This window comes from Mycobacterium sp. 1245805.9, from assembly GCF_001672915.1.
Lineage (GTDB): Bacteria > Actinomycetota > Actinomycetes > Mycobacteriales > Mycobacteriaceae > Mycobacterium.
The window spans coordinates 1-57,671 of the sequence record NZ_LZKR01000210.1; the positions used below are offsets into that span (position 1 = coordinate 1).

Annotated in this window: 23 protein-coding genes (1 of these 23 running past the window's edge); 15 read left to right on the plus strand and 8 right to left on the minus strand. The window is 70.0% G+C overall.

Going from position 1 to position 57,671, the window contains the following annotated elements:
- Positions 1 to 25: 25 nt before the first annotated feature.
- Positions 26 to 4,405 carry a type I polyketide synthase gene (locus tag A9X00_RS26670; RefSeq protein ID WP_255363118.1) on the plus strand — a complete coding sequence of 1,460 codons (4,380 nt, stop codon included), beginning with the start codon at positions 26 to 28 and terminating at the stop codon, positions 4,403 to 4,405.
- A gap of 50 nt (positions 4,406 to 4,455) precedes the next feature.
- Positions 4,456 to 6,639 (plus strand): acyltransferase family protein, encoded by a 2,184-nt coding sequence (locus tag A9X00_RS26675; protein WP_067160613.1) that lies wholly within the window; start codon positions 4,456 to 4,458, stop codon positions 6,637 to 6,639.
- Between the two features lie 4 nt (positions 6,640 to 6,643).
- Here A9X00_RS26675 and A9X00_RS26680 read toward each other — a convergent pair whose 3' ends face one another.
- A complete protein-coding gene (locus A9X00_RS26680; RefSeq protein WP_067160539.1) occupies positions 6,644 to 8,284 on the minus strand; it encodes a GMC oxidoreductase in 1,641 nt (546 codons plus the stop codon).
- A gap of 136 nt (positions 8,285 to 8,420) precedes the next feature.
- Between A9X00_RS26680 and A9X00_RS26685 the strand changes: the two genes are divergently transcribed.
- The gene (locus tag A9X00_RS26685; protein WP_067160542.1) at positions 8,421 to 9,422 is read left to right on the plus strand and encodes a Gfo/Idh/MocA family protein; all 1,002 of its coding nucleotides are present in this window, start codon (positions 8,421 to 8,423) and stop codon (positions 9,420 to 9,422) included.
- Here A9X00_RS26685 and A9X00_RS26690 read toward each other — a convergent pair.
- Positions 9,383 to 10,204 (minus strand): alpha/beta fold hydrolase, encoded by an 822-nt coding sequence (locus A9X00_RS26690; RefSeq protein ID WP_067160545.1) that lies wholly within the window; start codon positions 10,202 to 10,204, stop codon positions 9,383 to 9,385. The genes A9X00_RS26685 and A9X00_RS26690 overlap by 40 nt on opposite strands.
- Before the next feature lie 183 nt (positions 10,205 to 10,387).
- Here A9X00_RS26690 and A9X00_RS26695 point away from each other — a divergent pair, with 183 nt between their 5' ends.
- Together A9X00_RS26695 and A9X00_RS26700 are read left to right on the plus strand one after the other, a co-directional pair.
- A complete protein-coding gene (locus A9X00_RS26695; RefSeq protein ID WP_082975552.1) occupies positions 10,388 to 11,770 on the plus strand; it encodes a nucleotide sugar dehydrogenase in 1,383 nt (460 codons plus the stop codon).
- Between the two features lie 49 nt (positions 11,771 to 11,819).
- Positions 11,820 to 12,815: an NAD(P)-dependent oxidoreductase gene (locus tag A9X00_RS26700; protein WP_067160548.1), complete on the plus strand. Its 996-nt coding sequence runs from the start codon at positions 11,820 to 11,822 to the stop codon at positions 12,813 to 12,815.
- Here A9X00_RS26700 and A9X00_RS26705 read toward each other — a convergent pair.
- A complete protein-coding gene (locus A9X00_RS26705) occupies positions 12,812 to 15,034 on the minus strand; it encodes an acyltransferase family protein (RefSeq protein WP_067160551.1) in 2,223 nt (740 codons plus the stop codon). The genes A9X00_RS26700 and A9X00_RS26705 overlap by 4 nt on opposite strands.
- A 126-nt stretch (positions 15,035 to 15,160) precedes the next feature.
- Here A9X00_RS26705 and A9X00_RS26710 point away from each other — a divergent pair, with 126 nt between their 5' ends.
- Positions 15,161 to 16,429 (plus strand): glycosyltransferase, encoded by a 1,269-nt coding sequence (locus A9X00_RS26710; RefSeq protein ID WP_067160554.1) that lies wholly within the window; start codon positions 15,161 to 15,163, stop codon positions 16,427 to 16,429.
- A gap of 9 nt (positions 16,430 to 16,438) precedes the next feature.
- On the opposite strand, the gene A9X00_RS26715 is transcribed toward A9X00_RS26710, so the two are convergent.
- The 3 genes from A9X00_RS26715 to A9X00_RS26725 all read right to left on the minus strand — a co-directional run bounded on the left by A9X00_RS26715 (position 16,439) and on the right by A9X00_RS26725 (position 22,115).
- Complete coding sequence (locus tag A9X00_RS26715; protein ID WP_067160557.1) at positions 16,439 to 18,628, minus strand: acyltransferase family protein; 2,190 nt, start codon at positions 18,626 to 18,628, stop codon at positions 16,439 to 16,441.
- 112 nt (positions 18,629 to 18,740) lie between these two features.
- Positions 18,741 to 19,814, minus strand: coding sequence for an NAD(P)-dependent oxidoreductase (locus tag A9X00_RS26720; protein ID WP_067160560.1), 1,074 nt, complete (start codon positions 19,812 to 19,814; stop codon positions 18,741 to 18,743).
- Positions 19,815 to 19,931: 117 nt separating this feature from the next.
- Complete coding sequence (locus A9X00_RS26725) at positions 19,932 to 22,115, minus strand: acyltransferase family protein (protein ID WP_232006946.1); 2,184 nt, start codon at positions 22,113 to 22,115, stop codon at positions 19,932 to 19,934.
- A gap of 193 nt (positions 22,116 to 22,308) precedes the next feature.
- Between A9X00_RS26725 and A9X00_RS26730 the strand changes: the two genes are divergently transcribed.
- The 5 genes from A9X00_RS26730 (at position 22,309) to A9X00_RS26750 (ending at position 38,289) form a co-directional block, all read left to right on the plus strand.
- On the plus strand, positions 22,309 to 23,415 hold the full coding sequence (locus A9X00_RS26730) for a class I SAM-dependent methyltransferase (RefSeq protein WP_232006947.1): 1,107 nt from the start codon (positions 22,309 to 22,311) through the stop codon (positions 23,413 to 23,415).
- An 18-nt stretch (positions 23,416 to 23,433) separates the two neighbouring features.
- Positions 23,434 to 24,702: a glycosyltransferase gene (locus tag A9X00_RS26735; RefSeq protein ID WP_067160565.1), complete on the plus strand. Its 1,269-nt coding sequence runs from the start codon at positions 23,434 to 23,436 to the stop codon at positions 24,700 to 24,702.
- A gap of 58 nt (positions 24,703 to 24,760) precedes the next feature.
- The gene (locus A9X00_RS26740) at positions 24,761 to 25,996 is read left to right on the plus strand and encodes a glycosyltransferase (protein ID WP_067160569.1); all 1,236 of its coding nucleotides are present in this window, start codon (positions 24,761 to 24,763) and stop codon (positions 25,994 to 25,996) included.
- A 224-nt stretch (positions 25,997 to 26,220) separates the two neighbouring features.
- A complete protein-coding gene (locus A9X00_RS26745) occupies positions 26,221 to 37,221 on the plus strand; it encodes a type I polyketide synthase (protein ID WP_067160573.1) in 11,001 nt (3,666 codons plus the stop codon).
- A gap of 105 nt (positions 37,222 to 37,326) precedes the next feature.
- A complete protein-coding gene (locus A9X00_RS26750) occupies positions 37,327 to 38,289 on the plus strand; it encodes a sulfotransferase (protein WP_082975549.1) in 963 nt (320 codons plus the stop codon).
- A gap of 19 nt (positions 38,290 to 38,308) precedes the next feature.
- Here A9X00_RS26750 and A9X00_RS26755 read toward each other — a convergent pair whose 3' ends face one another.
- Positions 38,309 to 39,115 carry a class I SAM-dependent methyltransferase gene (locus tag A9X00_RS26755; RefSeq protein WP_067160585.1) on the minus strand — a complete coding sequence of 269 codons (807 nt, stop codon included), beginning with the start codon at positions 39,113 to 39,115 and terminating at the stop codon, positions 38,309 to 38,311.
- A 414-nt stretch (positions 39,116 to 39,529) separates the two neighbouring features.
- On the opposite strand from A9X00_RS26755, the gene A9X00_RS26760 reads away from it, so the two are divergent.
- The 4 genes from A9X00_RS26760 to A9X00_RS31035 all read left to right on the plus strand — a co-directional run bounded on the left by A9X00_RS26760 (position 39,530) and on the right by A9X00_RS31035 (position 57,330).
- Entirely contained in the window at positions 39,530 to 39,724 is a 195-nt protein-coding gene (locus A9X00_RS26760) for a hypothetical protein (RefSeq protein WP_067160587.1), read from the plus strand.
- A gap of 209 nt (positions 39,725 to 39,933) precedes the next feature.
- The gene (locus A9X00_RS26765; protein WP_067160589.1) at positions 39,934 to 40,164 is read left to right on the plus strand and encodes an MbtH family protein; all 231 of its coding nucleotides are present in this window, start codon (positions 39,934 to 39,936) and stop codon (positions 40,162 to 40,164) included.
- Between the two features lie 5 nt (positions 40,165 to 40,169).
- Complete coding sequence (locus tag A9X00_RS26770) at positions 40,170 to 44,735, plus strand: non-ribosomal peptide synthetase (protein WP_067160591.1); 4,566 nt, start codon at positions 40,170 to 40,172, stop codon at positions 44,733 to 44,735.
- Between the two features lie 4 nt (positions 44,736 to 44,739).
- Complete coding sequence (locus tag A9X00_RS31035) at positions 44,740 to 57,330, plus strand: non-ribosomal peptide synthetase (protein ID WP_232006948.1); 12,591 nt, start codon at positions 44,740 to 44,742, stop codon at positions 57,328 to 57,330.
- A gap of 13 nt (positions 57,331 to 57,343) precedes the next feature.
- Here the strand turns inward: A9X00_RS31035 and A9X00_RS26780 are convergent, their stop codons facing one another.
- Positions 57,344 to 57,671: the final stretch of a methyltransferase gene (locus A9X00_RS26780; protein WP_156772319.1), read on the minus strand. It continues 329 nt past the right edge of the window; only the last 328 of its 657 coding nucleotides appear in the window; the start codon falls outside the window, past its right edge — the gene reads right to left on this strand; the stop codon is at positions 57,344 to 57,346.

Genomic DNA, 57,671 nt, shown 5'->3' on the forward strand with positions numbered 1-57,671 from the left:
GGTGGCGGTGGACGAGCCAATTGCTGTGGTGGGCATGGCATGTCGGTTCCCGGGTGGGGTGGATTCGCCGGCGGCGTTGTGGGATTTGGTGGCCACCGGCACCGATGCGGTGGGGGGTTTTCCGGTCGATCGGGGCTGGAATTTGGGGGAGTTGTTCGATCCCGATGCCGACGCGGTGGGCAAGACGTATGCCCGTGCGGGTGGGTTCTTGACCGAGGCCGCCGAGTTCGACGCGGAGTTCTTCGGGATCTCGGCGCGCGAGGCCATGACGATGGATCCTCAGCAGCGGTTGTTGTTGGAGGTGTGTTGGGAGGCGTTGGAAACGGCCCGGATTGATCCCGCCGGTCTGGTGCGCTCGGAAACCGGGGTGTTCGTCGGCGCATGGTCACAGGCCTACGGGTCGGGGGGCGGCTCCGACGGTGCCGAGGGTTATGCGCTGACGGGTCTGTCGACGAGTGTGGCCTCGGGGCGGGTGGCCTATGCGTTGGGTTTGCAGGGCCCGGCGATCACCTTGGATACCGCGTGTTCGTCGTCGTTGGTGGCGACGCATTTGGCGTGTCAGTCGTTGCGCAATGGCGAGTCTTCTCTTGCGTTGGCGGGTGGGGTGACGGTGATGACCACGCCGTCGGTGTTTACCGAGTTCGCCCGCCAGCGCGGGTTGGCCGCCGATGGGCGGTGTAAAGCGTTCTCCGCCAACGCCGATGGCACCGGTTGGGGTGAGGGTGCGGCGGTGCTGGTCCTGGAGCGGCTCAGCGACGCGCAACGTAACGGGCATCCGGTGGCGGCGGTGATCGCCGGGTCGGCGATCAACCAGGACGGGGCGTCCAACGGGTTGACCGCGCCGAACGGGCCGGCGCAGCAGCGGGTGATCGCCCAGGCCGCGGCCAACGCCGGCATCGGGCTGGATCAGGTGGACGTGGTCGAGGCGCACGGCACCGGGACCACGTTGGGGGATCCGATCGAGGCGGGTGCGCTGATCGCCACCTATGGTGCGGCCCGCTCGGCGGAGCACCCGTTGTGGGTGGGGTCAATCAAGTCGAACATCGGGCACACTCAGGCCGCCGCGGGGGTGGCGGGGTTGATCAAGATGATCGAGGCCCTGAACCATGACAGCTTGCCGCCGACGCTGAATGTGGATCAGCCCAGCCCGCATGTGGATTGGTCGGCGGGCACGGTGCGGTTGTTGACCGAGGCGGTGCCCTGGCCCGAGACTGATCATCCCCGCACTGCGGCGGTGTCCTCGTTCGGGATCAGCGGCACCAACGCCCACGTGATCGTGCAACAAGCCCCCGATATGCCGGCTCAGGCGCAGACCCCAACCGAGGGTGTCGAATTGGGGCTACCGCTGTGGCCGGTGTCGGCGCGCACGCCGGCGGCGTTGCGCGCCCAGGCCGACCGCCTGCACGAATATCTGCTCGGCCACCCGGTGCTGGATCTCACGGATGTGGCCTACAGCCTGGCCAGCACCCGCACCCAGCACCCGTATCGGGCGGTGATCACCGCCGAGGCCCGCGACGACGTGCTGGCCGGGTTGGCCGCGCTGCGCGACGGCCACCCGCACCCCCGGCTGACCCAGCACCACTATTTGGCCCACCTGCGCGGCAAGACGGTGTTCGTGTTGCCCGGGCAGGGCGGCCAGCACCCGGGCATGGGCCGCGAACTCTATGCGCAGCACCCGGTGTTCGCCGCGATGGTCGATGACTGCGACGAGGCGCTGCGGCCCTTCACCGGGTGGTCGGTGCGCGACGTGCTGCTGCAGGACCCGGCCGCGCGCGCCCTGGAACGGGTCGACGTGGTGCAGCCGGTGCTGTTCACCATGATGGTGTCGCTGGCCGAGGTGCTGGCGCATTACGGCATCACCCCGGACGCGGTGATCGGGCATTCCCAGGGCGAGATCGCCGCCGCCTACCTGGCCGGGGTGTTCACCCTGCCCGAGGCGGCCGAGATCGTGGCCCGGCGCAGCCAAGCTCTGAGCACCCTGTGCGGGTCGGGGGCGATGGCCTCGGTGCTGCTGGCCGCCGATCAGCTCGAACCCCTCCTACAGCCGTGGGGGCCGGCGCTGAGCATCTCGGCGATCAACGGGCCCACCCACACCCTGATCAGCGGCGACCCCGTCGCGCTCGAACAGTTCACCGAAACGTGTGAGCGCGACGGCATCCAAATCCGGGCCATCGCGGTCGACTACGCCTCGCACTGCGCCCAGGTCGAAACGGTGCGCGAGCGGCTGCTGGCCGACCTCGGTGAGCTGAGCCCGGCGCCGGCCAGTATCCCGCTGTATTCCACCGTGGGACAAGCCCTTTCGGCCGACCCGCTGGACACCACCACGATGGACGCCGACTACTGGTATCGCAACCTACGCGAACCGGTGCGCTTCCATGACCGGGTGGCCGCCCGCCTGGCCGCCGGCGAGTGCAACTTCGTCGAGCTGTCCCCGCACCCGGTGCTGGCGCCCGCGCTGGCCGACACGCTGGCCCAAACCCCGGGCCGCACCCAATCGGCGGTCGTCGTCACCCTGCACCGCGACCGCCCCGACCAGGACAGCCTGGCAATGGCCTTGGCCCAGTTGCACACTCACGGCCACAGCCCCGCCTGGCCAGCCCTGTATCCACACGCCCACACCGTCGGACTGCCCACCTACCCCTTCGACCACCGCCGCTACTGGCTGGCCCCCAGCTGGCCCGGCCCGGTCGCCACGGTGCCCCACCACGAACAGGTCGTCGCCCCGAGCGCCCGCACGCTGGCCGCGACGTTGGCCGCCCAGACCCCCGAGCAACGGCTGGACACCCTCACCGCGATGGTCACCGAGACCGCCGCCGCCGTGCTGGCCCACCCCGATCCGGCGGGGCTCGACCCCGACGGGCTCTTCAAGGATCTCGGCATCGACTCGCTGACGGCCATGGAGCTACGCAACACCCTCAACCGACACACCGGCCTGGCGCTGCCGGCAACGTTGGCCTTCGACCACCCCACCCCGGCGCAGCTCGCCGGCCACCTCGCCGACCTCCTCAAGGACACCGCACCGCCCGCGGTCCCGGACGTTCCGGTCGGCGCGCGGGGCGACGAGCCGGTGGACAACCGGCTCGCACACGTGGATCAAGCCGTATTCCTCATGATGCGGGCGGTGCACGGCACGCAGGTTCAGTTCATCTGGGTCTACGACCGCGGCGTGAATATCGATGGGCTGCAGCGATTTCAGCGCAACCTTGGCCGAGGGTTGTTGGGACGCAGGGTCGAACGTTCCCCGATACCGTTCGCCCGTGATCACTGGGTGACGGCCCCGGCTCCGGAGGAACTCGACATCGCCGCAACGCCGCGGCGGCGCGACGACGTGAGCGCCTGGGCCGACGAGCGGGTGCGGCTACCGATCGACCCGGAGTGGGGCCCCGGCTGGCATCTCGGGGTGCTTCCGCTCGAGGGCGGCGGGGCCGCGATAAGCCTGGTGGTTTCGCACACGATCGTCGACGGCATCGGGTTGGTGCAGGCGATAGCGGACGCCGCCGAGGGCAGGACCCGCGATCTGGGCTATCCGCCCGCGCGCTCGCGGACCGTCGGGCGCGCCCTGCGCGAGGATCTGCGGCGAACCGTCAAAGAACTGCCCGACGTCGCGCACGCTTTGGTCGCCACGGCCCGAAGGGCCTGGCCCGACCGCAAAGAATTCGCGTCGTCGATCAAGGCGGCGCCGTCGTCCCCGAAGACGGCCGGCGACGATCGGGCGGTAGAGGTGCCGGCCCTGACCGCATACCTCGATCCCGCGGAGTGGGATTCGCGCGCGAAAAGCCTTGGTGCGAGCAGCAACTCGCTGGTGGCGGGAATCGCGTGCCGGCTCGCGGTGCGGGTGGGGCGGGTCCGTCCCGACGGAATGGTCACCCTACGATTTCCGGTATCGCTACGCACCGAGGGCGATACCCGCGGCAACGCGCTCACGGTGGTCGACGTCGCGGTCGACCCGACGCACGCGACCACCGACCTCAGCGACACCCAAGTCAAGATCTCGCAAGCGATTCTGGCCGGGATGGAGAACCCCGACGAAGAATTCCTAGCGACATTCCCACTCGCAGCGATGGTTCCGAAACGGCTGAACCGCCGACTGGCGGGCATGGCTGCGGGCGGTGCCAGCCTTCCGGTGACCGTCTCGAATTTCGGTGACCTGTCCGCGGCGGTGAACCGGCCCGACGGCACCGATGCCGACTACGCGTACATGCGTTCCTACGAACCCGATATCAAGAAAAGCACCCTCGAGCACATTGGCGGACAACTGTTTGTCGGCTCGGGGCGGGGCAACGGGAAGATCTTCATCAGAATCTCCGCCTACGTTCTCGGCCGGGAAAATACTAAAGATGAGCTGCGGGAAATCATTTCGCGCACCTTCGCCGAATTCGACCTGACCGCGGAGATCGACAGCTGATTTCGCCAACCTAGCAATCTGTTCAACACGCGTGTGATAATCCTCGCTTGGTGACCTCTCAACAGTCCGACAGCGTCAGCCCAACCGAAGAGACGCAGCGTCGGCCCTCCGCGCAAACGCGATTTCGCCCCGACATCGAGGGCTTGCGTGCCGTCGCGGTGTTGGCGGTGGTCCTGTTCCACGCGGCGGTGCCCGGTCTCAGCGGTGGGTTCGTCGGCGTCGACGTGTTCTTCGTCATTTCGGGCTACCTCATCACCGGCCTGCTGTGGCGCGAGGCGAACGCCAGCGGCAGGGTCCGGCTCGCCGGCTTCTACGGGGCTCGGGCCCGCCGACTGTTGCCGGCATCGGCCACCGTCGGCGTCATCACCGCGATCGGGGCGTTTCTCCTCCTGCCGCCATTGCAGATCGCCGGCGTCCTTCGGGACGGCATCGCCAGCGCGCTGTATGTCAGCAACTACTGGTTCATCAACGGAAGCGTCGACTACTTCGGCAGCCACCGGCCGCCGTCGCCGTTCCAGCACTACTGGTCGTTGGGCGTCGAGGAGCAGTTCTACCTGGTGTGGCCGGCGCTGATCATCGGCACCGCCTTTGTCATCCGGCTGGTGGGCCGGCGCACCCGGACCCAGGCCACCGCCTCGAAACGCCCGTATCTGGTGGTCCTCGCGCTGGTTGCGGTCCTGTCCCTGGCGCTGTCCCTGGTGGACACCCTCTGGTTGCCTCCCGTGGCGTTCTATTCGTTGCCGACCCGGGCCTGGCAGTTGGCCGTCGGCGGCCTGGTCGCCCTCACCGCGGACCAATGGCGCCGACTGGCGCCACGCGCTGCCGCGCCGACCGGATGGGTCGGGCTGGCCCTGATCCTGCTGGCCTGCACCTGGTTGGGCCCGACCACCCCCTACCCGGGCATCGCCGCGCTGCTGCCCGTGCTGGGCGCGGCGCTGGTGATCGGCGCCGGCTGTGCCGCGCCGGCGCAGGGGTGCGGCCGCCTCCTGGCCGTCTCGCCGATGCGAGCGATCGGCCGGATTTCCTACTCGTGGTATCTGTGGCACTGGCCGGTGCTGGTGCTCGCACCGGCCTTGCTGGGCCACCCGCTGGGCCTGGCCGCCCGGCTGGCGGCGGCCCTGTTCTCCGGCGGGTTGGCGGTGCTCACCCTGCGCTTCATCGAGAACCCGCTGCGATTCGCGGCTCCGATCCGCCGGTCGGCCGTGGCCAGCCTCGCGCTGGGCGGCGCGGCCACCGCGGTCGCGGTGTCGGTGGGCCTGGTGCTGCTGGAGCACGTGCCGACCCCGGTGGGGCGTGGCCCGGCGGCCGCGCCGCCGACCATCACGACAGCGCCCGTGCCCGCCGGATCCCCCATCGACGCCTACGACGCGGCGGTGCGGCAGGCGTTCGGCCAAGCGCAGGCGGCGGTCGCGGCCTCGGCCGACCTCAAAGCCGTCCCGTCGAACCTCAGCCCGCCCTTCGCGACGTCCGAAGACGTGTTGTTCAACGGCTGCCTGCGCAACATCGCCGAAGTCGGGCAGCCCGAGTGCGCGACCGGCGAGACCGCCTCGACGACGACGATCGCCCTGGTCGGCGACTCGAATGCCGCGATGTGGAATCCGGCGTTCCAGCAGATCGCGCCCCAGCGGCACTGGCGGCTGGAGACGCTGGCCAAGGGGGCGTGCCCGTTGATGGACTTGCCCAGCACCAACCCGCTGCAGCGGATGGCCGAGCGATATTCACACTGCGCCCAATGGCGCGGTCAAATCATCGCCCGGTTGCGCGCCGAGCGCCCGCGGCTGGTTGTGCTGAGCATGTGGCGGGGCTACCGCGCCGACAGTGATCGGCTGCTCGGCGTCGACGCGTTCGGCCCGGGCTGGCTCGACAGCCTGACCCGGCTGGTGGCGCAGCTGCGCGGCATGGGCACCAAGGTGCTGGTGCTCGGGCCGATCCCGGATCCGCAGTCCGAGGTGCCGATCTGCCTGTCCGGGCACCTCGATGACGCGACGGCCTGCTCGCCGCCCGCGTCCTCCGCGGTCAACCAGCCCGGCATCGCGGCCGAGTCCGCCGCCACCAAGGCCGGCGGCGGACAATACGCCGACCTCACCGCGCTGTTCTGCACCAAGGCCCGCTGCCCGGTCATCGTCGGCAACACCCTCGTCTACCAGGACTGGCGTCACGTGACGCACGAGTACTCCCGGCTGTTGGCACCGGTGATCGGGGCGCTGGCCGACCGCGCGCTCGCCGACGGCTGAGACGTCAGGCGGGGAAATGCGCCTGGTCCAGGTGCGCGGCCACCCGCAAGGCGTTGGCCGCGACCGTCAGGCTCGGGTTCAACCCGGCGCTGGACGGGAAGAACGAGGTGTCCACCACGTAGAGGTTGTCCACTTCGTGCGCCCGGTTTTGGGGGTCCAGCACGCTGGTTTTCGGATCGGTGCCGAAGCGGCAGGTGCCGCAGACGTGGCCCAGGTTCGCGTTGTCTTTGCCGGTGCCCAGGGTGAGGTTGCGGAACGGCCGCAACACCTCTTTCAGCTGCCCCACAAAGGCGGCGCGGCGCTCCAGCTCGCTGGGGTGTAACCGGTACCGAAGCCGCAGCCGCTGGCGATCGTCCGCGCCGGGCCGATCGGGTGGCAGGACGCGGTTGTCCAGATACGGCAGGTCCTCCATGATCCCGGCCAGCACCAGCCCGCCGGTGACGAACCGCTGATACAGGCGGCGTCCCGCGGGGCTCGTCGCGCGCAGCGCCTTGCCCCGCCAGCCGGGGCGGTTGCTCAGCCACTCCAGCGGCGGTATCTCGCCGAACGACTGCACGGTGCCGTACTTCTGCCCGTCGGAGAAATAGAAGTCGTTGAACCCGATTTCCTTGTTCGGCGTCGTGATGGTGCGTTTCGGGTTGGGCCAGATCTCGATCGGCTCGAGCAGGTGGCGCATCAGGTTGCGGCCCACCCAGTCCGAGCCGTTGGCCAGGCCGCGCGGCCAGTCGCCGGAGCGGGAGTTGAGCAACAACAGCGGGGTGGCCAGCGCGCCGGCGGCCAGCACCACGACTTTGGCCGTCAGCGCCAGCATGTCGGAGCGATGCCGGGCGATCACCCGCTGCACGTGGGTGCGGTCGGCCTCCAGGCGCACGACCCGGCATTCGGTCAGCAGCCGGGCGCCGTGCTCGCTGATCGCCGGCAGCACGCCGTTGCGGGCGGCGTCGTTCTTGCACGGCCGGGGGCACAGGTACGTCTGGCAGGTGGCACAGCCCTCGGTGTAGTCGCAGGCCATCGGCAGGTGGTAGGGGTGCAGTCCGCGGCCGGTCAGGTAGTTGACCAGCGGCTGGTTGTCGGTCGAAAACGGCGGCGCCGCAGGCAATCCGACGCTGGCGGCCTCGGGCCGGAGTGGATCCGGCGCGCCGCGCACCCCCAGCAGTTTCTCGGCCTCGGCGTACCACGGGCTGAGCTGGTCGTAGGTGATCGGCCACGCCTCGGGCACGGTGGAATCCCCGGGGTCGCGGAAGTTTTGCCGGGGGGTGAAGTCCTGGGCGAAGAACCGCTCACAGACCATGCCGTACAGCGCCGAGGAGCCGCCGGTGCCGCTGCCGATGAACGGCACGTACCGCTTCGGGCGGCGCCCGCTGATGTCTTCGATCTCGTCGGTGGTCCGCCCGGCCCGGGCCAACGCGTCGTAGTAGGCCTCCGCCGAGCGGACCGCGCCCGGTTCGGCCAGTTCGGGCATGGCCGCGCGGATCGTTCCCGGGGTTCCGGGCAGCGTCGAGCGGCCCTTTTCGACGAACAGCACCCGCCGTCCCGACCGGGCCAGCGACAAGCCCAGCATCCCGCCGCCCATGCCGGTCCCCACGACGATCACGTCCCACACCACGCGTTCGGCCTCGCGCGCGCTCAGGTCGCCGTCAGCCAATCGAGCTCCTCAGCGGATGATGTCCAACGCTTTGCCCGGTCCGGGGCGAATCGCGATCCTAGCATCGCGTTGCCGTCGTCAGACCCGTTCAAAATTGTTGCGGTGGCCGGTCGGATCGGCTGTTAGCATCGCCGTCATGTCTGCAGGCGGCGCCCCGGTACGGATCGGCATCCTCGGCGCTTCACGTTGGGCGCCGACGACGTTCCTCACCCCGGCCAAGGAGAACCCGGAGGTCGTCGTCGCCGCGGTGGCCTCGCGCGATGCGTCCCGTGCCCGAGACTTTGCCGCCAAACACGGCATCCCCCGGGCCCACGACAGCTACGAGGCGCTGGTCGCCGATCCGGACCTGGACGCCGTCTACAACCTGCTGCCGACCAGCGTGCACGGCCGGTGGACCCGAGCCACCCTGGACGCGGGCAAGCACGTGCTGTGCGAAAAGCCGTTCACCGCCAACGCCGCCGAGGCCCGCGAGATCGCCGAGCTGGCCGACAAGTCGGACCGCGTCGTGATGGAGGCGCTCCAATACCGCTTCCATCCGCTGACCCTGCGCGTCGAGCAGATCATCGCCTCGGGGGAACTGGGCACGCTGGAGCGGGTGGAGGTCGCCGTCTGCGTGTTGCTGCCGAAGCGCTCCAACGCCAACGTCTATGACTACTCGCTGGCCGGGGGTGCGGTGATGGACGCCGGCGTCTACACGGTCGACATGCTCCGGACCTTCGGCGGTTCGACGCCCGAGGTCGTCTCGGCGAAAGCGAAACTGGACGGTCCGCAGGTGGACCGGGTGATGACGGCGGAGATGCGGTTCGCCGACGGGCACACCGGCCGGCTGCACTGCGCGCTGTGGTCGTCGAATCTGTTTTGGGCGAACGCCAAGATCATCGGCGATCGCGGCCAGCTGAGCTACTTCAGCCCGGCGGCGCCGCACCTGTTGCCCCGGCTGTCGATCCGCTCGGCCGACGGGAAGCGCGTGGAGCGTTTCCCGCGGCGCACGACCTACGCGTATCAGCTCGACGCGTTCGCCGGGGCGGTGCTGCGCGGGGAACCGGTGAAGACGACGGCCGAGGGCGCGATCGAGAACATGACCGTCATCGACGGGATCTATCGGGCCGCCGGCCTCCCGCTCCGCCAGCCGGGCTGAGACTTCGGCGCTGCGATCTCGGGCGGCAGCGCGCCACCGGTGAACCAGCCGTCGAGGGTGCGCGCGAACAGGTCCGGATAGCGCGTGGGCCAATCGTGGGGCATGCCAAGCGCGACCCTGTCGACCCCGTTGGGCATTTGCTCGGCGAGCGCTGCGGCCCACCGGCGGACCAGCGGCAACTCCTTGGCGCCGGTCACGAACATGGTGGGCGAATCCGACTGGCCGAGTTCCCCGGGAAGCCGGAACCCCGAGGACGCGATGGTGACGTCGGCGAGCTGCCCGCTGGTGATCAGGCGCACGTCCTCGCGGTAGTCGTCGACGTGGGCCGCGGGAACCCTTGTCTGCCAAGCGATCCGGTAGCGGCGCACCATCGCGCGGTACGCCGCGTTCCGGGCGGGCAGTGACAGCACGCGCCGGGTGAACTCGACGAACGGCAGCCGGTTGAGGATGGTCCCGCACAGCACCGCCCGGTCGACGAGTTTCGGCTCGGTAGCCAGCAACTGCACCCCCACCTGGGCCCCGAGCGACAGGCCCACCACGTGCGCCCGGCCGGTGTCGACCCGGGTGCGGATGAGTTCCGCCACCGCCGCGGCGGCCCGGCCCATCTCGAACGGCCCCTGCTCGAAGCTCTTGCCGTAGTGGGGCAGATCCGGGACCAGGCAGCGGTATTGCGGCAGGCGTTCGACCACCGGTTCCCAGTACCAGCCGCTCGTGTACGCGCCGTGCAGGAACACGATTGCGGGTGCCCCGACCGGACCGGATTCGCGCACGAACAGGTCCATGCCGGGGACCTTATCAGCCTTACGCGGCGACGATTCGGCCCTTCCGCGCGGCCATCTATCGCGGTATGCCCAAACTTATGGTCTACCGCACGGGTGTTGGATAGACTGCCGGACGAGTTAGCCAGGGGCGGGAGGCCCCTTCCATTCCAAACACGCACGGGGATCGAAGAGATGGGTTACGCGATGGCTGAAGGCGTGTTCGGACGCAGCGACGCTGAAACCGATCTACTCGTCCGTGGCATGCGGTCGGGGATCGCAGTCGTCGGCTTCGGCTACATCGGCACGGTGATCGGTGCCGTGCTCGCCGACCGCGGGTGGCCGGTGACCGGGATCGACGTGCGACAGAACGTCGTCGACGAGATCAACTCCGGCAAGACCAGCGTCCCCGAGCCGGGGCTCGGCGACATGGTGGCCAACAACGTGCGCGTCGGCCGCCTTCGTGCCACCACCGATTTCGGCGCACTGGCCCACAACGACTTCGTCATCGTGACCGTCGGCACGCCGCTCGGTCCGGACTACGAGCCCATCGTCGACGACATCAAGGCGGCGGCGCGGGCGGTGGGCGAGCAGCTACACCGCGGCCACCTCGTCATCCTCAAGAGCACCGTGCCGCCCAACACCACCGAAAACATCGTGTTGCCGATCCTCGAAGAGACCTCGGGGCTGCGGGCGGGGGTCGACTTCGGGTTGGCGTTCTGCCCGGAACGGCTCGCCGAAGGCCAGGCCATCCACGAGCTGACGTCGATCCCCGTGGTGGTCGGTGCGGTCGACGAGGTCACCGCACGCGCCTGCTCGACGCTCTGGCGACACGCCCTGGGAGTGGAATCCATCGTCGTCGACGATCCACGGACGGCCGAGATGGTGAAGCTCGCGGACAACCTCTGGATCGATCTCAACATCGCGATGGCCAACGAACTGGCGAAGGTGTGCGACCGGCTGAACATGGACGGGCTGCAGGTCATCGAGGCGGCCAACTCGATGCCCAAGGGCACCCACAACGTGAATATCCTGCGGCCGAGCATGGGCGTCGGCGGCTACTGCCTGACGAAGGATCCGTGGTTCGTCAACCATCTCGGCGAGTCGCTCGGGTTGGAGCTGGGCATCCCGCGGACCTCGAGGACCGTCAATGACACCATGCCCGCCTACACCTACGGGCTCCTCACGCAACTCCTCGCCGACCAGGACAAGACGATCGAGACCAGCAAGATCGCGGTCCTGGGTATCGCGTTCAAGAACAACACCGGCGACTGCCGGCTCACGCCCACCAAGTACGTCGTCGAGCTACTCGAGGCGTCCGGCTGCCAGCTTTCGATCCATGACCCCTGGGTGCCCGAAGAGGAGGCTCCCACGGTCACCAAGATTCCGTTGACCCCGGACATCGAGTCGGCGGTCAAGGATGCCGACGCCCTGGTGGTCCTGGCGGGACACCGGGAATTCCACCAGATCCCGCTGGCCCGGCTCGCGGACCTCACCGCGCCCGGCTGCGTTTTCCTCGACGGGCGGAACAGCTTCGACCCAGCGGCAGTGCGCGCCGCCGGATTCCTCTACAAGGGGATCGGCCGATAGCCATAATGCAGGCGAAGGCAAACCTGTCCGCAGAACTGAAAGAGCGAATATGTCTCATGTCGTCGTGACGGGCGGCTACGGCCTGATCGGGTCGCATCTGGTGTCCGCACTGCTGGACCGCGGGGACACGGTGACGGTGTTCGACCACGCGAAGAACACCCGCGACACCAGCATCGACTTCGACCGGCACGCCAACTTCCGGTTCGTGCAGGGCGACGTCACCGATGTGACCGCACTCTCCGAGGCCCTCACGCCCGGCGTCGACAAGGTCTTCCACCTGGCCGCGGTCGTCGGCGTCAAGAACTATATGAAGGATCCGCTGCAGGTTCTCGACGTCAACGTGATCGGCACGCGCAACGTCCTGGAGCTGAGCCAGCGGCACGGCACCCGCGTGGTGTTCGCCAGCACCTCCGAGGTGTTCGGCAAGAACCCCAACCCGCCGTGGGCCGAGGACGACGACCGCGTCCTCGGCTCGACAAGGACGGCGCGGTGGAGCTACAGCACCAGCAAGGCCATGGCCGAGCACCTGGTCTTCGCGATGCACGCCGCCCACGGACTGCCGGCGACGGTCGTGCGCTACTTCAACGTCTACGGCCCGCGGCAAAACCCGATCTTCGTGATCTCGCAGAGCGTTCACCGCATCCTCAATGGTCGCCAACCGTTGCTCTACGACTCGGGTGACCAGACCCGATGCTTCACCTACGTCGACGACGCCATCGCCGGCACGCTGCTGGCGGCCGACAGCGACAAGGCGATCGGCGAGGCCTACAACATCGGGAGCATGACCGAGACCACCATCCGCGACGCCGTCGAGCTGGCGATCAAGATCGCCAACGTCGATTCGGTGTCCGAGGCCGAAGTCGTCGACACCGCGGCGCGCTACGGGCGCCGCTACGAGGACATCCCCCGTCGTATCCCGGACTCCACCAAGGCGCAGCGGGAGCTGGGTTGGCGCCTCAAGATCGACGTCGAGGAGGGGATCCGCCGCACCATCGACTGGGCGCGGGCCAACCCCTGGTACCTCGAGGGACCCGCGGGGGACTAACGGGCGAGCGCGCGGTCGGCGAGCGCGCCCATCGCCGGTGCCAACTGCGAAGAGTATTCGGCCGTGATGTGGTTCCAGTCGAGGTAGACCATGGTGTTGCCGACGATCACGGGGCAGCGGTTGGTGGTGCAGAACAGCTCGGTGAGGTCGGCGTATTGCCCGCCGCTGGCTTTGGTGGCGGTGGTCTCGGCGGCAATCCCGGCGTCGTTGACCGCGGCCGATCGTGGCGGGGAGCAGGCCGTGGCGTCGCCGAGGTGGCCGGACAGGCATTCCGGTACCGGTGCGCCCGGGTCCGGGACCGGTCCGAGGACCAACACCTTGGCACCGTCGCTGCGCAGCTGCTGTACCAGGCGGGTGAGGCTGTCGATCCACGCCGGGTCGTAGGGCGTGTAGCCCGCCTGCCAGCTGCCCTCGCTGCGCTCCCGCGACATGCTCACCACGACCAGCCGCGGGTGTTCGGCGCGTAGCCGGGCCAGGATCAGCGCCCGCCACTGGTCGCAGTGCATGAAGCTCTCGATCAGGCCGTCCAGGTGTTTGGCGATGGGCACGTTGAGCAACGGGCAGCCCGCCTTGGCCATCATCTCCAGCCGCCAGTGCCGTTGTTCGGCGATCTGCGCAAACGCCGGGTCCCACATCGCGGCGTGCGAGTCGCCGACCAGGGCCACCGTCGTGCTCGAGGCGGTGTCGCCCGTCGCGCACTCGGGCTGCCCGCCTTGGTTGGCCCCGCGGAAGCAACCGCTGGACCACATCGCAGTCTGCCCGGCCGTCGCCTCGGCCACCGGGGGTTGCAGGTTCGACGGGACGGCCCTCAGGTCGGCCGACGCCGCCACCGCGGCCTGCGCCTGCGCGAACGCCTGCTGCACGGCCGCGTCGTAGGCGTCCATGCCGGCGCCCGGCGGGACCGGCGCCGCGGTGATGGTCATCGCCGTGCCCGGTGCGCCGCGGCCGACCGGGACGGGTATCCACGCCAGCATCGCCACGCCCACACCGACCGCCACCGCGGTGGCGATCGCGCCGACCGCGAAACTGGCCAGCGGGGACTTGCGCAGCGGGGCGGCGTAGCGCAGCGGGTTCTCGACAAAACGCAGCGTGAGCATCCCCAAGCCGCCGGAGATCAGGACCGCCACCAGCCTGCCGGCCAGCCCGAGCTGATGGCCCAGCAGGGGCGCCGCCAGGACCAGCACGGGCCAGTGCCACAGATACCACGAGTAGGACAGCCGGCCCATCTCGCGCATCGGCTTGAATGCCAGGATGCGGCCCGCTCCCTGCGTGGGTAGGGCGCAGCCGGCGCCGATCACCAGGACCGTGCCGAGCAGCGGCCAGATCGCGGCGGTGCCCGGGTACGGTGTGGCCGGGGTCAGCCGATTGCAGACCAGCACGATCAGGCCCAGGCCGGCCCATCCGGTGATCGCGGCCGCTCGTGCCGGCAGCCGGCGCCACTGGTTGGCTGTTAGGGCCAGCATGCCGCCCACGGCCAGGTCCCAGGCCCGGGTGGGCAGCGAGAAGTACGCCGCCGGGGGCACCAGGTAGGTGGTCAGCAGCGAGAGCGCGAACGACGAAATCGCGACCAGCGCGAAGACCGTCAGGAAGGTGCGCTTGGGTGCGTTCGACAAGGTATTAGTAGTGGCGCCGGTGCGCCGCACGCGCCGGATCACCCACCAGGTACCGATGATCAGCACCGGCCACACCAGGTAGAACTGCTCCTCGACGCCCAGGGTCCAGTAGTGCTGGAACGGCGACGGCGGCTGATGGCCGCCGAAGTAGTCGACGTTTTCGTGAATGAACCAGTAGTTGCCGACGTACAGCGCGCAGGCGATGCCGTCCTCCACGACGCCCTTGGCCTGCAGGGGCGACAACAGGACGGCCGAGGCGATCACGGTCACGCTGCCGATGAGGGCGGCCACCGGGAGCAGGCGGCGGACGCGCGCGGCATAGAACTTGCGCAGCCCGATCGTGCCGGTGCCGCTCACCTCGCGCCACAGCTGCCCGGTGATGACGAAACCCGAGATGATGAAGAAGATGTCCGGGCCGACGAACCCGCCGCTCGCGCCGGGCACGTCGGCGTGAAAGAGCAGGATGGCCACCAGCGTCAGGGCGCGCAGGCCCTCGATGTCCGGGCGGAATTCCTTGTGTGCCGAGCGCCGATCCTGCGCCGCCTCGACGGGGCTAACGCTTTCGGCCTGGACCACGGTCACCCACCTGTCTGAGGAGGCGTTCATCGAATCGAGGCATTATCACACACACGTTCAATGCCTCTCGGCCGAATCCGCCACTCCTGAGCGGCGGCCTGGTTATGCTGCTGGGCGGCTGAGCCGGGGACCCGAGAAAGGCAAAGGATCTCGCCGATGAAATTCGTGCTGGCAAACTGGGGAACCCGCGGCGAAGTCGAGCCCTACGTCACCGTCGGCCGCGAGCTGGTGCGCCGCGGGCACGACGTGCACATGGCCGTCGCCCCCGAGATGGTCGGCTTCACCGAGGCGGCCGGGCCCACCGCCGTCGCCTACGGACCCGAATTGAAAGCCATCCTGGACCCGCATCGCGACTTCTGGGCGGGCCTGTTCGCCACCCCCTGGAAGATCCGGGAGCTGGGCAGGTTGTCGGCCGAGTATTCGGCGCCCCTGTCCCAGTGCCGGCCGGAGGTCAGCGCGACGCTGACGTCGCTGGCGCAGGGATCCGACCTGCTGTTGACCGGCATGAACTTCGAGGACGACGCCCTGAACGCGGCGGAGTATTGCGGCGTTCCGCTGGCCACCCTGCACATCTTCCCGCTGCGCGCCAACGGCCGGCTGCTGCCGTACCTGCCGGCGCCGCTGGCCCGCTCCGCGACGCGGACGCTCGACTGGCTGGCCTGGCGCGGCGGCAAGCAGGTCGAGGATGCGCAGCGCCGCGACCTCGGCCTGCCGGCGGCGACGCGCCCCTGGCCGCGTCGGATCGCCGAACGCGGGTCCCTAGAAATCCAGGCCTACGACGAGGTGTGCTACCCCGGGCTGGCGGCCGAATGGGCGACCTACGGCGGCCGACGGCCGTTCGTCGGCGCGCTGACGATGGAGTTGCCGACCGACGCCGACGAGGAAGTCAAGTCGTGGATCGCCGCCGGAACGCCACCGATCTGCTTCGGATTCGGCAGCGTCGGCGTCGAATCCGCCGCCGACACGCTCGCCATGATCAGCTCGGCGTGCGCGCGGCTGGGCGAGCGGGCGCTGGTGTGCGCGGCCGGGTCGGACTACAGCAACGTGCCGCACTCCGAGCACGTCAAGGTCGTGGGCGTGATGAACTACGCCGCCGCCTTGCCCGGCTGCCGGGCGTTCGTGCACCACGGCGGCTGCGGCACCACGAACGCGGGCCTGCGCGCGGGACTGCCGACACTGATCCTGTGGACGTTGCCCGACCAGGGCCTGTGGGGGGCGCGGGTCAAACGCCTGAAAGTCGGCACCGGGCGGCGCTTTTCGGCCACCACCGAGAAATCGTTGGTCGCGGATCTGCGCACCATCCTGGACCCGCAGTGCCTCAGCCATGCCCGCGAACTCGCCGCCCGGATGACCAAGCCCGCCGAGAGCGTCGCGGTCGCCGCCGATCTGGTGGAGAACTTCGCCCGCCACCAGCGGGTTGGCTGACCGGCCGGCTCAACCGTGGGCGAGCGCGCGGTCGGCCAGCGCCGCGATCGCCGGCGCCAGCTGCCGGGCGTATTCGAAAGTCAGATGACCCGGGTCGAGATAAACCAGGGTGTTGCCGACGATGACCGGGCAGCGATTCGCCGTGCAGAACAGGTCGGTGAGGTCGGCGTACTGTCCGCCGCCGGCCGCGGTGGCCGCGGATTCGGCCGTGATGCCGGGCTCGTTCACCGCCGTTGATCGCGGCGGCGAGCAGGCCGTGGCGTCGTCGAGGTGGCCGGAGAGGCAGATCGGCACGTACGACTGCGGGTCCGGGATGGGCCCGAGCACCAGCACCTGCGCGCCGGTGCCGCGCAGCTCCCGCACCAGGCGGAAGAAGCTGCTGTTCCACGCGGAGTCATACGACGTGAACCCCGACGGCAACCCGTAGCGCTCACCGTATCGGCGCATCACGTCGAGCACGATCAGCCGCGGGCGCTCGGCGCCCAGCCGCGCGATGATCTGACCGCGCCACCGCGTGCACTCGCCGTATTCCCGGTGCAGGGTGGGGCTGAGGATGCGCAGGTCCAGCAGGGGGCAGCCGGCCTTGGACATCATCTCCAGCCGCCAGTGCCGCTGGGTGGCGATCTCGCGTAGGGCCGGGTTCCACATCGCGGCGGTGGAGTCGCCGACCAGCGCCACCGTCGTCGTCGAGGCGGTGTCGCCCGCGGCGCACTCGGGCTGCCCGTCCTGGAAGAAATTGCGCATGCAACCGTCGCGGAACAAGGCCCGGTGTTGGGCGGCGGCGTCGGCCAGCGGGGGATCGAGGTTCGACGGCACGGCCTTGAGGTCGGCCGATGCCGCGACCGCGGCGTGCGCCTGGGCGAACGCCTGCTGTACCGCCGCGTCGTAGGCGGCCATGCCGGAGCCCGCGGGGGGAGGCGCGGCGGTGATGGACAGCGGCGCAGCCGGTGCGCCGCGGCCCACCGGGGTGGGCACCCACAGCAGCAGCGCCACGCCCACACAGACGGCCACCGCGGTGGCAGCACCGCCGAGCGCGAGGCTGGCCCGGGCCGAGCGGCGCACGGGATCGGCGAACCGCAGCGGGTTCTCGATGAATCGCAGCGTGAGGGCGGCCAGCGCGGCGGAGACGGCGGCCGCCGTCAACCGGGCGGCCAGCCCGAGCGGATGGCCGAGCAACGCGGGGGCGAGCAGCAGCACCGGCCAGTGCCACAGGTACCACGAATAGGAGATCCGCCCGATCGCGCGCATCGGCGACGTTCCCAACACGCGGCCGCATCCCTGCGCCGGTGTGGCGCAGCCGGCGCCGATCACCAGCATCGCGCCGAGCGTGGGCAGCAGCGCGGCGGTACCCGGATACAGGGTGGACGAGCTCAACTGGTTGCAGGCCACCAGGATCGCCGCGAGTCCGACCCAGCCGACGAGCGCGGCCGACCGCGCGGGCAACCGGCGCCACTGGCCGGCGGTCAGGGCGATCAGCCCGCCGGCGGCCAACTGCCAGGCCCGGGTGGGCAGCGAAAAGAACGCCACCGGCGGCGCCAGATAGGTGACCGCCAACGAGAGCGCGAACGACGCGGCCGCGACCAGCGCCAGGACCACGAGATAGGGGCGCTCCGACGAATCGGTGTCCGCCTTGGCGCGCCGGCGCACGCGCCGCACCAGCCACGCCGTCCCGATGATCAGGGCCGGCCAGATCAGATAGAACTGTTCCTCCACCCCGAGCGACCAGTAGTGCTGGAACGGCGAGGGCGGCGCCATGCCGCCGAAGTAGTCGACGCCTTGCTGGATGAACCAGTAGTTGCTGACATACAGCGCGCTCGCGATGCCGTCGAAGATGACGGATCGGGACTGCAACGGGGGCAGCAGGACCGCCGAGCCGATCAGGGTGACGACGCCCACGGTGGCCGATGCCGGCAGCAGCCGGCGGGCCCGGGCGCCGTAGAACTTGCCCAGCCGGACGGTGCCCGCGCTGCTCACCTCGCGCCACAGCAGGCCGGTGATCAGGAAGCCCGAGATGACGAAAAACACGTCCACGCCGACGAACCCGCCGTCCACCCCGGGCACGTCGGCGTGAAACAGGACGACCGCCAGCACGGCGACGGCGCGCAACCCCTCGATGTCCGGGCGGAACCGCGACTGCGCCGGGGGCCGACCCCGCGCCTCTTCGGTAGGGCGAACGCTGTCGGACTGGCGCAAGGTCACCTACCTGGAAGCGGACACGTTCTTGGAATCGAGGAATTATCACACACGCGTCCAACACGCCCGGCCGAGTTCACCACTATTCGCGGGCCCACCGACCGCGCCGGAGCCGGTGCTAGACGGCGGATTCGGGTTGCTCGCCGATCCAGTCCAGCAGGGCGGGCAGACCGTCCTCGAGCGTCCACTTCGGGCGCCAGTCGAGCTCGTTCTGTGCCGGGTCGATGTCGCACCGTGCGGCCCGCACGTCACCGTCGCGGAACTTCCCGACGACGTTCGGTCGGGGGGCGTCGCAGATGGTGGCGATCTTTTCGGCCAGCTCTTGGATGGTTGTCGGGGTACCCGACCCGATGTCGAGGCAGCGGGTGCCGTTCGCGGGTTTCTCGATCGCGGCGAACAGGGCCTCGACGATGTCGTCGATGTAGACGAAGTCACGCAGGATGTGGCCGTCTTCGTAGATTTCCAGCGCACACCGCTGGCGCGCCAGCCGAGCGAAGAGGGCGACTATTCCGGTGTAGGAGTTGGTCAGCGACTGTCCCGGCCCGTAGACGTTCTGCAGGCGCAGCATGCTGAGGTTGGTGTCGTGCGCGGCCGTCCACGCCGCCAGGATGTGCTCTTGGGCGAGCTTGGTCGCGGCATAGATGTTGGTGGGCCGTGGCTCGGTCCGGCCGGCACAGCTCGCAAGCGGGACGACCGGGTCGTCGGTGGGCCCCTGCGGGTCCCAGATGCCGGCCTGCAGTTGCGCGTGGCTTCGGGGCTGCGGATAGAAGATCGCCGAGCCGCATTGCCAGGAGCCCTCGCCGTAGACGGCCCTCGACGACGCCAGCACCAGTTGGTCGGGCGCGCGTCCGGAGCGGCTCAGGGCGTCGAGGAGTTGGGTGGTGCCCACCACGTTGACCGAACCGTGGCGGGTGGCCTCGGAAAGCGACTGCGCCGTTCCCGTCTCGGCCGCCAGGTGGACGATCTGGGTCGGCTGGACCAACCGCAGCACGGCGTCGCAGTCCGGGGCGTGGGTGACGTCGCCGGTGAAGAACCGCACCGACGGCGGCAGGTCGATCGCCGCGCTGTTGCCGTGTACCTGCGGGTGCAGGACGTCCATGACAGCGACGTCGTAACCGGCTCCGACGAGACGGCGCGCGAGCGCCGACCCGATGAACCCAGCCCCCCCGGTGATGAGAACGGGTGTTGACAACGGCCGACGCCTCCGGTTGCTCGGTGGAAATCAGGTGACCGGCAGGCGTTGCCTGGGTGCGGTCCGCGTGATCATACCGAGAGCCCGCATTTTCATCGCCGGTATCGGCGATACGGGTCAGCCGCCGGCGGGCGTGCGGCCGGACAAGGGATCCGTCGCTGCCGCGCCGGCGAGCGCGCGGTCGGCCAGGGCACCCATCGCGGGTGCGAGCGCTTGCGCGTACTCGCTCGTCAGGTGATCGTCGAAATACACCATGGTGTTGCCCACGACGACCGGGCACCGGTCGCCGGCGCAGAACAGCCGGGTGAGGTTTTCGTAGTGTCCGCCGCCGGCTTTGGTGGCCGTGGTCTCATCGGCGATGCCGGCCCGATTCAGCGCCTTCGACCGGGGCGACGAGCAGGCCGTCGCGTCGTCGAGGTGATCGGACAGGCAGATCGGCACCGACTCGTAAGCGTTCGGGACCGGCCCGAGCACCAGCACCTGCGCGCCGAAACCGCGCAGCTGCTGCACCAGCCGGGTCAGGCCGTCGGACCAGGACCGGTTGTAGGGCTTGGGCAGGTAGTCCAGGCCGCCGTACCCGCGGGACATGCTCACCACGACTAGCCGCGGGCGCTCGGCGCGCAACCGGGCCATGGCCTCGCCACGCCACTGCTCGCAGCGTTGGACGTAGTCGACCATGCGAGCCACGAAGCCGGTGATTGGCAAGCTCATCGGCGGACACGCCCCCTTGGTCAGGGTGTCCAGCCGCCAGTGCCGCTGCTCGGCGACCTGCTGGAACGCGGGGGCCCACATCGTGGCGTGCGAGTCGCCCAGCAGGGCCACCGTCGTCCTCGAAGCGGTATCGCCCATCACGCACCCGGGCTGCCCGCCGCCCAGCAGGTTGTGTTGGCAGCCGTTGAAAAACTCGGCTCGGTATTCGGCAGCCGCGTCGGCGAGCGGCGGCTCGAGGTTCGACGGCACGGCCCGCAGGTTTGTCGCCGCCGCGACCGCGGCCTGCACCTGGGCGAACGCATCGTGCACCGCGGCGTCGTAGGCGTCGAGGCTGGAGCCCGCGGGGGGAGGCGACGCCGTGACGGTCAACCGCGCGGCCGGCGCGCCGCCGCCGACGGGGTTGGGCACCCGGGCGATCATCACCACGCCCACGCAGACCGCGGCGGCGGTGGCGACGCCACCCAGCGCGAGGCTCGCGAGGGCGGACCGGCGGATCGGGGCGGCGAATCGGAACGGATCCTCGACGAAACGGACCGTGAGCACGGCCAGGCCGCCGGAGACGAGGACCGTGGCCAGCCGGCCGGCCAGCCCCAGGGGGTGGCCCAGCACGAACGGTGCGAGCAGCAGCACCGGCCAGTGCCACAAGTACAAGGAGTAGGAGATCCGGCCGAGCGCGCGCATCGGCGCCGCGCCCAGCACGCGTCCGCACCCCCGGGCGGGCGCGGCGCAGCCGGCGCCGATCACCAGCACCGCCCCCAGCACCGGCAGCAGCGCGGCGGTGCCCGGATAGAGCGTGCCCGGCCCGAGCAGGCCGCAGGCCAGCAGGATCACCGCCAGACCCGTCGATCCCGCGATCGTGGCGGCGCGGGTCGGGAGTCGGCGCCACTGGGCGGCCGTGAGGGCCACCAGGCCGCCCGCGGCCAACTGCCACGCCCGGGTGGGCAGCGAGAAGAACGCCACGGAGGGCGCCACGAAGGTGGCGGCCAGCGACAGCGCGAACGACCCGGCCGCGACCAGGGCGAGCACCACCAGATACGGGGTGTGCCGGGACGTGGTTTCGGCCTTGGTGCGCCGGCGTGCGAGCCGGATGAGCCAGGTCGTGCCGATGATCAACGCCGGCCACACCAGGTAGAACTGCTCCTCCACCCCCAGCGACCAGTAGTGCTGAAACGGCGACGGCGGCTGCGCCGGGGAGAAGTAGCTCAGGCCCTCGTGCGCGAAGTGGTTGTTGCTGACATACAGCGCGCTGTAGATGCCGTCCACCAGCACGCCGTGCGCCTGCAGCGGCGGCAACAGCGCGGCCGAGCAGAACGCCGTGACCACGCCGACCAGGGCCGAGGCCGGCAGCAGCCGCCGGGCCCGGGCCCCGTAGAAGCGGCTCAACCTCACCGTGCCGGCGGCGCTCACCTCGCGCCACAGCAGCCCGGTGATCAAAAAGCCCGAGATGACGAAGAACACGTCCACGCCGACGAACCCGCCGCCCACACCGGGCAGCCCGGCGTGAAAGAGGACGACCGCCGCGACCGCGACGGCGCGCAGGCCCTCGATGTCGGGGCGGAAGCCCGACGCAACTGAGCGCTGACGCCGCACGGAAGCAACCTTGAAAAGAAGAAGAATGAGGACGTGTCCCCCCGGTCCGGGGAAGTATCACACACGTGTTGAACGCATTCGGTATGTTTGCGAATCATTGTTGATCGTCTTGGGCTCGGGAGCCTGCGGCTTCCCGGCTGTCCAAGAGCTGACGGAAGGCGGCCTGAGGTTGTCCGTCGTCGATAGTCCTACCGTGGAAAGCCCCGAAGTCGATCGGACGAACCTGCACACGGTATGGAAAGCGGTTCTCGTCGGCGACGCGCTTCTGTTGGCCGCAGCGTGTTACTTCCAGCCGGCACTCCTGGTCGCGTTCGGCGTGCTTCTGCTGCTGTGGCTGCTTGCGCGCCTTTTTTATCGGGATCGCGACCGCTACATCCCGAACCTGTACGCCCGCGACACCCGGGTGTACGACGACGCATACCGCGCGTTCATTGGCCGCACGCTCGAGGACATGCGGCGGTGCAAGATTCGCGGGCACACACTGTTATGGGAGGCGTCGCGGCTGGCGAGACCAAGCCGCGAAGATTCCGACGAACTTTTGCTCGACCTCGGTGTCTGGCTCGGCTGGTCGACGAGGCTCATGTCGGACGCCTCCGGGCGCCGGGTGTACGGCTTCGACACCTTCGAGGGCCTCGTCGAGGACTGGCAGATCGACGACCAGGCCCTCATCAAGCAGGGCACCTTTTCGCTGGCCGAACCGCTCGCGCAACGTTCCATGCAGGACACCGGCGTGATCCTGCACGACGGGGTGCCCGCCCCGCTCGGTCGCAAGGTGCAGTTCGTCAAGGGCAGCACCTACGACACGCTGGCCCCGTTCCTGGCCGATCGACCGGGCGCGCCCATCGCGTTGTTCCACATGGATTTGGACACCTACGAGAGCTGCCTGCACGCGCTGGAAACCTGCAAGGACCGCTTCGTCAAAGGGTCCATTCTCGTCTTCGACGAATACCTCGTCACCAACGCCGAGATGCTGGCGTTCTTCGAGTTCGCCAGCAAGTACGAGCTTCAGTGGCGCTACCGGGCGTGGGGCCTCGAGATCATGGAGATGAACCTCGAGATGGTGGTCTCGCGGTGGAAGCGCGCGACCTACTACCTGCCCTGGATTGCCGGGTACTGGTTGGTGGGCGACGGCAGCTACGTCTGGAAGTTCTTCCGCAAGCGGTTTTGGCGATTCTGGCTGGGCGCTCCGGTGGGCGACATCTTCTTCATGCTCGGTGCCGCCGGACAACGCAAGTCGGTCAGCCTGGAAATCACCGGCCTCGGCAAGCTCGACCCGGCCCGGCGTGACCGAACCGGATGACCTAGGACGAGCGCCGCGATGAAGTTTGTGTTGGCGAGCTGGGGGAGTCGCGGCGATGTTGAGCCCAACCTCGCCGTCGGGCGTGAACTGGTGCTGCGGGGGCACGACGTGTGCATGGCCGTCCCGCCCGATCTGGTCGCCTTCACCGAAGCGGCGGGGGTTGCGGCGGTCGGCTTCGGACCCGAAGCGCGCTCCGTCCTGGACGCGCACCGCGAGTTCTGGACGTGCTTTTTCAGCCACCCCTGGCGGATCCGCGGGCTGATCCGGTCGCGGCTCGCGATCGCGGGGCCCCTGCTGCAGGGGTGGCAGGAGATGAGCACCACGCTGGAGTCGCTGGCGCGCGGGGCCGACCTGATCTTCACCGGCATCAATTTCGAGGACGCCGCCGCCAACGTCGCGGAGTACTACGACATTCCGCTGGCCACGTTGCATTACTTCCCGCTGCGGCCCAACGGCCAGACCCTGCGGTTCCTGCCGGCGCGGTTGCGGCGCCCCGCGGTGGCGGCGTTCTGGTGGGTGTCGTGGCGCGGGATGAAGAAGGCGGAAGACGCCCAGCGCCGCGAGCTGGGTCTGCCGAAGGCGACGGGTTCGGCGCCGCGCCGGATCACCGGACGCGGCTCGCTGGAGATCCAGGCCTACGACGAGGCGTGCTTTCCCGGGCTGGCGGCCGAGTGGGCGAACTGGGATGGTCAGCGTCCGTTTGTGGGCACGCTGACGCTGGAATTGCCGACGGACGCCGACGAGGCGGTCGCGTCCTGGATCGCCGCGGGGACGCCGCCCATCTTCTTCGGATTCGGCAGCATCCCGGTCGAATCTCCCGCGGACACGATCGCGATGATCGCCGCGGCCTGCGCGCGGCTGGGCGAGCGGGCCCTGGTCGGTGCCGCGGGCACCGATTACGGCGACGTCCCGCATTTCGACCACGTCAAGGTGGTCGGCACGATCAATTACGCGACCGTCTTCCCCGCCTGCCGCGCGGTCGTGCACCACGGCGGGTCGGGCACCACGCCGGTCGCCATGCGCGCGGGGGTGCCCCAGGTGATCCTCTACTGGGACCTCGTCCACGCGGTCTACGGCGCCGCGGTCAAGCGGCTCAAGGTGGGCACCGCCCGGCGTTTCTCGACCGCGACCGAGGAATCGCTTGTCGCGGATTTGCGGACCATTCTCGCCCCGGACTATGCCGCCCGCGCCCGCGAGCTGGCCACCCGGATGACCGAACCCGCCAAGAGCGCGGCGGCCGCGGCCGACCGCCTGGAGAACTTCGCCCGCTTCAAGCGCATTTGTTAATCGCCAGGAAGTATGGTTTAGCACTTGTTAGACCCGAGTAGAAGAGCAAGGGAGCTCCATGAAGTTTGTGCTGGCGTGCTGGGGAAGCCGTGGCGATATCGAGCCCGTCGCGGTCGTCGGCCGCGAGCTGGCGCGCCGCGGGCACGAGGTGTGCATGGCCGTCCCGCCCGACCAGATCGCCTTCGTCGAGAAGCTCGGGCTCGCGGCGGTCGCCTACGGGGTCGACTGGTCGGAGAGCATGAAACCGCTGCGCAGCTTCATGACTTTGTTTCGCCGCCACCCCTGGAGGATCGCCGGCCTGATCAAGTTCTGGCGCGATCGATGGGACGTCTTCACCGGATGCTGGATGGACATGAGCAGGACGCTCGTGTCGGCGGCCGAGGGCGCCGACCTGCTGTTGACCGGCCAGAGCTGGGAGGAGCAGGCGAGCAGCGTCGCGGAGTACTACAACATTCCGTTGGCCACGCTGCACTACAACCCGATCCGGGCCACCGCGGCCCGGCAGGTGAGGGCGTACGAGTGGGGATATTGGCGGCTGAGCAAGAAGGTCGAGGACGCGCAGCGCCGTGAGCTCGGCCTGCCGAAGGCCACCAAACCCGCGCCGCGACGGATCGTCGAACGCGGTTCGCTGGAACTGCAGGCCTACGACGCGGCGCTGTTCCCGTGGCTGCCGGCGCAATGGGCGGAATTCACCAAGGAGCGGCCCAATGTCGGCACGCTGACGCTGGAGTGGCAGACGGACGCCGACGACGAGATCGCGGCGTGGATCGCCGACGGGGAACCGCCGATTTCCTTCGGCTTCGGCAGCATCCCGGTGGACGACCCGATCCAGATCATGACCATGATCGGCGCGGCCACCGCGGAGCTGGGGGTGCGCGGGCTGGTGGTGTCCGCCGGCAGCGACTACAGCAACGGCCCCCACTTCGACCACGTCAAGGTGGTGGACACGATGAACTACGCGAGGATCTTTCCCACCGTCCGCGCGATCGTGCACCGCGGAGGTTCCGGCACCACGAACGCCGCCCTGCGCTCGGGCGTGCCCGCATTGATTCTGTGGAAATTGCCCGACCAGTTCTTCTGGGGAAACCAAATCAAACGGCTGAAGGTCGGCACCGCGCGGCGCCTTTCGACCGCCACCACCGAAACGCTCCTTACCGACCTCCGCACCATTCTCGCGCCGGAATACGCCGCCCGGGCGCGCGAAGTCGCCGCCGAAATGAGCGTGGCGTCCAAAGGCACCAAGGCCGCCGGCGACCTGGTCGAGAATTTCGCCCGCTCGCGGGTTGCCGGCTGACCTGCTGATCGGGCGCCGGTCGGCGACCCGGGTGACCGCAGTCTCACTTACCTATTCGCGTGACAGGCGTCTCACCCAGCAAGTATGGTCTAGAACTTGTTATACCCATGTCGAGTAGATGGTCTGGAGACGCGGTTGAGCATCAATCCCTTCGAAGATGGCAGGGGCTGCTTTTTCGTCTTGGCTAACGACGAAAAGCAACAGCGGATGATCGGCGGTCGGAAATGACCGATCTACGTGGATCGCAGGGGACGGGCGAGCGCTTCGCAATAGTGGGCTACGCGGTGCGCCTGCCGGGCGCCGCCGATGCCGACGCGTTCTGGGAGGTGCTGGCCGAAGGCCGGGACGCGATCTCGGAGGTGCCGCCGGACCGCTGGGATGTCGACGAGTTCTACGACCCGGATCCCGACGCGCCCGGAAAGATCGTCAGCCGCCGGGCCGGGTTCATCGACGACGCAACGGGGTTCGACGCGCCCTTCTTCGGGCTGTCCAACCGGGAAACCATGCTGATCGACCCGCAGCACCGCATCCTGCTGGAGACGGCGTGGCAGGCGGTGGAGCATTCGGGCACCGCCCCGTCGGCCCTGGCGAACACCAAGACCGGTGTGTTCATGGGGCTGGGCACCCACGACTACCTGGGCCTGATATCAGAGCAGCTGAGTTACGAGGAGATCGAGGCCTACGTCGCGATCGGGACCTCGTCCGCCGCGGGAGCCGGCCGGATCAGCTACGGGCTCGGGCTGCAGGGCCCGGCGGTGTCGGTCGACACGGCGTGCAGCTCGTCGCTGGTGGCCGTCCATCAGGCCTGCCAGGCGCTGCGGTTCGGGGAATGTGACCTCGCGCTGGCCGGCGGCGTGAACGTCCTGCTCAGCGCGAAGACCGCGATGACGTTCTCCCACGCGCACATGCTGGCCCCGGACGGGAAGTGCAAGACCTTCGACGCGGCCGCCGACGGCTATGTGCGCGGCGAGGGCGCCGGCGTCGTCGTCGTCAAGCGCCTCGAGGACGCCATCCGCGACGGCGACCGGATCCGGGCCGTGATCCGGGGGAGCGCGGTCAACCAGGACGGCGCGTCGGGCGGATTGACGGTGCCCAACGGCGTCGCCCAGCAGCGGGTGATCGCCGAGGCGCTGCAGTGCGCAGGCGTCGCGCCCGGCGACGTGGGATACCTGGAGGCGCACGGGACCGGCACCTCGCTGGGTGACCCGATCGAAGTCCAGGCCGCGGGCGCGGCGTTGGGCAAGGAGCGCGAGGCCGACCGGCCGCTGCTGATCGGGTCGGTGAAGACGAACATCGGGCACCTGGAGGCGGCCGCGGGAATCGCGGGCCTGATCAAGGTGATCCTGTCGCTCGAGCACGAGGTGCTGCCGAAGCACCTGAACTTCAGCAAGCCCTCGCCGCACATTCCCTGGGACCGGCTTCCGGTCCGGGTGGTGGACGAGGCCCAGCCCTGGCCACGCGACGGGCGGCCCCGCATCGCCGGGGTCAGCTCGTTCGGGTTCTCCGGGACCAACTCGCACATCATCATCGAGGAAGCGCCCCAGCTGGCCCCGGTCGCCGCGGCACCGGCGCCGTCCGACGACCGCCGGTTCAGCCTGTTGCCGCTCTCGGCGCGCAACCCGGCCGCGCTGGCGGAGCTCGCCAAGTCATACGCCGATTGGCTGGGCGCCCACCCGGACGCCTCGCTGGCGGACGTGTGCTTGACGGCCGGGGCCGGGCGATCACACTTCGAGCACCGCGCCGCCCTGGTGGTGAATTCGACGGACTCCGCGCGCGAGCAGCTGGCCGCGCTGGCCGACGATCGCCCGGCGACGGGCCTGCTGCGCGGAGACTGCACCGACCGGCCCAAGACGGCGTGGTTGTTCACCGGGCAGGGCAGCCAGTACGCCGGCATGGCCCGCGAGCTCTTCGAGACCGAACCGGTGTTCGCCGAGACGATGACCCGGTGCGCGGCGGCGGTCGCCGACGTGCTCGAAAGACCGCTGCTGGACGTCATTTTCGACCCGGACGGTGACGACGCCCTGCGGCAAACCAGCTACGCCCAGCCCGCGTTGTTCGCGGTGGAGATGGGCCTGGCCCGCCTCTGGCAGTCGTGGGGCTTCGAACCGGACGTGGTGATCGGCCACAGCGTCGGCCAGTACACGGCGGCCTGCGTTGCGGGCGTGTTCGGGCTCGAGGACGGAATGCTGCTGATGGCCGAGCGCGGCCGGCTGTTCGGCAGCCTGCCCGACGGCGGCCGGATGGTCGCGGTCTTCGCCGCCCCCGAGCGGGTGGAAAGCATGACCGACGAGTTCCCGAGCCTGTCCGTGGCCGCCTACAACGGCGCCAACACCGTGCTGTCGGGACCCGTGCAGGATCTCGACCAGGCGGTGGCCGGCCTGGAGGCCGACGGTGTGCGCTGCGACTGGCTGGACACCAGCCACGCGTTCCACTCGGCGCTGCTGGACCCGGTCCTCGACGAATTCGAGGCGTACGCCAACCGGTTCGAGTTCGGCCCGCCCCAAAAGACGTTAGTGTGCAACCGCACCGGCGCGGCCCTGGGCAGAAGCGCGAAACTGGACGGCGCGTACTGGCGCCGCCACGCGCGGCAGCCGGTCGAGTTCGCCAAGAGCGTGCGCACGCTTTCCGAACTGCACTGCACGATGCTGCTCGAGATCGGCCCGCAGCCGATCCTCACCGCGGCGGCCATGCGGGCGTGGCCCGACCCGGCGACCGCACCGCGGGCGATCGCGTCGATGCGCAGGAACATCGCCGATCACCGCCAGATCACCGAAGCCCTCGCCAACGCCTACATCGTCGGGCACCGGCCCGACTTCGCCGCCCTGGCGCCGGCGACGGCGCGCAAGCTCGACCTGCCCACGTATCCCTTCCAGCACCGCCAGTACTGGTTCCGTGAGCAGCGGGCGACGCCCACCCCCACCCCGAGCCAGGGCTCGGCGGTGCGGACCCAAGCCGTCGGGCTCCTGGAGGACGGCCGGATCGAGGAGCTCGCGGCGCTGCTGGGCGGCGGGAACAGCGATCCGCAGACCGTCGACGTGCTGAGACAGCTTGCGGCAGAACACAACCAGCAGCGCAACGCCCAGTCCATCGTGGACTCCCGCTACGAGATCCGGTGGGAGAAGTCGGCCGCCAAGGCCTCGGGCCCCGGTGAGGGCGCCGCGTGGCTGCTCGTCAGCGACGACGCCGAGGCGGTTCAGCCGTTGGTCGACGCGCTGACCGCGCGGGGGCACCGGCACCAAATCGTGGGCCTGCCGGTGTCCGACGCGGACGCGGATCGGCTGCAAGGCGTGTTGCGTAGCGCGGTGGCGGACGAACCCTCGCTGCGGATCCTGCATCTCGCGGCCCTCGGATCGGACACGACACCGTCGACGCAATCGCTGTTGCGGATGCAGCACCAGGCCCTGAGCGGAACCCGGCGCCTCTTCCGCGCCGCGGCCGCCGCCGAACTGCGCGCGCCCATCTGGCTGGTAACCCGCGGCGCCCAACGGGTCACCGCCGCGGACAAGGTGTCACCGGCGCAGTCCTGCCTGTGGGGCTTCGGTCGCGCCGCCGCCCTGGAACATCCCCGACTGTGGGGCGGGCTGGCCGATTTGGCCGGCGGCGGCGCTGACCAGTGGGCCCGGCTGGTCGAGCAGCTGGAGGCGGCGCCGGCCGGTGAGGACCAATTCGCGCTTCGCGACCAGGCGGTCTACGTTCCGCGGCTGACTCGGCGCACGGGGCAGCCGGCCGCGACGCCGCTGGCACTGCGTGCGGACGCGACGTATCTGGTGACCGGCGGGCTCGGTGCGATCGGGCTGGAGGTCGCCGAATACCTGGCCGCGCACGGCGCGCGGCACCTGGTGCTGACCAGCCGGCGCGCACCCAGCGAGGCCGCGCAACAGCGCATCGACGCGATCGGCGAACAGACCGGCGCCGAGGTCCGGGTCATCACGGCCGACGTGGCCAACCCGCACCACGTCGCTCACGTCTTGGCCACCCTGCGGGCCGACCTCCCGCCGCTGGCCGGGATCGTCCATGCCGCGGGCGAGATCAGCACCACCCCGCTGCAGGCCCTGGACGACGCCGAGGTGGATCGGGTGTTCGCCGGGAAGGTTTGGGGCGCTTGGAATTTGAGCGAAGCCACCGCGGACCTGAAGCTGGACTTCTTCCTGAGCACCTCCTCGATCGCCGGGGTGTGGGGCGCCGGCGGCCAGACCGCCTACAGCGCGGCCAACGCCTTCCTCGACGGGTTGACCTGGCGGCTGCGTGAGCAGGGTGTGCCCGGGATCAGCGTCAACTTCGGTCCGTGGTCGAACGCGGGCATGGCCGACGAGGCCGCCCGCGCGGAACTGGACAAGCGTGGTGTGCGGCCGTTGTCGCCCGCCGATGCGTTGGCGGGCATGGCCGAGCTGATCGCGTCCTCGGACAAGGGCGCCTCACACGGCGTCGTGGCCCGCATCGACTGGGCCAAGTTCCTGCCGCTCTACCAGATGGCCGGCAAGCGAGGCTTCTTCACGCAGTTGCAGCGCGAGGTGCCCACCGAGATGGCGGGGGCTGAGCAGGCCTCTTCCTCGGGGTCCACCCAATTGGTGGAACGGCTCACCGCCGCCCCGGTGCAGCAGCGCAAGAAGCTCGTCGTGGACTACCTGCGCGACGCCGTCGCGGAGGTCACCCGCATCGACCCCGCGGAAATCCGCGAGGAGGCCGGGCTTTTCGACCTCGGCATGGATTCGCTGATGGCCGTCGAGCTGCGGCGCCGGCTCGAGCGCGCGGTGGGCGCGGAGCTGCCGTCGACCCTGGCGATGGACTACCCGCGCATCACCGACGTCGCGAATTTCCTCGTCAACGACGTCCTGAGCCTGGACGCCCCGGCGCCGGCGGCCGCGACGGCACAGCCGGTTCCGGCTGCGGCCGCGGTGACGGCGCGCACCGACGAGCCGATCGCGATCGTCGCGGTGGCCTGCCGCTTCCCGGGCGCGCCGGACCCCGAGGCGTACTGGGAGCTGCTGTCCGGCGGTGTCGACGCGATCCGGGAGATCCCGGACGACCGCTTCGACGTCGACGAGTACTACGACCCGGATCCCGAGGCGCCGGGCAAGATCTACACCCGCTACGGCGGATACCTGGAAAGCATCGACGGATTCGATCCGGAGTTCTTCGGCATCTCCCCGCGCGAGGCCGTATGGATGGACCCGCAGCAGCGGCTGATGCTGGAGATCGCGTGGGAGGGCCTGGAGCGTGCCGGGTATGCGCCAGCGGGGTTGCGCGGCAGTCGAACCGGCGTGTTCGTGGGCGTGGCCGCCAACGAGTATTCGCAGCTGCTGAACGCCAACTCGGTCGACACCATCGAGGCCCACTTCATCACCGGCAACGCGCTCAACGTCATCGCGGGCCGGGTCGCGTTCGCGCTCGGGCTGGAGGGGCCGGCGATGGCGGTGGACACCGCCTGCAGCGCCTCGCTGGTGGCGGTCCATCAGGCCTGCCAGGCCCTGCATTCCGGTGACTGCGACATGGCGCTGGCCGGCGGGGTGAACGTCTTGGTGAGCCCGGCGTCCATCGTCGCCACCTCGCGCGCCCGAATGCTTGCCGCCGACGGCCGTTGCAAGACGTTCGACGCGGCCGCGAACGGCTACGCGCGCAGCGAGGGCTGCGGGATCCTGGTGCTCAAGCGGCTGAGCGACGCCGAGCGCGACGGCGACCAGATCTGCGCCGTCATCCGGGGCAGCGCGGTCAACCAGGACGGCGCATCGAGCGGTTTGACGGTGCCCAATGGTGGCGCGCAGCAACGCCTTATCGCCGCCACACTGGCCCGGGCCGGTGTCGAGGGTCGCGATGTCGACTACCTCGAGGCGCACGGCACGGGCACCTCGCTGGGTGACCCGATCGAGGTCCAGGCCGCCGCGGCCGTGTACGGCGCCGGCCGGGAGCCGAACCGGCCGCTGCTGATCGGATCGGCGAAGACCAACATCGGTCACCTCGAATCGGCCGCCGGGATCGCCGGCCTGATCAAGGTCGTGTTGTCGTTGCAGCACGAAACATTGCCCCAGAACCTGCACTTCGAGAACCCGTCGCCGAACATTCCGTGGGACTCGCTGCCGGTGCGGGTGGTGGACCAGCCGCTTCCGTGGCACGCCAACGGCCGCCCGCGCCGCGCCGGGACGAGTTCCTTCGGGTTCTCCGGCACGAACGCGCACGTCCTCATCGAGGAGGCGCCGCCGAAATCCGAAGTCCCCGAGGAGCCTTCGGCGCCCGACGCCGCCTCCGACGTCACTGCGACCGAACCGGCCAGCGTGCTGGCCCTGTCCGCGCGGTCGCCGCAGGCGCTGGTGTCGTTGGCGCAGCGCTACGGCGCCTGGCTGGACGAGCACCCCGAGGCCGACATCACCGACGTGTGCTACACGGCCGCGGTGGGGCGTTCGCATTTCGAACACCGGGCCGCGCTGGTGGTGGACTCGGTTCAGGCAGCCCGCGAGCTGCTGACCGGGCTAGCCGAGAACCGGCTGGGACCGGGCGCGGTGCGCGGCGAGTGCGGCGACCCGCCGAAGACGGCGTGGCTGTTCACCGGGCAGGGCAGCCAATATTCGGGCATGGCGCGCGAGTTGTTCGACACCGAGCCGGTTTTCGCCGACACCGTCAAGCAATGCGCGGAAGCGATCGATGGCATGCTCCCGCGCCCGTTGCTCGAGGTGATGTTCGACGAGGAGGCCGCGGACACCCTGCGGCACACCTCGTTCGCCCAGCCGGCGCTGTTCGCCGTCGAGATGGGCCTGGCCCGGCTGTGGCAGTCCTGGGGCGTCGAGCCCGACGTGGTGCTGGGCCACAGCGTGGGCCAGTACGCGGCGGCCTGCGTGGCCGGCGTGTTCAGCCTCGAGGACGGGGCCCGGCTGATGGCCGAGCGTGGCCGGCTGTTCGGTGAGCTGCCCGAGGGCGGCCGGATGGTGGCGGTATTCGCCGACGCCCAGCAGGTGGAACGCATCGCCGACGAATTTCCGCACATCTCGGTCGCCGCGTACAACGGCCCCAACACGGTGCTGTCGGGTCCGGCCGCGGACCTGGAGCAGATCGTCGCCAGGCTCAGCGCCGACGGCACCCGCTGCACCTGGCTGGAGACCAGTCACGCCTTCCACTCGGAGCTGCTGGAGCCTGCGCTCGACGAATTCGAGTCGTACGCAAAGGGATTCGGGTTCGCCGTGCCGACCCTGCCCCTGGTGTGCAACCGCACCGGCGCGGTCATCACCGCGGAGACCCCCCTGGACGCGCCGTACTGGCGGCGGCACTCCCGCCAGCCGGTGCAGTTCGCCGAAAGCGTGCAAACGGTGGCGGCGCTGGGCTGCTCGGTGTTGATGGAGATCGGTCCGCAACCGGTGTTGACCGGGGCCGCGGTGCAGGCGTGGCCGGAATCGTCGGCCACCCCGCGTTCCATCGTGTCGCTGCGCAAGGGCGTCGACGCCTGGCAGCAGATGGCGGAAGCCCTGGCCGCGGTCTACGTGTCGGGCCACCGGCCCGATTTCGCAGCGCTGTACCACCGGCCGCACCACACGGTCGAGTTGCCCACCTACCCGTTCCAGCGCCGTCGCTTCTGGCCCAAGACCGCCGACGTCGCGATCGACGGCGCCGTCGCATCCGGAATCCTGGGCAGCGCAAAGGATCTCGCCTCCGGCGACTCGGTCTACACCAGCAGGTGGTCCGTCAAGTCGCAGCCGTGGCTTTCCGATCACGTCATCTACGGCACCGTCGTCGTTCCGGGCGCGACATACGCGGCGATGGCCATCGCCGCGATCGGGGCACCGGCCCAGGTGCGCGACGTCTTCTTCTACGAACCGATCATCCTGCCGGACAAGAACTCCCGGGAGGTGCAGCTGACCGTGCATCCCCTCGAGGACGGGGGCGGCTGGACCTTCCAGGTGCACAGCCGCCCGTACGGCGATCGCGACGCCGAGTGGTCGTTGAACGCCGACGGCCGGATCGTCGGCGCTGACAGCGACGCGGCGGACGAGCCCGCATCGGAGCCGGCGGAATCCATCGACGCCGCGTGCGAGAGGCTGGGCCGCACGCGCCCGCAGCAGCTGTTCGACACCTTCGCCGACATGGAGCTGACCTGGGGCCCGACCTGGTCCACCTCGCTCAAATCGCTGTGGGCCGGTGACGGCGAGGCGGTCGGCGACATCGCCATCGGCGAGGAGCTTGCCGAACAGCTCGGCAGCGAGCCGATCCACCCGGTGCTGCTCGACCTGTGCACCGGAATCGCCTTCCCGGCCTTGGAGGCGGCGCTCTCGGCGACCGAGGACGGCCAGGGCCTGAGCGACCTGTTCCTGCCGCTGCGGTACGGGCGGGTGGTGCTGCACGACAAGATGCCGCGGCGCTTCTACTGCCGCGCACGGTGGCAGAGCGGCGGCCTGGACAGCGAAACGCAGGCCTTCGATCTCGATTTCGTGGATCGCGACGGCCGCCAGCTGGGCGAGATCCGCGACTTCACGGTCAAGCGAGCGCCCCGGGAGGCGCTGCTGCGCGGGCTCGGCGGCGACGCCACCCGCAACCTGTACACCCTCGGTTGGGAGGAAGTGCCGGCCCCGGCATCGGACAGCGCGGAGAAGAACGGCGACGGCACCTGGCTGATCGCCGGGTTCGACGAGCTCGCGGCCGCGGTGCCGGGTTGCGTCTCGTTGGGCCGTGCCTCGCTGGACGCCGAGCACTTGAAGCGGCTGCTCGCCGAGGCGCAGGAGCGCGGCGCCCCCGTCTCCGGCGTCGTCTGGCGCAGCCCTGGGCGGCCCGAGACCGAAGAGGCGGGCGCCGAATTCGCCGCGCGGCTGGAGACCGAGATCGACGAGCTGCTCACGGTGGTGCGCACGCTGCTGGCGCAGCAGGACCTGAAGCTCACCGGCGGACTGTGGATCGTCACCGAGCGCGCGGTGGCGACCGAGTCCGGCGAGCCGGTGGACTCGGCGCAGGCCGCGCTGTGGGGCTTCGGGCGCACCGTGATCACCGAGCAGCCGAGCCTGCGCTGCCGGCTGGTCGACTGCGACGGGGCCGACGATGCCGTGCGCTCGCTGGCCGGCCTGCTCGGCACGCCCGCTGACGAGCCCGAACTTGCACTGCGCCAAGGAAAGTACTTCGTGCCGCGGCTGCTGCCGTGGGCGCGCGACGGCCATCTCGAGGTACCGCGCTCGACCGACTACCTGCTGGATGTGACCGAACGCGGCGCGATCGACAACCTTCGGCTGTCCGAGATCCACGTCCCGGCGCCGGGCGCGGGTGAGGTGCAGATCCGGGTGGAGGCCGCGGGCCTCAACTTCCGGGACGTGCTCAACGTGCTCGGCCTGTATCCGGGCGATCCGGGACGGATCGGCGGCGGTGACCTCGCCGGCGTCGTCACCGAATTGGGTTCCGGCGTAACCGGTTTCGAGGTCGGCCAGCGCGTCTTCGGCTTCATGCCGGGATCGTTCACCACCCGGGTCAACGTGCCGGCCCAGTTCCTGGCGGCGGTGCCCAACGGGGTGAGCGCCGTGGGAGCGGCGACCATCCCCGCGGGGGCGCTGACGACCCGGCTGGCGTTCGACTGGGCGAAGGTGGGGCCCGGCGACCGGGTGCTGATCCACGCCGCCAGCGGCGGTGTCGGTCTGGCCGCGATCCAGATCGCCCAGCAGCGCGGCGCGACCGTGTTCGCCACCGCCAGCGCCTACAAGCGCGCGACGCTGCGCAAGATGGGCGTGGAACACATCTACGACTCGCGCAGTACCGATTTCGCCGACCAGATCCTCGCCGACACCGGCGGCGCCGGGGTCGACGTGGTGCTCAACAGCCTCACGAACGAGGGGTTCATCGAAGCGACGGTGCGGGCGACCGCCCAGGGCGGCCGGTTCGCCGAGATCGCCAAACGGGACATCTGGACGCGCGAGCAGATGGCGGCGGCCCGCCCCGACATCGCCTACGAGATCATCGCGCTGGACTGGTGCATCGAGCACGAACCCGACCGGACCGGGAGCCTGCTGGGCGAGCTGGCGGACAGCATGGCCGCCGGCGAACTGGCGCCGCTCGCGGCCGAGGTCTATCCGGTGACGGAGGCGAAGACCGCGTTCCGGCGCATGCAGCAGGCGCGGCACATCGGCAAGATCGTGCTGCAGATGCCGCAACCGCTGCAGCCGCGCGGAGACCGCAGCTACCTGATCACCGGCGGCGTCGGGGCGCTGGGCCTGCACACGGCGGCCCACCTGGCCCAGCTCGGCGCCGGTGACATCGTGCTGACCAGCCGCCGCGCACCCGACGCGGACGCACAGCTGGCCATCGACGACATCACCGAGCGCTACCGCAGCCGCATCCACGTTGTCACGGCCGACGTCGGCGACGAGCCCGAGGTGGAACGGCTGCTGGAGCGGATCCGGGCGGAGTTGCCGCCGCTGGCGGGGGTGGCGCACCTGGCGGGCGTCCTCGAGGACGCGCTGCTGCCCCAGCAGAGCCTCGAAGGGTTCCGCAAGGCGCTGGCGCCCAAGGCCTTCGGCGCCTGCCACCTGCACCGGCTCACGAAGAACGACGACCTCGACTTCTTCATCGTCTACTCGTCGGCCTCGAGCGTGATCGGCTCGCCCGGCCAGGCCAACTACGCGACCGCCAACGCGCTGCTCGACGGGCTCGTCGCGGAGCGCCGGGCCCAAGGCCTGCCGGCGACGGCGATCAACTGGGGTCCGTGGGCGAAGGGCGGCATGGCCACCTCGCACGCCGCGCGCGCCAACCTCAGCGCGCAGGGCCTGATCCCGCTGGAGCCCTCGGCCGCCCTCAACGCGCTCGACGAGATCCTGGCCCACGGAACCGGGCAGGCGACCGTCATCAAGGCCAATTGGCAGCGCGCCGCGAAGGGGCTGGGCGCCTCCCGCCCGGCGATGCTCGACCACGTGCTGCCGAGCGCGGTCACGGCGACCCGGGGCGACAGCGAGTTGCTGCGGCAACTGCACGAGGTGCCCGAGGCGGAGCGCGGCAGCTTCCTGACCGAATATCTGCGCTACGAAGTCCAGAATTTCCTGAGGCTCGCGCAACCGCCGGCCGCAACCAGCCGGTTCCTGGAGCTGGGCACCGATTCCCTGATGGCGGTCGAATTCAGCAACCGGTTGCTCCCGCAGTTCGGTGGCGCGTTCACGATCAGCGCCACCGCGGTATTCGACTATCCGACCATCGGGTCGCTGGCCGAGTACCTGGCCGGGCAGGTGCCGGAATCGGACAAGGCGGATTCGGTCGGCCTGGCCGAGCCCACGTAATCGTTCCCACGAAAGTCACCGCATCAGGTCGCTAATCAGGAGGCCGATAGCGTTCCCGCTGAGCCTCGCCAGACGGTCAAGAAACTAGACGGGAGCACGCGGGACGTGGCCATAGCAGGAGAATGCGCCGACCCACCCGAGGTCAGAAAGCGGATTCTCGTTACCGGCGCACCCCGATCGGGAACGACGTGGACCGGCCGAATGATTTCCCACGCGCCGGGTATGGGTTATATCCACGAGCCCTTCACCCCGGAAAACGGCGACTTGTGCGGCTTCGCCAATCCCATTAGGGCGAAATTCCAGTACATCACGGACGAGAATTCCAGCAGATTCGCGAAATACCTGGACGATCTGGTTGATTTCAAATACCCGGTGCGAACAAATCTCCTGCACGCCAAGAGCGCGCGGGAAGCGGGCCGCAGCCTATTAGCCTTCGCAAATCTTTCCACGCACCGGCTGAGGAAAGACACGGCGGTCATGAAAGATCCACACGCCGTATTTTCCGCCCCCTGGTTGGCCCGCCAATTCGACATGAACGTCGTGGTCATGATCCGGCATCCGGCCGCGTTGTGTTCGAGCCTGAAGATTTTGAATTGGAAATTCGACTTCAACCACTTCCTGCGGCAGCCGCAGCTCATGCGCGAAACCAGGTTGGCCGATTTTGAGCCGGAGATTCGTTACTTCGCCGCGCATGAGCAGGAAATCATCCCAGTGGGCGCCCTGTTATGGAACTGCATCTACGCAGTGATCGATGAATACCGCACGCGCTACCCGGGGTGGCTGTTCCTCAAGCACGAAGAATTGTCCATGGACCCGACGGGTAGTTTCCGGGAAGTCTATGCGACGCTCGGCCTGGAATTCACCACCGGCGTCCGCACCGCCATCGAGTCGTGTTCGGGCGAACAGAATCCTGCGGAACCGGTGCGGGGTGATGAATTCAGCATCAGGCGCAACAGCAAGGTGAATGTCTCAAACTGGAAGAGCCGGCTCAGCGACCGCGAAATTCTCACCATCAAGGAGCGGACAAGCGAGGTGTCGACGCTGTTCTACTCGGACCTCGAGTGGTGATGTCGTCGAGGGGACGACGCTAGGCGGCGTCGGTGCGCAGTTGGGAGCGCAGGATCCGGTACTCCAACAAGCCGGCCCGCATCTGCTCGTAGATAGCAGACCCCGGCAGGGACAGGAAGTTCGCAACTCGAGCATTTCGGTCCCCGTAAACCTCGGCCCAGGTGTCACTGGCCTGATCGCGCGAGGCCAGCACGTTCGCCGTGATGTCCCGGTCGTTTTCGGTGACGAAGCCCGAGCGCTTCAACCGCATCCGCACCTGGTCCCAGTCCTCGGGGCTCAAGAAGTCGGTGTGCAGGAACCACGCTCCAGGCCGGGAGATCCTGCGCACCTCACCGAGGAATTTCGGCAGGTTGCCGTACGAGTGGGAGGACTCGATATTGACGACGGCATCGCACGACGCGTCGGGCAGGGGAACGTTCAATGCGTCGCCGACCATGAAGTCGATCGGCCGCTTGACGTGCGTCTTGCTGCAGAAAGCGATGGCTTCCGAGGACATGTCGATGCCGATCACCTGGGCGTTGAACTTCTCCGCCACCAGCGCGGCGTTGCCGCCGCGGCCACATCCGATCTCGACGACCGTGCGGTCGTTGAGGTCAACCGAACCGATCACTTCGAACACCAGCCGGACCGAGTTGGCGTTGAAGGTTCCCGGCCGAATCTCGAACGCCGATTCGTCGTTGGATCCCATCGGGGCGTACCCGTAATTGAGGAAGAACGATGAATCGGCGACCCCGACGTCCTCGAGGCGCCGGCTGAGCAAATTATAAAAGCTTTTCCAGCCGCCGGCGGTCGTGGACAGCAGGTCGTCAGCGAGGTGCTCCGACATTGCAACTGGTGAATTTTCCTGCGTTTCAACCCGCGCCGAAGGTTCGCTATCGGTGTCCATTTATTTCGTCCCAACCAGATCAATTTTGTGGATATTTTGATGCCGAATACACACTGTTCGAGCCGCCCAATCAGGTTGCATGCTACACGACCGGCTCACGCCCGGCGGCGGCTCAACCTGGACCCGTTAGCGTCACAAATTCATGGGGTCCGGACGCCTCCAATTCGCCTCGACCGGCCCCGTCGGCGCATCGGTCGCGCGACCGCACCAAGGGTCGCTTCGTCGTCTGAAGGCGCCGCGCAGGACGCCGGGGCCGGCGGACGGCACGGGTCGCCCAAATACATCGCGCGGCGGTTTCGCCGCCAAATACATCGCGCGGCGGTTTCGCCGCCTAATACATATTGTGTGCGCCGGATGCTGGGCGACGGTCCCGACGCCCCGCGCGGGCACGGCGGCCACGGCCGACGGCAACCGATCCCCGCCCGCGGCGGGCACCCGACGGAGACCCTCTCCAGCGCCGCCGCCCGCCGGGATCATGCCGACCACGGAGGCCACGCGGCGGGCGTCGTCGCATTCGTCCGCGAGTCGCCGCAGGTCACGGCGGGGTAACGGCAGCGGCTGCCGCTTCGCAGACCACGGGTAGGGGAGCGGGCGGGAAAACCGTACCAATAGTTCGTCTAGGCAACATTACGGATGCGGTCGTGTTAGTAGATCCCGGCCTACCTGAAATTCCACGAAGGCTTAGACAAGCTCTGTGGGGCTCCAGTATGGTTTAGAACTTGTTATACCCATGTCCAGTTAGACGGTCTGGAGACGCGGTGAGCACTAATCCGTTCGACGACGACGACGGCAGCTTTTTCGTCTTGGTCAACGACGAGGAACAGCACAGCCTATGGCCGGCGTTCGCCGACGTTCCGGCCGGCTGGCGGGTGGTGTACGGCGAAGCGGACCGCGCAGCGTGCCTGGACTACATCGAACAGAACTGGACCGATATACGGCCGAAAACTCTGCGCGAAAGGTTAGCGGCGGGACAGGGGTTTGATAGGTAATCCGGATGGAACTTGATGACCGGGCTCTCCCGCTGACGCGGGGACAGCTGGACATTTGGCTCGCGCAGGAAACGGGTCACTCCGGCACGGAGTGGCAGCTTGGCGTGCTTGTGCGATTCGACGGCACGGTGGACCGCGAATTGCTTCAGCGGGCGATCCGTCACGTGATGCGGGAGGCCGAACCGGCCAGGGCCGCCGTCTTCGAGGTGGATGGCCAGGTCTTCCAAAAGGCCATCGATTACCCGGACTTCGAGGTCGCCTTCCACGACCTGAGCGAAACGCGCCATCCGGTGCGGGAAGCCCGTCGGATGGCGTTATCCATCCAACAGACACCAATGCCCCCGGGCGGGCCGCTTTTCAATTTCACTTTATTCCAGACGTGGTCCGATGAATTCTATTTGTTCGGGTGCTTCCACCACATAATCGTGGACGGCACCGGAATTACGCTTATCGCAAATCGGATTGCGACCGTGTACGCCGCGATCGTTTCGAACGCGACCATTCCTCCCGCGTTCTTCGGCTCGTTGCAGGACCTGGTTCGTTGCGAGTCGGAGTACGAGTCGTCCACCGACTATCGGGACGACCAGGACTACTGGACCAGGAACCTTCCTCCGGAACGCGGACCGCACAACGGGTTCCTTCCGGCCGCGGACGACGGGGATCGGCCCGCGCCCGCCGCGCCGGTACGGCTGGACCCCGCCGTCCTGCGCCGCGTTCAGGAACTGTCCGACGCGTGGAAGGTGCCCCGGTCGTCGGTCATCACCGCGGCGTGTGCCCTATTAGTACGTGGGTGGTGCGCCGAGGGCTCAGAGGTGGTGCTCGAGTTCCCGGTCAGCAGGCGCGTGCGTCCGGAGTCCAAGACGCTGCCGGGGATGGTCTCCGGCGTGGTGCCGCTGGTGTTGAGCGTGTCGCCGCGATCCACGGTCACCGGTTTTTGTGAGTATGTCGACGCGCGCATCCGGGAGGCGCTGGAGCATCAGCGGTTCCCGGTGCACGCCCTGGAGCGCAAGGCCGGTCACGGGCGGTCGGCCAACCGGGTGAGCGTGAATTTCATGCCGTCGAAGATGACGATGGACTTCGCCGGCGTCGCCGCGTCGGCGTCGTTCACCAATCCCGTTCAGGTGGGTGCCTTCGCGTTGATGTTCTCCGGCGGCGGCGACCAGATCTTCCTCAGCACGGCGGGCACCGGGAGCCCGTTGGCGAATTTCGACGTCGCCGAATTGGCCAAGCGGCTGGGCCGGGTGCTGGTCGCGATGACCGCCGACCCGGGTCGGCGGCTCTCGTCGATGGATCTGTTCGACGCCGCCGAGCTCGACGGGCTGGACGGGTGGGGCAACCGCGCGGTGCTGAGCCGGCCGGCGCCCGCTTCGCAGTCGATTCCCGCGATGTTCGCCGCGCAGGCCGCGCGCGCCCCGGAGGCGGCGGCGATCACGTTCGGGGACGCCTCGTGGACCTACCGCGAGGTCGAGGATGCCGCCAACCGGTTGGCGCACCTACTGGCCGGCCACGGGGTGGGCCCGGGGCGGCGGGTGGCGCTGCTGCTGGAGCGCTCGGCCGAGGCGATCGTCGCGATCCTGGCGGTGCTCAAAACCGGGGCGGCCTATGTGCCGATCGACCCGGCGGTGCCGGCGGCCCGCATCGAGTTCATGCTCGACGACGCCGCGCCGACCGCGGCGATCACCACCGCCGGCCTGGCCGACCGGCTCGCCGGGCGCGATCTGCTGATCATCGACGTCGCCCAGCTCGCCGACCCTGCCGTCGGCCCGCAGTCTGACACGCCGTTGCCGGTGCCGGAGCCGGACAACGTCGCCTACCTCATCTACACGTCGGGGACGACCGGCGTCCCCAAGGGCGTGGCCATCACCCACCACAACGTCACCCGACTGCTGGAGTCCCTGGACGTCGAGCTGCCGCCGGGGCAGGTGTGGTCGCAGTGGCACTCGCTGGCCTTCGACGTCTCGGTATGCGAGATCTGGGGTGCGCTGCTGTCCGGCGGGCGCCTGGTGGTGGTTCCCGAGTCGGTGGCGCGTTCGCCCGAGGATTTCCATGCCTTGCTGGTCAAAGAGCGGGTCGAAGTCCTCAGCCAGACCCCGTCGGCGTTCTACGCGCTGCAGGCCGCGGACGCGCTCGCCCCCGAACACGGGCGTCAGCTGCACCTTCGCGCGGTGATCTTCGCCGGTGAGGCGCTGGAACCGCAGCGGCTGCGGACGTGGCTGGACAACCATCCGCAAGCGCCGCGGCTGCTCAACCTGTACGGCACCACGGAGACGACGGTGCACGCCTCGTTCCGGGAGATCTTCCCCGACGATGTCGACAGCCCGCTCAGCCCCATCGGCGTGCCGTTGGGCCGGTATGCCTTCTTCGTCCTCGACGCGTGGATGCGGCAGGTGCCGCCCGGGGTGGTCGGCGAGTTGTACGTGGCCGGCGGCGGCGCGGGCTGTGGGTACTGGCGGCGGCCGGGCCTGACGTCCACGCGGTTCGTGGCGTGCCCGTTCGGGCAGCCCGGAACCCGGATGTATCGCACCGGGGACCTGGCGTGGTGGGGCGCCGACGGGCAGCTGCGCTATGTGGGCCGCGCCGACGAGCAGGTCAAGATCCGCGGCTTCCGCATCGAGCTGGGTGAGGTCCAAGCCGCGCTGGCCGCTCTGGACGGCGTCGAGCAGGCGGTGGTGATCGCCCGCGAGGACCGCCCCGGCGACAAGCGCCTGGTGGGTTACGTGACCGGGACCGTCGAGCCGGCCTCGTTTGGGGCTGCCGCGCGCGCCGCGCTGGCCGAGCGGTTGCCGGCCTACATGGTGCCGGCCGCGGTCGTGGTGATCGACGCGGTCCCCCTGACGGTCAACGGCAAGCTCGACAAGCGGGCCCTGCCCGCGCCCGAGTACCAGGACGTCGACCGCTACCGGGCCCCGGGCAACGCGGTCGAGGAGATCCTGGCCGACATCTACGCGCAGGTGCTCGGGCTGGAGCGGGTCGGGGTGGACGAGTCGTTCTTCGAGCTCGGCGGCGACAGCATCCTGTCGATGCAGGTGGTCGCGCGGGCGCGGGCCGCCGGGGTGGTGTGCCGGCCGCGGGACATCTTCGTCGAGCAAACCGTGGCCCAGCTGGCCCGGGTGGCCGAAGTTGCCACCGGCGACGCCGAGGTGAGCGACGAGGGCCTCGGCCCGGTGGTCGCGACACCGATCATGCGCTGGCTGCACGGTGTCGACGGACCCGTCGACCAGTTCAACCAGGCGGTGTCGGTGCGGGCACCCGCGGGGGCGACCGAGGCCGACGTGGTGGCGGTGTTGCAGGCCGTGCTGGACCGCCACGCCACGCTGCGGCTGCGGCTCGAGGGCGACAACACCGACGGCTGGTCGCTGACCGTGCCCGAGCCCGGCGCGGTGGACGCCCGCCGGTGCCTGCGCACGGTGCCGGCGCTGTCCGACGAGGAGGTGACCGAGGCGCGGTCGCGGTTGGACCCGGCCGCCGGGGTGATGCTGAGCGCGCTGTGGGTGGCCGACACCGGGCAGTTGGTGCTGATCGTCCATCACCTGGCGGTGGACGGGGTGTCGTGGCGGATCCTGCTCGAGGACCTCAACATTGCCTGGGCCCAGCATCGCGGCGGGCAGCAGTTGGTGTTGCCGGCGCCCGGAACGTCGTTTGCCACCTGGTCGTCGCTGCTGGCCGAGCACGCGCGCAGCCCCGAGGTGGTGGCGCAGGCCGACGCCTGGCGGCAGATCGCGGCGGCGCCCGCGGCGCTGCCGGCGGTGCGTCCCGAGGTCGACACCTACGCGACCGCGGGCAGCCTGTCGGCGCAGCTGGACGCCGAGACCACCCGCGCGCTGCTCGACGAGGTGCCGGCGGCGTTTCACGCCGGGGTGCAGGACATCCTGCTGATCGCGTTCGCCCTGGCGGTGGCGGAATTCGTCGGCAGCGGCGGCGCGCCGATCGTCATCGACGTCGAGGGTCACGGGCGCCAGGAGGACCTGGCCCCGCACGTCGACCTGTCCCGCACTGTCGGCTGGTTCACCACCAAATACCCGGTGTCGCTCTCGGTCGGGGGGCTGGACTGGGCGCGGGTGGCGGCCGGCGACGCGCGGCTGGGGACGGTCGTCAAAGACGCCAAGGAGCAGCTTCGCGCGCTGCCGGACGGCTTGACCTACGGCCTGTTGCGCTACCTCAACGACGACGTCGAGCTGCCCCCGTCCGACCCGCCGATCGGGTTCAACTACCTGGGGCGGCTGGGGGCGGCGGCCGAGGTGTCCGGCGACGTGTGGCGGCTCGGTCACGACGGCTGGTCGGTCACCGACGTCGCCGCGGCCATCCCCATGCCGCTGATGCACACCGTGGAGCTCAACGCCAGCACCGTCGACGCCGACACCGGCCCGCAGCTGCACGCCCGCTGGACCTGGGCGCCCTCGACCCTGAACCACGCGCAGGTCAGCCGGCTGAGCCGGTTGTGGTTTGACGCGTTGGCCGGCATCTGCGCGCACGTGCGCGGCGGCGGGGGCGGGTTGACGCCGTCGGACATCGCGGCCGGCCTGAGCCAGCAACAAATCGACGACCTCCAGCGGCAATATGCGGATAGCTGACGTATTGCCACTGACCCCCTTGCAGCAGGGGCTGTGGTTCCATGCCATCACCGCCCAGGGCGGCGACGACATCTATTCGGTGCAGCTGGAGATCGCGCTCAGCGGTCCGCTCGATCAGGACCGCCTGCGCGACGCCGTGCTCGCGGTGGTCACCCGCCACCCCAACCTGGCGGCCCGCTTCTCCGACAAGTTCGACCAGCCGGTGCAGATCATCCCGGCCGATCCGGTGGTGCCCTGGCGCTACGTCGACCTGCGCGGCGGCGGCCCGGACCTCGACGATCAGATCCGGCAGGTGTGCGCCGCCGAGCGCGCCGCGGTCTGCAATCTCACCAACCAGCCCGCCTTCCGCGCCGCGCTGATCGGCATCGGCGACGATGCGCACCGGCTGGTGCTGACCAACCACCACATCGTGATGGACGGCTGGTCGCTGCCGATCCTGCTGGGCGAGATATTCGCCAGCTACCACGGGCAGTGGCTGCCCGCGGCGGCGAAATACCGCAGCTTCGTCACCTGGCTGACGGGTCGTGACCTCGACGCCGCCCGCGACGCCTGGGGTGAGGTGCTGGCCGGGTTCGACACCCCCACGCTGATAGCCCCGCCGGGCCGGTTGGGGCTGGGGCCGCGCGGCGTCGCGTCGTTCCAGGTGCCCGAGCCGACCACGCGGGCGCTGGGCGAGCTGGCGCGCGCGAGCCACACCACCGTCAGCACCGTGGTGCAGGCCGCCTGGGCCCAGCTGCTGATGTGGCTGACCGGCCGGCACGACGTCGCCTTCGGCACGACGGTCTCGGGGAGGCCGCCCGAGGTGCCCGGTGCGGACACGATGGTGGGCCTGTTCATCAACACGGTGCCGGTGCGGGCGAGCATCACCGCGGACACCACCACCACCGACCTGCTCGATCAACTGCAAGACGCCTACAACGGGACGCTCGACCACCAGCACCTGGCGCTCAGCGAGCTGCACCGGATCACCGGTCAGGACCAGCTGTTCGACACCATGTTCGTCTACGAGAACTACCCGCTCGACGCGGCCGCGCTGTCGGGCGGCCACGGTGACCAAGGCTTGGCCATCACCGATTTCACCCACCACGAGTCCAACCACTACCCGCTCGCCGTCCAGGCCATGCCCGGCACGGAGATGGGGCTGCGCGTCGAATTCGACACCGACGTGTACGACGCGGCCGACATCGAAACGCTGATCGAGCGGTTCAAGCGGGTGCTGGCGGCGATGACCGCCGATCCCGGTCGGCGGTTGTCGTCGATGGACGTGCTGGACCCCGCCGAGCACGCCCAGCTTCAGAGGTGGGGCAATCGCGCCGGGCTGACCCAGCCGATGGGCGTGCCGGTGTCGATTCCCGTGCTGTTCGGCGCCCAGGTGGCCCGCACCCCCGAGGCGGTGGCGATCAGCGAGGGCGGTCGTTCGTGGACCTACCGCGAGGTCAAGCAGGCGGCAAATCGGTTGGCGCACCTGCTGGCCGGCCGGGGGGTGGGCCCGGGGCAGCGGGTGGCGCTGTTGTTGCCCCGCTCGGCCGACGCGGTCGTCGCGATGTTGGCCGTGCTCAAGACCGGGGCGGCCTACGTCCCGATCGATCCGACCGTCCCGGTGGCCCGGATGGGGTTCGTGCTCGACGACGCCGCGCCGATCGCCGTGATCACGACCGCCGGCCTGGCGGACCGGCTGGACGGGCGCGACATCGCGGTCATCGACGTCCACGACCCCGCCGTCGATCGCGAACCCAGCACCCCGCTGCCGGCGCCGGCGCCCGACGACGTCGCCTACCTCATCTACACGTCGGGCACCACCGGCACCCCCAAGGGCGTGGCGATCCCGCACCGCAACGTGACCCGGCTGCTCGAGACGCTGGACGTCGACCTGGAGCTGGCGGGCCAGGTGTGGTCGCAGTGCCACTCGCTGGCCTTCGATTTCTCGGTCTGGGAGATCTGGGGGGCGCTGCTCTACGGCGGCCGGCTGGTGATCGTGCCCGACTCGGTGGTGCGCTCGCCGCAAGATCTGCACGCCCTGCTGGTGGCCGAACAGGTCACCGTGCTGAGCCAGACCCCATCGGCGTTTTACGCGCTGCAGACCGCCGACGCCGCGCAGCCCGAGCCGGAACCCCGCCTGAAGCTCGAGGCCGTGGTGTTCGGCGGCGAGGCGCTGGAACCGCAGCGGCTGCGGGGCTGGCTGGACAACCATCCCGGCCTGCCGCGGCTGATCAACATGTACGGCATCACCGAGACGACCGTGCACGCGTCGTTCCGCGAGATCGTCGCCGGCGACGTCGACAGCCTCGCCAGCCCCATCGGGGTGCCGCTGGCCCACCTCGGATTCTTCGTGCTCGACGGGTGGTTGCGGCCGGTCCCGGCCGGCGTGGTCGGGGAGCTGTACGTGGCCGGCGCCGGGGTGGCGGACGGCTACGTCGGGCGGCCGGCGCTGAGCTCGACACGGTTCGTGGCCTGTCCGTTCGGGGAGCCGGGACAACGGATGTACCGCACCGGCGACCTGGTCTGGTGGGGCGCCGACGGCCAGCTGCGGTACGTCGGACGCGCCGACAAGCAGGTCAAGATCCGCGGCTATCGCATCGAACTCGGCGAAATCCAGGCGGCGCTGAGCGCGCTGGACGGCGTCAAACACGCGGCGGTCATCGCCCGCGAGGACCGGCCCGGGGACAAGCGCCTGGTCGGCTACGTCACCGGCAGCGTGGATCCGGTGTCGTTCGGGGCGTCGGCGCGCGCGGCGCTGGCCGAGCGGCTCCCGGCCTACATGGTGCCGGCCGCGGTGATGGTCATCGACGAGCTGCCGTTGACGGTCAACGGCAAACTCGACACCCGGGCCCTGCCGGCGCCCGAATACCAGGACGGCGACCACTACCGCGCCCCGACCACCGCCGTCGAGGAGCTGCTGGCCGGGATCTACGCGCAGGTGCTGGGTGTGGAGCCGCCGCGGCTGGTCGGGGTGGATGAGTCGTTCTTCGACCTCGGCGGGGATTCGCTGTCGGCCGTGCGCCTGGTGGCCGCGGTCAACAGCGGCCTGGATGCCGGTCTTTCGGTGCGCACCTTGTTCGAGGCGCCCACGGTCGCCCAGTTGGCGACCCGCATCGGCGGCGACGAGGCCCGGCTGGAGCCGCTGCTGCCGTTCGCGGCCGTCGAGCGGCCCGACGTGATCCCGCTGTCGTTCGCCCAGAGCCGGTTGTGGTTCATCGACCAGTTCCAGGGCCCGTCGACGATCTACAACATGGCGGTCGCCCTGCGGCTGCGAGGGCGGATGGATGCCCTCGACGAAGAGGCGCTGGGCGCGGCGCTCACCGACGTGGTGGTCCGCCAGGAGAGCCTGCGCACGCTGTTCGCCGCGCACGACGGCATACCGCGTCAGCTGGTCGTGCCCCCCGAGCGGGCCGACTTCGGTTGGGCCGTCGTCGACGCCGCCGGCTGGTCGGAAAGCCGGCTGGCCGAGGCCTTCGACGCCGTGGCCCACCATCACTTCGACCTGGCGGCCGAGATCCCCATCCGGGCAAGGCTTTTCCGGATTTCCGACGACGAACACGTGCTGGTGGCCGTGGTGCACCACATCGCCGCCGACGGCGCGTCGATCACCCCGCTGGTACGGGATCTCGGGGTGGCCTACGCCAGCCGCCGGGTGGGCCAGGCCCCCGACTGGGCCGATCTGGCGGTGCAGTACGCCGACTACACGCTGTGGCAGCGCGCGCAGCTCGGCGACCTCAGCGACGGCGACAGCCGCATCGCCGCGCAGTTGGCCTACTGGCAGGAGGCCCTGGCCGGGATGCCGGAGCACCTGCAGCTGCCCACCGATCGGCCGTACCCGCCGGTCGCGGACTACCGCGGCGCGAGCGTGTCGGTCAACTGGCCCGCCGAGCTGCAGCAGCAGGTCGCCCGGGTGGCCCGGGAACACAACGCCACCACCTTCATGGTGATGCAGGCCGCCATGGCCGTGCTGCTGGCTAAGCTCAGCGCGAGTTCCGATGTGTCCGTTGGGTTTCCGATCGCCGGGCGCGGCGACCCCGCGCTCGACGACCTGGTGGGCTTCTTCGTCAACACCTTGGTGTTGCGGGTCGACCTGGCCGGCGATCCCAGCGTCGCCGACCTACTCGCCCAGGTGCGCGCGCGCAGCCTCGCCGCGTACGAGCACCAAGACGTGCCCTTCGAGGTCCTGGTGGAAAGGCTCAACCCGACCCGCAGCCTGACCCACCACCCGCTGGTCCAGGTGATGCTGGCCTGGCAGAGCGGGCAGGGGCAGGGCACGAGCGGCCCCGCCGCCGGGCTGGCCCTGGGTGGCCTGCAGGCCACGCCGCTGCCGCTGGACACCCGGACCGCGCGCACCGACCTGGCGTTCTCGCTGGGGGAGACGTGGACCGACGCCGGTGAGCCCGCCGGCATCGCCGGGTCGGTGGAATTCCGGACCGACGTGTTCGACGCCGCCAGCATCGAAACGCTGACCGAGCGACTCCAGCGGGTGCTGGCCGCGATGACGGCGGATCCGGGGCGGCGGCTGTCGTCGGTGGACCTGCTCGACGAGGCCGAGCACGCCCGCCTCGACGAGGTCGGCAACCGCGCGGTCCTGACCCGTCCCGCGCCGGCCGCGGTGTCGGTGCCGGAGCTGTTCGCCGCGCAGGTGGCCCACGCCCCGGAGGCGCCGGCGGTGACCTTCGCGGGCCGGTCGATGACCTACCGCGAACTCGACGAGGCCGCTAATCGCTTCGCGCACTTGCTGTCCGGCCACGGCGTCGGCCCCGGCGCGTGTGTGGCGTTGCTGCTGGAGCGCTCGGCCCAGGCCGTCGTGGCCATGCTGGCGGCGCTGAAGGCCGGGGCGGCCTACCTGGCCATCGACCCGGCGCTGCCCGCGACCCGGATCGGCTTCATGCTGGACGACGCCGCGCCCGTCGCCGCGGTCACCACCGCCGGGCTGGCCGACCGACTCGACGGGCGGGACCTAACCGTCATCGAAATCAGCGATATAGAGGCCCCCGCCGCCGCGGACCAGCCGGCCACCGCGCTGCCGGCGCCGTCGGCCGACGACATCGCGTACCTGATCTACACCTCGGGGACCACCGGGACGCCCAAGGGCGTGGCGATCGCCCACCGTAACCTGGTCCACCTGGCGCAGTCGGCGCACCCGGCGCTGCCGGCGACGCAGGTGTGGACGCAATGCCACTCCTACGCGTTCGACTTCTCGGTCTGGGAGATCTGGGCCGCGCTGCTCGGCGGCGGGCGGCTGGTGGTGGTGCCCCCGTCCGTCGTCGCCTCGCCCGACGACTTCCACGACCTGCTGGCCGCCGAACGGGTCAGCGTGCTCACCCAAACCCCGTCGGCGGTGGCCGCGCTGTCGCCGCACCGGTTGGAGTCCGAGGCGGTGCTGCTCGGCGGCGAGGCGTGCTCGGCCGAGGTGGTGGACCAGTGGGCGCCCGGGCGGGTGGTGGTCAACGCCTACGGGCCGACCGAGGCCACGGTGTACGCCTCGATGAGCGCGCCGCTGCGGGCGGGGTCCGGGGCGGCCCCGATCGGTGCGCCCGTGTCGACGGCGGCGCTGTTCGTGCTGGACGAGTCGCTGCGGCGGGTGCCGGCCGGTGTGGTCGGGGAACTGTACGTGGCCGGCCGGGGCGTGGGCGTCGGATACGTCGGCCGCACCGGGCTGACCGCCTCGCGCTTCGTGGCCTGCCCGTTCGCCGGCGCGGAAGCGCCCGGGACCCGCATGTATCGCACCGGCGACCTGGTGCGGTGGCGCGCCGACGGGCAGCTGCAATATTTGGGCCGCGCCGACGAGCAGGTCAAGATCCGCGGCTACCGCATCGAACCGGGCGAGGTCCGGGCCGCGCTGGCCGCGCTGGACGGCGTGGAGCAGGCGGTGGTGGTCGCCCGCGAGGACCGCCCCGGCGACAAGCGCCTGGTCGGATACGTCACCGGCACCGCGGATCCGGCCGCGCTGCGATCCGCGTTGGCCGAGCGGTTGCCGGCCTACATGGTGCCGGCCGCGGTGGTGGCGCTGGACGCGTTGCCGCTGACGGTCAATGGCAAGCTCGACGCCAGGGCCCTGCCGGCCCCGGAGTACGAGGCCACCGATCGTTACCGCGCGCCGAGCAACCCGGCCGAGGAGATCCTGGCCGGCATCTATGCCCAGGTGTTGGGTGTGGAACGGGTCGGGGTGGACGACTCGTTCTTCGACCTGGGTGGGGATTCGCTGTCGGCGATGCGCCTGGTCGCCGCGATCAACACCGGCCTGGGCACCGGCGTCGCGGTGCGCGCCGTGTTCGAGGCGCCCACGGTGGCCCAATTGGCGACGCGCCTGCACGGTGGCGAGGGCGGCCTGGACCCGTTGGTGGCCGTCGAGCGGCCCGCGGTGGTTCCGTTGTCGTTCGCCCAGCACCGGTTGTGGTTCATCGACCAGTTGCAGGGCCCGTCACCGGTCTACAACCTGGCGGTGGCGCTGCGGCTGCGCGGGCGGCTGGATGCCGACGCGTTCTGCGCGGCGCTGGCCGACGTGGTGGCCCGCCACGAAAGCCTGCGCACGCTGTTCGCCGCGCCCGACGGAATACCGCAACAGTTGGTGCTGCCCGCCGAGCGGGCCGACTTCGGCTGGGACGTGGTCGACGCGACCGCGTGGTCGCCGGGCCGGCTGCAGGGCGGCATCGAGGAGACGGCGCGGCACAGCTTCGATCTGGCGGCCGAGATCCCTTTGCGGGCAAGGCTTTTCCGCGTCGACGACGACGAACACGTGCTAGTCGCCGTGGTGCATCACATCGCCGCCGACGGCCTGTCGATCGCCCCGCTGGTGCGCGACATATCCGTCGCCTACGCCAGCCGCTGCGTCGGGCAGGCGCCCGGCTGGACGCCGTTGCCGGTGCAGTACGTCGACTACACGCTGTGGCAGCGCGCGCAGTTCGGCGATCTGAGCGACGAGGACAGTCCCATCGCCGCGCAGCTGGCGTACTGGCAGGAGGCCCTGGCGGGGATGCCCGAGCGGCTCGGGCTGCCCACCGACCGGCCCTACCCGCCGGTGGCCGACCAGCGGGGCGCCAGCGTGGTGCTGCACTGGCCCGTCGAGTTGCAGCGGCAGGTCGTGCGGGTGGCCCGCGAACACAACGCGACCAACTTCATGGTTATGCAGGCCGCGCTGGCCGTGCTGCTGGCCAAGCTCAGCGCGAGTTCCGATGTGGCGGTGGGCTTCCCGATCGGGGGACGCCGCGACCCCGCGCTCGACGAGTTGGTCGGTTTCTTCGTCAACACGTTGGTGCTGCGCGTGGACGTGGCGGGTGACCCGAGCGTCGCCGAGCTGCTGGCCCAGGTGCGGGCGCGCAGCCTGGCCGCCTACGAGCACCAGGACGTGCCCTTCGAGGTGGTCGTCGAGCGGCTGAACCCCACCCGATCGCTGACCCACCACCCGCTCGTCCAGGTGATGCTGGCCTGGCGGACCCTGCACGACACCGCCGGCGACCCGACCGCACGGTTCGCGGCGGGGGAGCTGGAGCTCACCCAGATGCCGGTGGACACCGGCACCGCCCGCATGGACCTGGCGCTGTCCCTGGAAGAGCACCTGGACGCGGACGGTGAGCCGGCCGGCATCGGCGGGGTGGTGGAATTCCGCACCGACGTGTTCGACGCGGCCACCATTGAAACGCTGATCGAGCGTTTGCAGCGCGTGTTGATCGAGATGACCAGCGACCCGACCCGGCGGCTGTCGTCGATCGGCGTGCTCGACGACGCCGAGCGAATCCGGTTGGAGGACTGGGGCAACCGGGCCGCGCTGACCCAGCCCGCGCGCCCGCCGGCGTCGATTCCGGAGCTGTTCGCCGCGCAGGTGGCGCGGGTGCCCGACGCGGCGGCGGTGACCTTCGAGGGCCGCTCGATGACCTACCGCGAGCTCGATGACGCGGCAAACCGGTTGGCGCGCCGGTTGGCCGGCGGGGGCGTGGGGCCGGGCCGGCGCGTGGCCCTGCTGCTGCCCCGATCGGCCGAAGCGATCGTCGCGATCCTGGCCGTGGTGAAGACCGGGGCGGCGTACGTGCCGATCGATCCGGCGGTCCCGGAGGCCCGGATGCGTTTCGTGCTCGGCGACGCCGCACCGGTCGCCGCGATCACCACCGCCGAGTACCGCCCGCGGCTGGACGGACACGACCTGCTGATCATCGACGTCCAAGACACCGACGACCCCGACCTTGGCACCTTGCGGCCGGTGGCGTGCCCGGACGACGTCGCCTACATCATCTACACCTCGGGCACGACCGGAACCCCCAAGGGGGTCGCGGTCCCGCATCGCAACGTGACCCGGCTGCTGGACACGCTGGCCGGCGACATGGAGCTCGAGGGTCGGGTGTGGACGCAGTGCCATTCGCTGGCGTTCGACTTCTCGGTGTGGGAGATCTGGGGCGCGCTGCTCTACGGCGGGCGCGTGGTGGTGGCGCCCGACTCGGTGGTGCGCTCGCCCGAAGACCTGCACGCGCTGCTGGTGACCGAACGGGTCAGCGTCCTGAGCCAGACGCCGTCGGCGTTCTACGCCCTGCAGGCCGCCGACGCGTTGCAGCCCGAGCTGGGGTCGCAGTTGGAGCTGGAGGCCGTCGTGTTCGGCGGCGAAGCGCTCGAACCGCAGCGGCTGCGCGCCTGGCTGGACAGCCACCCGGCCCGGCCCCGGCTGATCAACATGTACGGCATCACCGAGACGACGGTGCACGCCTCGTTCCGGGAGATCGTCGCCGACGACGTCGACACCGCGGTGAGCCCCATCGGGGTGCCGCTGGCCCACCTGGGTTTCTTCGTGCTCGACACCGCGTTGCAGCCCGTGCCCCCCGGTGTGGTCGGCGAGTTGTACGTCGCCGGCGCCGGGTTGGCGCACGGCTACATCGGCCGCGCGGGCCTGACCGGGACGCGGTTCGTCGCGTGCCCGTTCGGCGGGCCCGGGACACGCATGTATCGCACCGGCGACCTGATGAGCTGGGGCCCCGACGGGCAGCTGCGTTACATGGGACGGGCCGACGAGCAGGTCAAGATCCGCGGCTACCGCATCGAGCTGGGCGAGGTCCAGGCGACATTGAACGGCGTCGACGGCGTGCAGCAGGCGGTGGTGATCGCCCGCGAGGACCGCCCCGGCGACAAGCGGCTGGTGGGTTACGTGACCGGAACGGCGGATCCCGCCGAGGTGCGCGCCGCGCTGGCCGACCGGCTGCCGGCCTACATGGTGCCGGCCGCGGTCGTGGCGCTGGACGCGTTGCCGCTGACCGTCAACGGCAAACTCGACACCCGCGCCCTGCCGGCGCCGGAGTACCAGGACGTCGATCACTACCGCGCCCCGGCCGACGCGGTTGAGGAGATCCTGGCCGGCATCTACGCCCAGGTGCTCGGGCTGGAGCGGGTCGGGGTCGAGGAGTCGTTCTTCGAACTCGGGGGCGACAGCATCCTGTCGATGCAGGTGGTGGCGCGGGCGCGCGCCGCCGGCGTGGTCGTTCGGCCGCGCGACATCTTCGTCGAGCAGACCGTGGCCAAGCTCGCCCGGGCGGCCGGCGTGGTCGCCGACGACGCCGACGTGATCGACGAGGGCGTCGGCACGGTGGTGGCCACGCCGATCATGCGCTGGCTGCACGGTGTCGACGGGCCCGTCGACGAGTTCAACCAGACGGTGCTGGTGCAGGCCCCGGTGGGGGTGACGTCGTCCGACGTGGTGGCGGTGTTGCAGGCCCTGCTGGATCGGCACCCGACGTTGCGGCTGCGCGTCGACAGCGACAACACCGACGGCGCCGGCGGGTGGTCGGTGACGGTGCCCGAACCCGGTGCGGTGGACGCGCGCGGGTGCCTGCAGACGGTGGACATCCTGTCCGACGACGCGGTCATCGCGGCGCGGTCGCGGTTGAACCCGTCGGCCGGGGTGATGCTGAGCGCGCTGTGGGCGGCCCCCACCGGGCAGCTGCTGTTAATCGTCCACCATCTGGCGGTCGACGGCGTGTCGTGGCGGATCCTGCTCGAGGACCTCAACCTCGCCTGGGCGCAGCACCGCGGCGGGCAGCAGGTGGTGTTGCCGGCGCCGCGGACGTCGTTCGCCCGGTGGGCGGCGCTGCTGGCCGAGCACGCCCACCACCCCGGGGTGGTGGAACAGGCGCGCGCGTGGCGGCAGATCGCCGCGCTGCCCGCGGAGTTGCCGGCGGTGCAACCCGCGGTGGACACCTACGCGACCGCGGGGAACCTGTCGGTGGAGCTGGACGCCGAGACGACCCGGATGCTGCTCGGCGAGGTGCCGGCGGCGTTCCACGCCGGGATCCACGAGATCTTGTTGATCGCGTTCGCCTTGGCGTGTGCCGAGTTCTTGGGCAGCGGCGCCGCGCCGATCGTCATCGATGCGGAGGGCCACGGGCGCCAGGAGGAGCTGGACCCCCGCGTCGACCTGTCCCGCACGGTGGGATGGTTCACCACCAAGTACCCCGTGGCGCTCGCGGTGGGCGGGCTGGACTGGGCGCAGGTCCTGGCCGGTGACGCCGGGCTGGGCGCGGTGATCAAAGACGCCAAGGAGCAGCTTCGCGCCCTGCCGGACGGCCTGACCTACGGGATGCTGCGCTACCTGAACAGCGACGTCGACCTGGAGGGGCCCGACCCGACCATCGGGTTCAACTACCTCGGGCGGCTGGGCGCCGCGGCGACCGAGGTGTCCGGCGACATCTGGGAGATCCGCCAGGACGGCTGGGCGGTGACCGGCGTTGCCGCGGCGACGCCAATGCCGCTCATGCACACCGTGGAGCTCAACGCGGGCACCCTGGACGCCGACACCGGTCCGCGCCTGCGCGCGGGCTGGACGTGGGCCCCCTCGGCCCTGGATCAGGCGCGGGTCAGCCGGCTGAGCCGGTTGTGGTTCGACGCGCTGGCCGGCATCTGCGCGCACGTGCGCGGCGGCGGGGGCGGGTTGACGCCGTCGGACATCGCGCCCGCCCGGCTGAGCCAGCTGCAGATCGACGAGCTGGCGCGGCAATACCGCATCGCCGACGTGCTGCCGCTGACCCCGCTGCAGCAGGGCCTGCTGTTCCACGCCAGCACCGCCCAGGGCGGCGACGACGTGTACGCGGTGCAGCTCGACGTCACGCTGAGCGGCCGGCTCGACCAGCACCGCCTGCGCGACGCCGTGCACACCGTGGTCGCCCGCCACCCCAACCTCGCGGCCCGCTTCAGCGCGCGGTTCGACCAGCCGGTGCAGATCATCCCGGCCGACCCCGTGGTGCCCTGGCGCTACCTCGACCTCAGCGGGGGCGATGCGGACCTCGACGAGCAGATCCAGCAGGTGTGCGCCACCGAACGCGCCGCGGTCTACGACCTGGCCGACCATCCGGCCCTGCGGGTCGCGCTCATCCGCACCGCCCAGGACCGGCACCGGTTCGTGCTGACCAACCACCACATCGTGCTCGACGGATGGTCGCTGCCGATCCTGCTGGGCGAGCTGTTCGCCAGCTATTACGGGCAGCGGCTGCCAGCGGCGGGGTCGTATCGCCGGTTCGTGTCCTGGTTGGCCGGCCGTGACGTCGAAGGCGCCCGCGCGGTGTGGCGGGAGATATTCGCCGGCTTCGCCGCCCCCACCCTGGTCGGGCCGCCGGATTGGTTCGGGCTGGGCCGGCGGGGCGTCGCGTCGTTCCGGGTGCCCGAAGAGACCACCCGGGCGCTCGGCGAGTTGGCGCGCACGCGGCACACCACCGTGAGCACCGTGCTGCAGGCCGCCTGGGCGCAGCTGCTGACGTGGCTGACCGGCCAGCGCGACGTCGCCTTCGGCGCTGTGGTCTCCGGGCGGCCGGCCGAGGTGCCCGGCGCGGACTCGATGGTGGGCCTGTTCATCAACACCGTGCCGGTCCGGGCGACCATCACGGGGGAGACCGCCACCATCGACCTGCTGGATCAACTGCAGGGCGAACACAACCGCACGCTGGACCACCAGCACCTGGCGCTGAGCGAAGTCCACCGCGTCACCGGCCACGCACGGCTCTTCGACACCGTTTTCGTCTACGAGAACTACCCCGCCGACGCCGCCGCGTTGTCGGGGACCGACGGGTTGGCCGTCACCGAGATCGCCAACCGCGACTACTACCACTACCCCCTCACCGTCCAGGCGCTGCCGGGCCGAGAGCTGGAGCTGCAAGTCCAATTCCGCGCCGACGTTTTCTCTCCGGCCGACATCGACGCGCTGATCGAGCGATTCCAGGAAACGCTGGTCGCCATGATCACCGACCCGACGCGACCGCTGGCGCCGATCGATGTGCGCGACGAGGGGAAGCACGCGCGCCCGGACCTGTCGAGCTACTCCGCAGCGCCGGCGGTGTCAGTGCCCGAACACAACCACCACAACGGGAACGGCCACCATGCCCCGGCCAGCCTGGTCGAACAGATCTTGACCGGCATCTACGCGCAGGTGCTCGGGGTCAATCACGTCGGCATCGACGAGTCGTTCTTCGACCTCGGCGGGGACTCCCTCGCCGCGATGCGGGCCACCGCCACGATCAACACGGCGCTGGACGCCAACCTCGAGGTGACCGCCCTGTTCGAGGCCCCGACCGTCAGACGGTTGAGCCAGCGGCTGGGCGGACATGCCCACTCGGTCGAAGAGGTTCCGGTCATTCCGGACCTCTAGAACCGCGCGGCTGCTACCACATGGACGGCACTAGCCGGTAGCGAACCTTCTGCGTGTACTCGCGGTATCCGTCCAGCTCCTTCTGCAGCAGCTTCTCCTCGTCGCTGATGCGCGAAGCCAGCACGAGCAGGCCGGGAACCACGAAGACCAGCCCCCAGTAAGACCCGAGCGCAAGGGGGATGCCGACCATCATGATCACGTTGCCGGTGTACATCGGATGCCGCACCAGCCCGTACAGCCCGCTCGAGACGACCTGTTGGCCCGACTGCACCTGGACCGTCGCGGACGCGTAGCTGTTCTGGATGATCACCAGCGCCACCACGCCCAGGCCGACGGCGACC

Bases quoted from the DNA above. Each gene is read 5' to 3' on its own strand.
- A9X00_RS26685 (WP_067160542.1), top strand. From the start codon at position 8,421: ATGTCTGCAGGCGGCGCCCCGGTACGGATCGGCATCCTCGGCGCTTCA.
- A9X00_RS26690 (WP_067160545.1), bottom strand. From the start codon at position 10,204: ATGGACCTGTTCGTGCGCGAATCCGGTCCGGTCGGGGCACCCGCAATC.
- A9X00_RS26695 (WP_082975552.1), top strand. From the start codon at position 10,388: ATGGCTGAAGGCGTGTTCGGACGCAGCGACGCTGAAACCGATCTACTC.
- A9X00_RS26700 (WP_067160548.1), top strand. From the start codon at position 11,820: ATGTCTCATGTCGTCGTGACGGGCGGCTACGGCCTGATCGGGTCGCAT.
- A9X00_RS26705 (WP_067160551.1), bottom strand. From the start codon at position 15,034: ATGAACGCCTCCTCAGACAGGTGGGTGACCGTGGTCCAGGCCGAAAGC.
- A9X00_RS26710 (WP_067160554.1), top strand. From the start codon at position 15,161: ATGAAATTCGTGCTGGCAAACTGGGGAACCCGCGGCGAAGTCGAGCCC.
- A9X00_RS26735 (WP_067160565.1), top strand. From the start codon at position 23,434: ATGAAGTTTGTGTTGGCGAGCTGGGGGAGTCGCGGCGATGTTGAGCCC.
- A9X00_RS26740 (WP_067160569.1), top strand. From the start codon at position 24,761: ATGAAGTTTGTGCTGGCGTGCTGGGGAAGCCGTGGCGATATCGAGCCC.
- A9X00_RS26745 (WP_067160573.1), top strand. From the start codon at position 26,221: ATGACCGATCTACGTGGATCGCAGGGGACGGGCGAGCGCTTCGCAATA.
- A9X00_RS26755 (WP_067160585.1), bottom strand. From the start codon at position 39,115: ATGTCGGAGCACCTCGCTGACGACCTGCTGTCCACGACCGCCGGCGGC.
- A9X00_RS26760 (WP_067160587.1), top strand. From the start codon at position 39,530: ATGCTGGGCGACGGTCCCGACGCCCCGCGCGGGCACGGCGGCCACGGC.
- A9X00_RS26770 (WP_067160591.1), top strand. From the start codon at position 40,170: ATGGAACTTGATGACCGGGCTCTCCCGCTGACGCGGGGACAGCTGGAC.